Origin of the sequence: Paenibacillus glufosinatiresistens (genome assembly GCF_031470375.1) — a bacterium.
Taxonomy (GTDB): Bacteria; Bacillota; Bacilli; order Paenibacillales; family Paenibacillaceae; genus Paenibacillus_AQ; species Paenibacillus_AQ glufosinatiresistens.
In genome coordinates, this window is the sequence record NZ_JAVFHT010000017.1 from 1 (window position 1) to 57,671 (window position 57,671).

The following is a 57,671-nucleotide window of genomic DNA, read 5'->3' on the forward strand; positions in this document are numbered from 1 at the left end:
TATTAGCTACCGTTTCCGGTAGTTATCCCGGTCCGAAGGGCAGGTTGCCTACGTGTTACTCACCCGTCCGCCGCTAATTCATTCAAAGAGCAAGCTCTCTGAATGAATCCGCTCGACTTGCATGTATTAGGCACGCCGCCAGCGTTCGTCCTGAGCCAGGATCAAACTCTCCATAAAAGGCTCGACCTTCGTCGAGCTGAACGTCTGAAAGGTATCAATCTCGGCTGAGCCGATCCTTTCGGACGAACAAGTTCGTTTGACTTGCTCATAAGATGAATCTGACGAGATGTTACTCTCGATTAATACTCACTCGTTGTTCAGTTTTCAAAGATCAAACCGTCTTCATCGCCGATGCTCGTTCGCACCAGCAACTCTTATACTATATCACGTCCGACCGTTTTGTGCAAGCACTTTTTTTGATCTTGTTTCATTCGATCGAGTCAGGATCAATCGGCCGGAATAAGAATATACCATGCCCTCAGAAAGAATGCAAGTTTTTTCTGAGGGCTTATTTTATTAACCTGTGATTTCTTCGATGTAGAGATGGCGTTCTCCCGTCAAGTTGACTACGCCGCCTTCTACTTGAACCATAGGACGGGTCGGATCGTTGCGGTCGATATAAATGATGGTGCCTTGGCGCCCATCACTGAGTCTGACACGGGTTCCATTATACAGTTCGGTTGATCTCTGAATAAACGTCCGTACAATCGCCGGGTCGAGCTTACCGAAGCTCTCGGCCTGAATCTGCTCTAGCACTCGATAAGGCGAATCTGCCTTTCTGTAAGCACGCTCCAGCGTCATCGCATGGAAGATATCGGCTACCGCTACAATTTTGGCGTATATATGAATCTGGCTGCCTCCCAGACGAAGCGGATAACCGGAAGCATCAAGCTTCTCATGGTGCTGAAGCGCGGCCAGCTTCACGCCGTCATTAATTGCCGTCACACTCCGAAGCAGCTGGTACCCGTACTTGGTATGCTGGCGCATTTCTTCCGCTTCATCTCCGCTTAGCGGCTTGGGCTTGTTCAGAATCGAGTCGTCGACCCGGGTATTGCCGATATCATGCAGCAGCCCGGCAAAAGCAGCCTGCATCCAGTCCTTTTGCGGCAGACCAATCCACTGGGACAGCTTGTAGGCCGTCATCGCGCACAGAACTGCTTTATGATGCTGATATTCTCTGCGGTCCGGCATGGCCGGCATAAAGGTCAACACATGGTAGTCTTTCAATTGAGCGACCAGCGCTTCAAGCTGGCCCCGCAATTCAAGAATCGGGAAAGGCCCCGAACCGGCTGAAGCAAACGTTCTTCGAACCACATTCAACATACGGTCATATTCATGATGTAGAGGCGATAGAACGCGTTTAAGCCTCTCTTCGGTAATAGTATGCTGCGGTTTGGCCGACTTCTTCGCATCCGGCACGGCCGGACTCTCCTTCGTATTCCCCTCTTGGCCTTCGACTTCAATCTGTTGAATCAGAAAGGCCTGAAGAATCTCCATATCACGCGGAAGCACCACTTTTCCTTTGGCAAACAGCTTGCCTCCCAGCGGCGTAGTGACATCCCTCGTTATTCTGGCCCCCGGCTTAATCTCTGTCACCGATACAATAGGCACTGCGTTTCCCCCTAACCCTTACGCCAAAGTCTCCGAATTTCTTGAATTTCCGGTACTATAGTCCTGATTATAAGCCGGTTCTCCTGTTTCATCCATACGCTTTATTCCGTTTATCGGAATTTAAGATTCTAAACAACAGCCTTACCTTCGTCTGATTCGGATTCTATGTCAAAAAAGCAGACTCCCGTAGGGAGCCTGCTCCATATCTACTTCTATATGCAATCTTATTCTTCCGATTCCGGCCCTTCTGCCGAGCTGCTGCTCTCCAGGCTGTCCTCTTCCGCCGATTCCTCGGTGATCCCCTCCACCGCATCCTCCGTCGGTTCGCCTTCCTCATCTTCTTCGTCGTTCTTATCCGCCCGGCAGACGGTCGCCACAGCGTCGTCTTCGCGGATATTGATCAGCTTGACCCCTTGGGCATAACGGCCCATCGTCGAGATCCCGTCCATGCTCGTGCGAATCAGTGTTCCGCTGGTGGTGATAATCATCAGGTCTTCGTCCGGCTTAACGACTTTCAGTCCGACAACCGGGCCGTTCTTATCCGTCAGATTAATCATTTTGATGCCCTTCCCGCCCCGGCTCTGGAAACGGAACTCACCCGCAGACGTACGCTTGCCGTAGCCGTTCGAGGTAACAATCAGCACTTCCAGCTCCTTATCCATGCAGTCCATGCCAATCACATGGTCATCGTCGTCCAGCGTAATGCCCTTGACCCCTGTAGCGCTGCGTCCCATGGAACGCACATCGCTCTCCGGGAACGTAATCGACATCCCGCCAGCCGTACCGAGAATGAGGTTCTGCTTGCCGTCGGTCAGCTTGACTTCAATCAGTTCGTCTTCTTCGCGCAGGTTGATAGCGATCAGTCCGCCCTTGCGGATGTTGTTGTAATCCTCAAGCGGCGTCTTCTTGACAATCCCTTGACGGGTAGCGAAGAAAAGGAAGCTGTCGCCGATATTCTCTTCCACCTGGATTACAGCGCTGATCTTCTCGCCCTGCTCGATCTGGATCAGATTGATAATAGGCGTCCCCCGGGCTGTGCGTCCAAGCTCCGGAATCTCGTAGGCCTTAATCCGGTACACCTTGCCCTTGTCGGTGAAGAAGAGAAGATAATTATGCGAGTTGCTGATGAACAGATGCTCCACAAAATCCTCGCTCTTCGTATCCATTCCGACAACGCCTCGTCCGCCGCGCTTCTGGCTGCGGTAAGTGTTAACCGGCAGGCGCTTGATGTACCCGCTGTGCGTTACGGTAACGACTACTTCTTCGCGCGGGATCAGGTCTTCGTCCAGAATGCTGTCTTCGCCAATGGTGATCTCGGTTCGGCGATCGTCGGAATACCGCTCTTTCAGCTCCTGCAGTTCCTTCTCGATAATCTCTAGAACCAGGGCTTCATCGGCCAGGATAGCTTCATATTCCGCAATCTTGGCTACCAGCTCCTGATATTCTCCTTCGATCTTGTCGCGTTCCAGACCGGTCAGGCGCTGCATCCGCATATCCAGGATAGCCTGGGCCTGTTCCGTGCTGAGATCAAAGGTGGAGATCAATCCGTCCCGGGCGATATCCACCGTACGGGAAGCGCGGATCAGCGAGATCACTTCGTCCAGATGGTCCAGGGCAATCCGCAGACCTTCCAGGATATGAGCGCGCGCCCGAGCCTTCTTGAGATCAAATTCTGTACGTCTTCGAATGACTTCAATCTGGTGCTGCAGGTAATAATACAGAACGTCCCGCAGGTTCAGCACCTTCGGTTCGTTATTGACAATAGCGAGCATATTAATGCCGAATGTCGACTGCATGGCCGTATGCTTGAACAGATTGTTCAGCACTACATTCGGATTGACATCGCGCCGCAGTTCAATGACCACCCGCATACCATTGCGATCGGACTCATCCCGAAGGTCCGTAATGCCGTCTACCCGCTTCTCGCGGACCAGTTCGGCAATCTTCTCGACGAGACGGGCCTTATTGACCTGATACGGGAGTTCATGAATGATAATCCGGCCCTTGCCGTTGTTATCCTCAATTGTTGTCTTCGCCCGCATTGTGACCGAGCCGCGCCCTGTCCGGTAGGCCTGACGAATTCCTTCCCGCCCCAGAATGTATCCGGCCGTAGGAAAGTCCGGGCCCTGAATATATTCCATAAGTTCCATCGAAGTAATATCCGGGTTGTGAATCATGGCTTGTACGCCGCTGATCACCTCGCCCAGATTGTGGGGAGGGATATTCGTCGCCATACCGACGGCAATCCCCGACACTCCGTTAACCAGAAGGTTAGGGAAGCGCGCAGGAAGCACTGCAGGCTCCAGTTCTTCGCCGTCATAGTTAGGCAGGAAATCTACCGTTTCTTTATTCAGATCGCGAAGCATTTCCATCGCAATCTTGGACAGTCTTGCTTCCGTATAACGCATGGCTGCCGCCATATCGCCGTCAATCGACCCGAAGTTGCCGTGTCCATCTACCAGCATATAGCGCATGGAGAAGTCCTGGGCCATACGGACCATGGTCTCGTAGACCGCCGAATCCCCGTGCGGATGATACTTGCCGATAACTTCTCCGACGATTCTCGCTGATTTCTTGTGAGGCTTATCCGATACAATGCCCAGTTCCGACATTGCATAGAGGATGCGGCGATGCACCGGTTTGAGCCCGTCCCGCACATCCGGCAAGGCCCGGCTAACAATAATGCTCATTGCATAATCCATAAAGGATTCACGCATCTCGACGCCGATGTCCCGGTCCTTGATCTGCGGGTTATTCTGTTCAGCCATGAATTGCTGGACCTCCTTCGGTTAAGAAGAAACGGTTCGGCCATTCTCTTGGAACCGGCCATTGTTCTAGCAAACCGCTACCCTTAATTATATTACTTTCACAAAAACTGCACAATTTAAACCTGTCTTCCCCTTCGGCCGCAACCGGAAGAATTAAATGCTTCATTCGGGATGTTCGCCCTGTCTCAAAAGACTACCGGTTCATAGACTGTAGGGACTCCATACAGCCGTTCTTCTCCTGCTTCAGCCCCGGAAAGCATGATTTCCACATCCTCATATTATACCATTCTTTCGGCGGATTGTCCTGACATTTCGGCCTGCCAAGGAGGAATACAATGAAAATTCAGCGGGTTGCCAGCAAATGGGCCAAGACCCGGGCGCTGATGGCTAGCGCCTCATTGGCTCCCTACATTCCCGACACTCGGAAATATGAATTCAGCACGCTTCAAGAGATGCTGGGTCTCTACCGGACCGTGTACATCAAGCCGGACCGGGGTACCTACGGGGCGGGTGTCATGCGCGCCGAGTGGCGCCGAATCACCGTCTCCCAATCCGCAAGCTCTCCCTCGTCCGACAGCGGTCATGAGGGATTCGAAGAGCGCGATCTTTATCTGCTCCGGTACGGCACCTCGACTGAAACCCACTCGACGGTTCAGACGCTGCATGCCGCCATTCAGGGGCGTATCCGTGAACGGCTCTACTTGGTTCAAAAAGGAATCGATCTGCTCCATAGCGGCGGCCGTCCCTTTGATCTGCGTGTCTTGGCCCAGAAGAATCCGGAGGGCTTCTGGGAGACAACCGGCATGCTGGCCCGAGTGGCTGCCCCGATGAAGATCGTTACCAATTATCACAACGGAGGCCGGATCCGCTCCGTCCGCCCCCTGCTCGAGGAGCAGATGACCGGCGGAGAGGCCCGAGATTTGAGAATGCGGCTGGAACAGCTGGGGGTCAGCTTCGGCCGGCAGCTGGAGCAGTCTTTTCCGGGGATCAAAGAGATCGGGCTGGATGTTGCCATTGACGGCCGCCATGACTTCTGGGTTCTGGAGGTTAACACCCTGCCTTCCCTCGTTGTCTTCAAGACTTTTCGCGACAAGTCGATCTACCGCCGCATACGCAGGTATGCTATCGCCTATGGGCGTCCAGGCCTCGGGCGATCCGCCCGCTGAATCCATCAGGCTGAGTTCCAGCCCCATAACCACCATAACCAAAAAAGGCCTTTGGCCCCGCCCTGAACAGGCGGAGCCAAAGGTCCGTATACCGAAAAGCAAAACGCTGTCCGTTCTTAAATATCCAGATTCTTCACCGTTGCCGCATGCTCCTGAATGAAGTCACGGCGCGGTTCGACATTGTCGCCCATCAGCGTATCGAACAGGCTGTCGGCCAGAATCGCGTCTTCGATCGTGACCTGCAGCATGGTACGGCTCTCGGGATCCATGGTTGTATCCCAGAGTTGCTCCGGGTTCATTTCTCCGAGACCCTTGTAGCGCTGTACATTGACCTTGACATTGTCCCCGAAGGAAGCGATGATCTCGTCCCGCTCTTTCTCGGAGCCGGCATAGCGGATCGTCTTGTTCCGTTCAATCTTGAACAGCGGCGGCTGGGCGATATAAATATAGCCGGCCTCGACAATCTTACGCATGTACCGGTAAAAGAACGTCAGCAGCAGGGTCCGGATGTGGGCTCCGTCGACGTCCGCATCGGTCATAATGACGACCTTATGGTACCGGGCCTTCGACAGATCAAAGTCATCGCCGATGCCGGTCCCAAGAGCCGTAATAATGGCCCGAATTTCGGCATTGGACAGGATGCGGTCCAGTCTGGCCTTCTCCACGTTGAGGATTTTGCCGCGCAGCGGCAGAATCGCCTGGAAGTGGCGGTCGCGCCCCTGCTTGGCGGAGCCCCCCGCAGAGTCGCCTTCGACGATATACAGCTCGCTGATCGACGCATCCTTCGAGGAGCAATCGGCCAGCTTGCCCGGCAGGGCGCTGACTTCTAGGGCGCTCTTGCGCCGGGTCAGCTCGCGGGCTTTGCGCGCCGCTTCGCGGGCACGGGAGGCTTGCAGTGACTTCTCCAGAATCCGGCGCGAAACGGCTGGATTCTCTTCGAGAAATTCCTGCAGCTTCTCGGAGAACAGAGACTCGACAACTCCGCGGACTTCACTGTTGCCCAGCTTCGTCTTCGTCTGTCCCTCGAACTGAGGCTCGGGGATCTTGACGGAGATAATAGCCGTCAGTCCTTCGCGGACATCGTCGCCGGTCAGATTCGAGGCACTGTCTTTAATCATGCCGCTCTTGCGGGCATAGTCGTTGATGATGCGCGTCAACGCGCTTTTGAAGCCGGATTCATGCGTGCCGCCCTCATGGGTGTGAATATTGTTGGCGAACGAATAGATGTTCTCCGTGTAGGAATCGTTGTACTGAAGAGCCACGTCGACCTGAATCATATCCTTGGTTCCGCCTACGTAGATAGGCTCTTCATGCAGCGCTTCCTTCTTCTCGTTCAGATACTTCACGTACTCGATGATGCCGCCGTCGTACTTGAACGTATTGGAGGTTCCGGTCCGTTCGTCCGTAAGCGACAGCTCGATGCCTCTGTTCAGAAAGGCCAGCTCGCGAATGCGGGTCAGCAGGGTGTTGTAGTCGTACACGGTGGTCTCCGTGAACACTTCCGGGTCGGGATGGAACGTTGTCATGGTTCCCGTCTCGTCCGTATCCCCGATAATCTGAATATCATACTGCGGTACGCCGCGGCGGTATTCCTGACGGTAGGCATGGCCATCCCGCTTGACCGTGACAACCACTTGTTCGGACAATGCGTTCACAACGGAAATGCCGACCCCGTGCAGACCGCCGGATACCTTGTATCCCCCGCCGCCGAATTTGCCGCCGGCATGGAGGACGGTCATTACGACCTCAAGCGTCGACTTCTTAAGCTTCACGTTCTCGCCGACCGGAATGCCCCGGCCGTTGTCAATAACGGTGATTGAGTTATCGGTATGGACGATAACCTGAATCTTGTCGCAGAATCCGGCCAGCGCTTCGTCGATGCTGTTGTCGACAACTTCCCAGACCAGATGATGGAGACCTTTGGCGCTGGTAGAGCCGATGTACATGCCCGGCCGCTTGCGGACCGCTTCCAGCCCCTCCAGGACCTGAATCTGGCTTTCGTCATATGTCGGTTGATTCATTGACATGTCTTCACCTGCTTCTTTCGGATTGTCTCGTAGATCTGCTGCCGTAAGTTCCTACATTTCCGGCAGAATGCGGGCCCTCTTCTTCAGCGTGGAGGAAGAGATAGGGGAATAATAGACAACGTCCCGGGTAACGACAATAGACTTGGCTTCTTCCTCCCCGATCGTCTCCAGCGTCTTGTTCAGTCTGGCCGAGGCCACGAACTGCTTCGACAGCTTGGAGGACTTCTCGATGGAGATATCGAATATGGCGATCAATTCCGAGGATCGGATAATCTTCTCCCCGCCCAAGTGGATATACACCAGCTCATCTCCCGCTCGCTTCAGACTCGATGGCGCCGCCGCGGACCCGATAGAGCACGGCGCCCTTTAATTTATCGGCATGCAGACCTTCCACGCCCGTTGCCGTGATGAAGGTCTGCACTTTGCTCTGGAACGTCTCGATCAATTGGCTCTGCCGGTACGGGTCCAGCTCGGACAGCACATCATCCAGCAGCAGGACCGGATACTCCCCGATTTCGCCGTGAATCAGCTCGATCTCCGCCAGCTTCAGCGACAGGGCAGTCGTTCGCTGCTGCCCCTGGGAACCGTACACACTGGCTTCCCGGCCATTGATAAAAAAGGACAAGTCATCCCGGTGAGGGCCCGTAAGCGTCATCCCTCTCCGGATTTCCTGCTCCCTTGTTTGTGATAACTTTAACATAAAATTGTCCAATAAGACAGCTTCATCTTCCTCTTCCCGGCTTCCAAAAGAGGGCACATACAGCAGTTCAAGCGCTTCCCCGCCATTCGTAATTCCCCGGTGAATACTCTCTGCCCAGACCTGCAGCTTCTTTATGAATTCTTTCCGTTTCCGGACGATTTTAACGCCATGGGCCGCCAGTTGTTCATCCCAAATATCGAGCATTTCCCGCCCGGAGTCCTTGTTCCAGAGCTGCTTGAGCAGATTGCTCCGCTGCAGCAGCACCTTCTGATACTGCTGCAGGTGATACAGATAGCTCGGCTGCACCTGGCCGATCTCCATATCAAGGAACCGCCGGCGCACACCGGGCGTTCCCTTGACGATCTCCAGGTCTTCGGGAGCGAACATGACGACGTTGAGCGAGCCTACGAATTCGCTGAGCCTCCGCTGCTCCAGCCCGTTGATTTTGGCTTTTTTGCCGTGCGCAGAGAGCGTCATTTCAAGGTGGACATCCCCGTATTTGCGGGTGACGTCCGCACTGATATGGGCGGCGCCGTCCGGCGCGTCAAAAGCGATCAGTTCCCGGTCCTTGGAGGTCCTATGGCTCTTGGTCATGGCCAGAACATAAAGGGCCTCCACCAGATTGGTCTTTCCCTGGGCGTTCTGTCCGAGAATCAGATTGACGTCGCCCAGGTTCTCCAGCCGGAGTCCCTCATAGTTGCGATAATGCTGCAGGGCGATACTCTTTACAAACAAGCGGCAGTCCTCCCATAGCTACATGATTCGCCATTTCGTCTCCTGGCCAGGAGCAGCTTACCGCTCTTCCGCTTCGCCTCCGGCAACGACAAATACGCCTTCTCCCTCAACCTCGATCCGGTCTCCGGGATACAGCTTTCTTCCTCTCCGCTCTTCCGCCTCGCCGTTGACCTTGACTTGTCCCTCTTGAAGCAGCGCCTTGGCCATTCCGCCTGTGGATACACAATCACTCAGCTTCAGGAACTGGTCCAGCTTGATATATCCACTGTGGATAACAATTTCTTTCATCGGGTTGATTCCTTTCTCTCACTCTTATCCACAAGCGTGGATAAAATTTAGTTGGTGGTCCGGTACGGCAGAATGACATATTTGCTTCGGCTGTCATCCTGCGGCTGGAGAATAATCGGGCTCATCATTCCTGTAAATGCGATCAGCAGCTGCTCGCTGTCGATCACTTTCAGCACATCCAGCATATATTTGGAGTTGAACGAAATCCGCAGCGGTTCTCCCTTGAAATCAATGACCTCGAGTTCTTCCCGCACTTTGCCGAGCTCTGTCGAGCTGGAGGAAATTTCGATGCCGCCCTGCTCCAGTGTCTGGAGCCGGACGATGTTCGTCTTCTCTTCACGGGAGAGGAGATAGGCGCGGTCAATCGCTTCACTCAGTTTTTTGGTGTCCACAATCAGTTCTGTTTTGTACGTCGACGGAATAATTCTAGAAGTATCCGGATAAATGCCGTCCAGGATACGGGTGTAGAACAGCACACGGTCCAGCTTGAACAAGACTTGATTGTCGGCGACGACGATATCGACCAGCATATTCTGATCGGGAATGATCTTGCTGAGTTCATTCAGCGTTTTGCCGGCAATCACAATGTTCGAGAACCGGATTTCTTCCGTTCCGTCGAGATTGGCGGCGCGGGTAGCCAGACGGTGGCGGTCCGTTGCGGTAAATTTGAATTCCCCGTTCTCCAGATGCCAGAGAATGCCGGTGAGAATCGGAGTGGTCTCCTGGGTGGAGATTGAAAAAGCGGTCTGTCGGATCATGTTCTTCAGCAGATCGCCCTGGATAGTAATCGTCTCGTTGCCCTCGATGTCCGGCAGCACCGGGAATTCTTCAGGATCAAGTCCGACCATCTGGATCTCGGCGGAGCCGGAGGAAATGAAGGTCTGGAAGCCGTCTTTGACTTCCATCATGATCTCCTTGGACGGCAGCTTCTTAATAATCTCGACAAAAAACTTGGCCGGCAGTACAACACTTCCGGGCTGATCGATATGAACGACAACTTCGCTGTCATTCTCGGCCGGTATAAAGGACTGGATGGAAATATCGGTATCGCTGGCGGTGAGCGTCACGCCCTGATGCGTGACTTCAAGCTTAATGCCGGTCAGGATCGGAATGGTGGTTCGGCTGGAGATCGCCTTCGATACGTGCTGGATCGCTTCGTTAAGCTCATTCTTCAGAATACTGATTTTCATGGTTTCACTCCTAGAGAGAATTATCGGCCGGAGCCCAGCAGGGGCTTTCTCCGGCAGGCGTCCCGTCTGCTTATATGCAGAAGAATCTTTTAATAAATTCTTAGTAGTATCAGTAGTAGGGACCAAGAATATGTGGATAAGCCTTGCAGACCGCATAAAATTAAGCCTATGCACATGTGAATAGATTGTGTATAGGCTCTTGGATAACAGTTTAGTTAGGAGAATAGACAAAGCGTTCTAAGAAGGATTCTTGATCTTCTCGGAGAGGCTCGTTACCACTTTGTACAGTTCCTGATCGGCCTTCAGCGATTGGGTAATCTTCTCGTGAGCATGAATGACCGTGGTATGGTCGCGTCCTCCGAAGGCTTCCCCGATCTTGGGCAGCGAATAGTCGGTCAGTTCTCTGGACAGATACATGGCAATTTGGCGCGGAAAAGCAACGGCTTTCGTCCGCTTGCGCGCCTTGAAGTCCTCAAGCCGGAGATTATAATATTCGCCGACCTTTTGCTGGATGTCCTGAATGGTAATCATCTTCGGCCGGCTGGACGGAATAATATCCTTCAGCGCTTCGGCTGCCAGATGGGTCGTCACATCCTGATTGGTCAGCGAGGAATAGGCCACGACCCGAATAAGGGCGCCTTCGAGCTCCCGGATGTTCGTATCAATCTGGTTGGCGATGTACATCATCGCTTCGTTGGGAATATCGAGATGCTCAGCCTTGGCTTTCTTCCGCAAAATGGCTATCCGCGTCTCCAGATCCGGCGGCTGGATATCGGTAATCAGTCCCCATTCAAACCGGGAACGAAGCCGTTCTTCCAGAGTCGGAATCTCTTTGGGCGGACGGTCGCTGGAGATAATGATCTGCTTGCCTTCTTCGTGCAGGGCATTGAAGGTATGGAAAAATTCCTCCTGAGTCGATTCTTTGCCGGCGAGGAATTGGATATCGTCGATGAGCAGAATGTCTACGTTGCGGTATTTGTTCCGGAAGCTCTCGCCGCGGTTGTCGCGGATCGAATTAATGAACTCATTCGTGAACTTCTCGGAGGAAATGTAGATGACCTTGTTGCTCGGATTGTGCTCCAGAATATAGTGGCCGATCGCGTGCATCAGATGGGTCTTGCCGAGTCCGACGCCTCCGTAGAGGAAGAGCGGATTGTAAGCTTTGGCCGGCAGCTCCGCGACCGCAAGGGAAGCGGCATGGGCGAACCGGTTGCCGGAGCCGATGACGAAGGTATCAAACGTATATTTGGGATTCAGCATATGCGTCTGGGCTTCTTCACGGGAAACGGCGGGCGAGGGAGGTGCTTGCTGCACAATCGGTTCGGCGGGCTTGTTCTCCTCAATGACGAATTTGACCTCCACCTGGTGGCCCGTCACCTCGTAGACCGTAGCTCCAACCAGCTTGGTGTAGCGGCTCTCCAACCATTCGACGGCAAATGTCGTCGGTGCGGATATGACAATCGTCTGGGTACTGAAGGACAGCGCCTTGGTTGCTTTGAACCAGGTATCGAAGCTGGGCTTGCTAAGTTTGGTCTGAATAATCGAGAGAATCTGCTGCCATAATTCGGAAGTATGGCTGTCCACAACTGTCACTCCTTTAAATCTTCCAAATGTGGCTTGAGCCATGAAGTGGAATGTCGAAGAAAATAAATGTCGAGAGGGTTTATCCCCAATATCCCGGCCATAGGGACAAAAAAATATGGATAAATTTGATTTGTTCACAACTTTATCCACAGCTTGTTGATAATTTGGCGAACAAACAAATCTATTCACATTCAAAAGTAATACCATCATAGCAAAAGCGGCCTTGTTTTTCAATGAGCGGCCGTTATTTATCCACAAATTCAATCACTTGTGCATAATCGTTGACCACAATACTACATATTGTTGATAATTTGTTCATCATTCGACAAAGCAGGCCAAAATGCTCCCGAATCTTATTCACAGGTTATACGGGAACGGGACCAACGGGTGATCCTGTCGTCCACAAGTGGATAAATGGCCTTAACGGAGTTGTTCGAGCTGCGGAACAGCAGGGATGTGGATAAATATCCTCGAAAAAGAAGGAGGAAGCTTGGGATTATGGCTTGACTTGGAGGAAGATATTATGCTTAAATATATAAAGGTGTTTTCTGTGACGTGAGTTCAGTTAACGAAGACCCTGTAAGGGAGGTGCAATACATGAGACCGACATTCAAACCGAATGTAAGCAAACGCAAAAAGGTGCATGGGTTCCGCGCTAGAATGAGCACGAAAAACGGCCGTAAGGTGCTGGCAGCCCGCCGCTTGAAAGGCAGAAAAGTGCTGAGTGCTTAATAAACGCGGATAAGACCACTACGGTGGTCTTTTTTTTTGACACCGCAGTACCCTTTTGAAATCAGGACGTTCTGGTCCATACTTATATATAGGTATAAAGGAATCAAGCTAAGATAGAATGAGGAGATTGTTCCGTGCACAAAAGCTTGCGTTTGCGAAACCGCGCCGACTTCAGCCGCGTATACCGTCATGGGAAGTCTTTTGCGAATCATCAGTTCGTGGTTTATTGGCATCCACGGAGAGAAGTGGAACGCTTCCGGGCGGGCATCTCGGTCAGCAAAAAGGTCGGAAACGCCGTTGTCCGCAACCGGATGAGACGGCTGGTCAAAGAGATTGTGCGGCATCATGAGGCAGAGATCGTTTCGGGGCTCGATCTGGTCTTTATTGTGCGAAAGGGCGCGCTGGATCTGAAATACGCGGAGCTGGAGAAGAGCATCCTCCATGTCCTGCGCAAAGCCAAGCTGCTCAAGGCTTCGCACCGTTAGGACAGGCCGCCGGGGCTTGTTTATTTGTATCCATAATTATGATATGATTTACGGTGCAATGGAATGTGAAGAGAGGGGTTATGAAGTGTCGGTATTTAAGGGTAGACGAGGAAGGTATTTTCTCCTCATCGCTATGCTGCTTCTAACGGTTACTGTGCTTTCGGGATGTTCGTCGTCGGCGACAGTTACCCACGATATTAATGATCTGAAGAACGGCAGCTTCTGGCAGCGAAATGTAGTGCTGTACTTCGCCGAGGCACTTGAGACCTTCGCCAGATGGTTCAACGGCGAATATGTGCTGGCGGTGCTTGTAATGGTAATTATCGTCCGGACACTGATCTTACCGCTTACGATGAAGCAGGTCCGCAGCTCGCGGGCGATGCAGGCGATTCAGCCGGAGCTTCAGAAGATTCAGAAGAAGTACAAGGATCAGCCGGAGAAGATTCAGCAGGAGACGATGAAGCTCTTCCAGGAGAACAAGGTCAACCCAATGGCGGGCTGTCTGCCGTTGCTGGTGCAGATGCCGATTTTTATCGCGCTGTATAACTCCATCTATTATAATCCTCATCTCCGGGAACATGACTTCCTGTGGCTGCAGCTTGGGAAGCCGGACCATTATTTTATCCTTCCGGCAATTGCGGCACTGACCACGTTCCTTCAGACAAAGATGATGACCAAGATGAACCCGGCGCAGGCGCAGGGTCCGATGCAGTTCATGATGATGATCTATCCGGTCTTGATCTTCGTCATGTCTTACAACTTCCCGGCGGCGCTTCCGCTGTACTGGGTATTCAGTAACGTATACACCATTATCCAAAACTATTTCCTCTATAGAAATAACAATGCCCCTCAAGTGGCTGTAGCCGGTGCCGGAAGTACGGCCGGCGGAAGCGGAGCGGCCAAGAATGGCGGCAGCGCCAAGAACAGCGGCAATGTCAAGAACGGCGGCAATGCCAAGAATGGCAGCGCCAAGAATAACGGCAACGGTACCAGCGGCAAGAAGCCGAAGGAGGGCAAAAAGTCCAAATGAACCATGTCGTCGCATCAGGGAAAACCATTGAAGAAGCTGTAGAGAGCGGGCTTGCCCGGCTCGGTGTAAGCAAGGACCAGGTAACGGTTCATGTGCTGGAGCAGCCATCCAAAGGATTCCTGGGGCTTATCGGAACCAGGCCGGCCAAGGTCGAATTGACCTTGCTGCCTCAGCCGGAACCGGAGCCTGCGGCGAGTTCACCGTCAATGCCTCAGCAGACCCCAGGAGAGAGCAGAACAGAGGCGCCGGACGGCGCACCTCGCCCGGCCTCCCGCTCCGCGGAGCGGGCCTATCAGGAAGCGGTCCGATTCATTGTGGATGTGGCCCGCACCATGGGACTGGAAGTGACCGTGGAGGTGGCCCCGTCCCGGGACACCACGACTCTTCAGATTGCGGGTCCCGATCTGGGACTGCTGATCGGCAGAAGAGGACAGACCCTGGACGCCCTACAGTATTTGGCCAATATTGTGGCCAACCGTTATTCCGACAGCTTTGTCCGTCTTGTGCTGGATGCGGAGAATTTCCGCGAACGGCGGAAGAAGACGCTAGAAGATCTGGCCGACCGGCTGGCGAGCCGGGTAATCCGGACCCGCCGCGAGGTGGTGCTGGAGCCGATGCCGCCGCAGGAACGGAAGATTATTCACTCCAGGCTGCAGAATCACCGGCAGGTGACGACGACCAGCCGGGGCGAAGAGCCGAACCGGCGGGTTGTAATTACGCTCAAGTAAAGAAGATATGTCGCAATGACTCCTTGCTGCCTGAGGGGTCATTTGTTTTTATAGCCCAAGATTATGAGAGTGAAATGAGGGAAGCTTATGCTTAGCGATACTATAGCAGCCGTCTCCACCGCTGTTGGGGAAGGCGGCATTGCTATTATACGGGTGAGCGGACCGGACGCCGTCGCCGAAGTCGGGAGGCTGATGCGCAGCCGCACACCGCTTCCCGAGGCGGCATCCCATACGGTGCACTACGGGCATATCGTCGACCCGCAGGGCGGCGAGGTGATGGAAGAGGTGCTGGTGACCGTGATGCGGGCGCCGCGTTCTTTTACGATGGAGGATGTCGTAGAGATCAGTACGCACGGAGGCGTCATTTCGGTAAGACGAGTCATGGACCTGCTGCTTCAGCAGCGGATTCGCTTGGCTGAACCGGGTGAATTCACGAAGCGCGCCTTTCTGAACGGCCGAATTGATCTGTCCCAAGCCGAGGCGGTCATGGATCTGATCCGCTCCAAATCCGACCGGGCGTTCTCGGTGGCGCTGAAGCAGGTCGGCGGCTCGCTGTCCCAACAGATTGCCGCACTTCGCCAGACACTGCTGGAGACGCTGGCCCATATCGAAGTGAATATTGATTATCCGGAGCATGATGTCGAGGCGCTGACGGCTGAATATATCAAGACCCGGTGCACCGAGGTTACGGAAGGCATCGACCGTCTGCTCAAGTCGGCCCAGCAGGGCAAAATTCTGCGCGAAGGCATTACAACCGCGATTGTCGGACGGCCCAATGTCGGCAAGTCCTCGCTTCTGAATGCGCTCGCCCGGGAGAACAAAGCGATTGTTACCGATATTCCGGGTACCACGAGAGATGTAATTGAAGAGTATGTCACCATTAATCATATTCCGCTCCGCCTGCTCGATACCGCAGGAATCCGGGAGACGATGGACCTGGTAGAGCAGATCGGCGTGGAACGGTCGAAGGCTGCTTTTGGAGAAGCGGACCTTGTACTGCTGGTGTTGAATGCCAGCGAGCCGCTTCATGACGATGAGCTGGAATTGATGGAACAAATCCGCGGTAGACAAGCACTGGTGATTCTGAATAAAATGGACTTGCCGTCTGCCCTGGACCGGGCGGAATTAACCCGCCGCTTCGGCGAGGAAGCGATTGTGCCCATGTCGGTGCTGCAGGAGCAGGGGCTGGACAAGCTCGAAGAGGCGATCTCGTCTCTGTTCCTTGGCGGAAAGCTCGAATCCGGGGACCTGACCTATGTCAGCAACGTCCGGCATATCGCTCTGCTGAAGAAGGCTCGGCAGTCGCTCCGGGATGCGTACGATGCAGCGGAGCAGTTGATTCCCATTGATATGATTCAGATTGACGTCCGGCTTGCCTGGGAGCAGCTTGGCGAGATTGTGGGAGATACGGCGGCGGATTCGCTGCTGGATCAGATTTTCTCCCAGTTCTGTCTGGGCAAGTAAACCGGCAGGCAGGAATAGATAGGATATGACAGGTTAGCGGCCTAGAGTGCCGTTTCAATAGAGGAGGAGTATAGGATGAGTTACGAAGGAGGACAGTATGATGTGATTGTCGTCGGAGCCGGACATGCCGGCTGCGAGGCAGCGCTGGCGGCGGCCCGGATGGGCTGCCGCACGCTGATGGTGACGATCAATCTCGATATGGTGGCGTTCATGCCTTGCAATCCGTCAATCGGCGGGCCGGCCAAAGGGCATGTGGTCCGTGAGATTGACGCGCTGGGCGGCGAAATGGGCCGGAACATTGACAAGACGTTCATCCAGCTGCGGATGCTCAATACCGGCAAGGGACCTGCGGTGCATGCGCTGCGGGCTCAAGCCGACAAGTTCCTGTACCAGCATACGATGAAAGAGACGATGGAGAAGACGCCGAACCTGACCATGCGGCAGGGGATGGTGGAAGAGCTGATCGTCGAGAATGGAATCTGCACCGGCGTCGTAACGAAGACGGGAACGGCCTACCGGGCGAAGAGTGTAGTGCTGACTACAGGGACCTATCTGCGCGGCAAAGTCATTATGGGCGAGCTGACGTACGAGAGCGGACCGAATAATCAGCAGCCTTCCGTCAAGCTGTCGGAGCATCTCCGGGAGCTGGGGTTTGAACTCGTTCGCTTCAAGACAGGCACGCCGCCGCGCGTGCACCGGGATACGATTGATTTCTCGAAGACCGAGATTCAGCCTGGCGATGAACAGCCGAAGTTCTTCTCCTATGAGACCAAGTCTTCCGAGATTGAGCAGCTCCCCTGCTGGCTGACCTATACATCGGAGACGACGCATCAGATCATCAACGACAACCTCCACCGGGCGCCGATGTTCACAGGGATTATTGAAGGAACCGGACCGAGATATTGCCCTTCGATTGAGGATAAGATTGTCCGGTTCAGCGATAAGCCGAAGCATCAGATCTTCCTGGAGCCGGAAGGACGCAATACCGCCGAATATTATGTGCAGGGTCTGTCTACCAGTCTGCCGGAGGATGTGCAGCTCTCGATGCTCCGTTCCATTCCGGGTCTGGAAAAAGTAGAGATGATGCGCAACGGATACGCCATCGAATACGACGCCATGGTCCCGACCCAGCTGTGGCCGAGTCTGGAGACCAAACGTCTGCCCGGCTTGTTCACTGCCGGACAGATTAACGGCACATCGGGTTACGAGGAAGCGGCAGGCCAGGGAATTATGGCCGGCATTAATGCGGCCCGCAGAGCCCAAGGCCAGGAGCCGGTTGTTCTCGACCGCTCGCAAGGCTATATCGGAGTGCTGATCGACGATCTTGTTACCAAGGGAACGAACGAGCCGTACCGGCTGCTGACTTCCCGTGCCGAGTATCGGCTGCTGCTCCGCCATGACAACGCCGATCTGCGTCTGACGCCGACGGGTTACCGGATTGGCCTTATTTCCGAGGAACGGTATGCCGCCTTCCTGGATAAGAAGCAGAAAGTGGAGGATGAGATTGCCCGCCTTCAGGAGACAAGGGTCAAGCCTGCGGAAGTCAATGACCTGCTGGCCGAAGCCGGTTCGGCTCCGATTGCGGAAGGAAGCAACCTGCTGGTGCTGATGCGCCGTCCGGAAATCGGTTACGCCATCATTGACCGGCTGTCTCCGTCGCCTGAAGAACTGGATGAAGACATGAAGGAACAAGTGGAAATCCAGATTAAATATGCCGGGTATATCGAGAAGCAGCTTCAGCATGTGGAACGCCTTCAGAAGATGGAGAAGAAGAAGCTGCCGGAAGATATAGACTACTCCGCCATTCATGGTCTTGCTATGGAAGCCCGGCAGAAGCTGGAGAAGATTCGCCCCATCTCGATTGGCCAAGCTTCCCGCATTTCCGGTGTCACACCGGCAGACGTCTCCATTCTGCTGGTCTACCTGGAGCAATTTAACCGCGTAGCTGCTGCGAAAGGATAATCCCGACATGGATGATTTACAGAAGCGGTTTACGGAGTGGCTGGGACCGAAAGGAATTGAACTCAGCCCTCGTCAACTGGAACAGTTTGAACGATATTATCAGGAATTGGTTGAATGGAATCAGAAGATGAACCTGACTGGGATTACGGAACGCGAACAGGTTTATATGAAGCATTTCTATGATTCGCTCTCTCTGGCATTCTTTGTTGATCTGTCCAAGGTGCAGTCGCTTGCCGATATCGGATCGGGCGCAGGCTTTCCCGGGATTCCACTCAAGATCGCTTTTCCGGAACTGAAGCTGACGATTGTGGATTCGCTGGCCAAGCGAATTTCCTTCCTCCGGCATGTAGCCGATGAATTGGAACTGTCTCATGTGGAACTGATTCATGGAAGGGCGGAGGATATTGCCCGTCTGCCCGAGCATCGGGACCGCTATGATCTCGCTACGGCCAGAGCGGTGGCCCGAATGGCGCTGCTGAACGAGTTCTGTCTGCCGTTCGTGCGTCCCCAAGGCCTGTTCGTTGCCATGAAGGGAAGCGATCCAGCAGAAGAACTGACAGAGGCGGTACGCAGTCTGAAGGAACTTAAAGGCGAGGTTGCCGCCGTGGAATCTATGACGCTGCCTGTCGAGGAATCCGCCAGGCATTTGGTTGTCATCCGCAAGACGGCGGGAACGCCCTCTAAATACCCGCGCAAGGCGGGTGTACCGGCTAAATCGCCGCTCATTTAATGTTCCACGTGAAACAGATATTCCTTTCTTTGGATGAGTCCTGCCGACAGGCAGGGCTTTTTTGTCGGGTCATGCCGGAGCCTTCCGTTCGTCTACCAAGAAAAATAGGTCTTGATGAAGAATAGGATTATAGCGGAAAAAGTGATAGAATAAAGAATAGCTGAACGAAGGGTTCGGTTGATGGCCATTGCCTGTATGTGGAATTATGCTCTTCAGTATAAACGCATACAATTACGAAATTAGGTGGTTATGAACGGAATGAAAGAACAATTCACCAAGCTGTTTGGATTTACCGAGCGGAGCAGCGGAGAAGAAATCAAACAAATCCCGGTGGACCAGGTCATCAGCAGTCCTTACCAGCCGAGAACGATCTTTGACGATGAGAAGATTGAGGAGCTGTGCCAGACGATCAAGACACACGGTATCATCCAGCCGATCGTCGTTCGCATGAGAGATTCCCAATACGAGATTATCGCCGGCGAAAGACGGTGGCGCGCAGTCAAAAAGCTGGGTATGGCGAACATACCAGCCATCGTGCGGGATTTCAATAACTCGCAGGCCGCTTCCATCGCTCTCATCGAGAATCTTCAGCGGGAGGGATTAACTTCCATTGAAGAGGCAATCGCCTATCAGAAGCTGATCGATCTGCATCAACTGACCCAGGAAAGCCTTGCTCAACGGCTGGGCAAGAGTCAATCCACGATCGCCAATAAGATCCGACTGCTGCAGCTTCCGGAAGAAGTCAAAACAGCGCTGATGGAGCGTCAAATCACCGAACGCCATGCCCGATCGCTGCTGTCTCTGGAGAGTACAGAGCTGCAGATAAAGGTGCTGGGCGAAATTATTTCCAAAGGCCTGAATGTGAAACAAACGGAGGCTAGAATTGCCTTCTATAAAGAGAACGCCAAGATCAAGAAAGCCAAACGAATCTCATACACAAAGGATGTCAGACTAGCCCTGAATACGATCAGGCAATCCATCGATATGGTGAGCGGCTCCGGAATGGCGATCAAGACATCGGAGAATGATCGGGGCGACCATTATGAAATCGTCATTCAAATTCCAAAACGATAAGTGGTTTGCAGTTGAAGGCGGCCTGGACGTTATTGGCCGCCTTTCCCATGACTGCCCCTCTGCGGAAGAGCAAAAACCGGAAGAGGGCGAAGATCGCAGCAAACATCGACTACCAGAGGATTCTTCCCAACCATTCGAGGTGAATTCAGTGTCCAAAATTATAGCCATAGCGAATCAAAAGGGCGGGGTCGGCAAAACCACGACTTCGGTCAATCTCGGAGCAAGTCTGGCTACCTTGGGTAAACGGGTCCTGCTTGTAGACATCGACCCCCAAGGCAATACGACCAGTGGAGTCGGGATTAATAAAGCCGATGTCGAGAACTGCATCTATGACATCCTCATTAATGAAGTTCATCCCCGGGATGCTATCCTGGAGACCAAGATTGACGGCCTTCATATTATACCGGCGACTATTCAGCTGGCCGGGGCCGAAATCGAACTGGTCTCGACCATTTCCCGCGAGCTCCGTCTGAAGAAGGCGCTGAGTCTGGTCAAACCGCAGTACGATTATATTCTGATCGACTGTCCGCCTTCGCTGGGGATTCTGACGATCAATTCGCTGACGGCTGCCGATTCGGTTATCATCCCGATCCAGTGCGAGTATTATGCGCTTGAAGGATTAAGCCAGCTGCTCAATACGGTTCGTCTCGTACAAAAGAATCTCAATCCGCTGCTGCGGATTGAAGGCGTCTTGCTGACCATGCTGGATGCCCGAACGAATCTGGGTATCCAGGTCATTGAAGAAGTAAAGAAGTATTTCCAGGAAAAGGTATACCGCACGATTATCCCGCGCAACGTCCGTCTGAGCGAAGCGCCTTCGCACGGACAGTCGATCGTTACCTATGATCCGCGTTCCAAAGGCGCGGAAGTGTATTTTGAGTTGGCAAAGGAAGTGGTTTCGTATGAGTAAGCGTCTGGGCAAAGGACTGGATGCCCTGATTCCGTCGCTGTCCATCCATGAGGATGACAAGGTCGTAGAAATCCCCTTGGGACAGCTGCGAGCCAACCCGTATCAGCCTCGTAAAGAGTTCAAGGAAGAGGCGATTCAGGAGCTGGCAGAGTCGATTCGTCAGCATGGAGTCATTCAACCTATTATTGTACGAAGTGTACTGAAAGGCTATGAGATCATAGCCGGTGAGCGGCGATTCCGTGCTTCCCAGTATTGCGGAAAAGCAACCATTCCCGCTGTTGTCCGCAGTTTCAGCGATCAGCAGGTAATGGAGATTGCGCTGATTGAGAACCTGCAGCGCGAGAATCTGAATGCCATGGAAGTGGCGGTCGCCTACCAAGGGTTAATGGATCAATTCTCCTTGACCCAGGAAGAACTATCCTTAAAGGTAGGAAAGTCCAGATCGCATATCGCCAATTTCCTTCGCCTGCTGACGCTGCCTGAAGAAGTGAAAGAATATGTTTCACGTGGAACAATTTCGATGGGACATGCCCGTGCCATTGCGGCCCTTAAAGACCCGGAATTGATTAAGCAGCTTGCAGGACAGTGTGTGGAACAGGAATGGAGTGTGCGTGAACTCGAGGATGCTGTGAAGAACCTCGACCGTCAGCCGACTCCAACAGCCAAGCCAAAAACAATTAAGCGTGATCCGTATATTGACCAAATGGAAGAGACGCTAAGAGAACGGTTCAAAACGACGGTAAAGATCAAGCATGGCAAAGACAAAGGGAAGATTGAATTGAATTATTACAGCAATCAGGATCTGGAACGCCTGCTGGAGTTGTTGGGCCAGCAGTAAGCGGTTCTTGAGCCGAAGAGGTGCAAGAAGACATATCCGAACCTGTCCGGTGGCGGGGGAGGGTATGTTTTTTAGAGGAGAAGGCAATTGCGGGATGGAGGGTGAGGATGGCGAAGGATGTTATTTATCTGGATCATGCGGCCACCTCTTGGCCGAAACCGCCTGAAGTCATCCGGGCCGTTGTAGAGGCGATGGAACAGGCGGGTGCCAATGCGGGGAGGGGGAGTCATTCTCTTGCGGTAGACAGCGGACGCCTATTGGTTCGAGCGCGCATGGAACTGGCGCAGTTGTTCGGCATTCGCAATGCCCAGGATTTGGCCTTCTGCTACAACACGACCATGGCACTGAATATGGCCATACAGGGCACTCTGAAACCGGGCGACCACGTGATTGCAACCATGGCGGAACACAATTCGGTGCGCAGACCGCTGGAGTATTTACGGCGGACAAGAGGGGTAGAGGTTGACTTTGCTGAAGTCGATGCGGACGGTTATGTGAATCTCTCTCATCTTGGCAGGCTGTTCAGACCGAATACGAAGCTGGTCGTATGTACGCACAGTTCCAACCTGTTGGGCAGCATTCAGCCAGTTGGAGAGATCGGTGATCTGGCCAAGTCGAGAGGGGCAAGGTTTCTGGTGGATGCGGCGCAGTCTGCCGGAAGCCTGGATATTGACGTCTCTTTAATGAATATTGACCTGCTGGCTTTTCCGGGACACAAAGGTCTTCTTGGTCCGCAGGGGACAGGAGGACTTTATATCGCTCCTGATCTCGATTTGGAGCCGATTCTGACCGGAGGCACGGGGAGCCAATCGGAGAACAGGGAACAGCCGGATGTGCGGCCTGACCGGTATGAATCAGGTACGCAGAACGTACCGGGTATTGCAGGTCTCCTGGCTGGCGTTCGCCGGGTGCGTGAATGGAAGCCGGGCTGTATTCATCGCCGGGAGTGGGAACAGGTGCAGATGCTGATGGAAGGATTGCAAGAGCTGCCGGGCATAAGGCTGCTGGGGCCGCGAGCGGGAGAAGAGCGCAGCGGGCTTATCGCTTTTACAGTGAAGGGATTGGATTCGGCCCGGGTTGCGCACCGGCTGGACCGGGAGTTCGGAATTGCCGTTCGGGCAGGGATGCACTGTGCGCCGTTGGCGCATGAAGCGATGGGCACGCTGGCGAGCGGTGCTGTTCGTGCGAGCGTAGGCGTCGGGACAACGGAAGATGAGGTGCGGTCGCTGCTGGAGGCAATGCGTCATATCTTAGGCGCTGGAGTCTGATGAGATATTCCATGAAAAAGAGGAAGGTAAACGATGTCGGACATTAATTCACTGCTCCAGGAACAATTGGGCTGGATTGTGGGCGGGATGGGGCTGCTCATTCTGATCCTGTTCATCCTGGTGCTGATGCAGGGCAGCCGAATTCGCGGCATGCGCCGGAGATACGCCTCCATGATGGGAGGGACAGGGATTGAAGATTTGGAGACGCTGTTGATTGATCTAAAGAATCAGAGCGACCGGCTTGAAGAAGAACAAGAGAACCATGCCCGCGCGATCGAAGGCCTTCTGGTTAAAGTGCAGGGGCTGAAGGCCAAGGTCGCGTTAAAACGTTATAATGCATTCGGTGAACGCGGCAATGATCTGAGCTTCTCGCTGGCCATCGTCGATGAACATAAGAATGGCATTGTTCTGACCAGTCTTCACAGCCGCGACAGCTCCTATATCTACTCCAAGCCGCTGGAAGCCGGCGCTTCTGTCTACGCGCTGTCTCCTGAAGAACAGGAAGTCATTGCTCAAGCGCTGCAGCAGATCTAGCATGCAGATGCCATTGCTTCAAGGCAGAATAGAGGGCGGAGGAAATAATCTCCGATAAGCGCATGACCAGACTCAGTCTGGTATTCTGCAGAACAAAATACTCCATGAAGCCGCCGACGTTGACGATGCCCGTTAGATGGATATCGCCGACCGGCGGCAGTTGTTTATTCACCCCTGCTCCGGGGCGGAGCGGACCCTCGACCACCTGGATACAGCCTACACTTGCGGAATGGCCGAGGCAGGCGTCAATGCCAATGACAAACGGGCGGTGGAACCGGCCCTGAATCTCATTCAAGGTGTCCTGAAGGTTGACGGCATGAACCGGGTTCTCCAGAGTGCCATACAGTTCAAAAAGAGGACTGCGGAAGCGGGCGAGAGCGGTGCCGACCAGCGGGCCGAGCGCATCGCCGGTAGAACGGTCGGTTCCGATGCAGATGACGACAATCGGCGAACCGGGAGCGGAGCGGGACAGGTGGAACAGCAGGCGATGAATGACGGCCGAATAGATTTCCGGATCGGTATGTGCTATTTTTAAACAAGACATTTCGTGGGCCGGCAGGGGAGGAATCGATTGATTCATACCATCTTCCTTTCCTTGGACGAGTCTAGTGGATGGTAACCAGTATATGGCCGGGAGAAGGTTTTTATACTCGGCGAGATGAAGATGGGCCCAGGCGCCCAGGGGGGCGGGACAGATGGAGCAGGAACTGCTGATCGCATTCGATTCGACCCAGCAGGCGCTGCGAGCTGAAATGCTGCTGGAGTATGCGGGGATCGAGATTGATATATTTCCGACACCGAAGGAGATTACCGCGGGATGTGCGATGTCGATTCAATTTGATCCCGGTTGTCTTGCTCGGGTAAGAGAAATTATCAGAGAGCAGCAGGTGGAGATTCGCGGTATCTTTGAGAAAGTCGGCGCGGAGGAGTATCGGATTACAGCAGAGTGAGGAGGAAGAAGGATGATTCACGGATATCAGAATATGCTTGCAGCAGCCGGGAGTACACCGGCACCATCACCAACGCTATCACCATCGCCAATTCCTTCGGCCACCTCATCGGCAATGGAGACGCTTCAGGATACGGTGGACCAGGCGGTGACCTTCAAGGACCGGATCTGGAATTGGGTAACGGACGCGGATATGTGGGCAAATGTGCTTTTTGCGGGAATCCGGATTATCGTTATCTTCCTGTTGACGAGACTGATTATCAAGATTGTATACGGACTGATTGATCAATCGCTGGAACGCAAGTCGGTGCGGAGTTCGCCAAGCAGCACCCGCCGGTTCTCGACGGTCGGCGAATTGTTGAAGAATACGGTAACGGTTATCTGCAATTTCATTATGCTGCTGCTGATTCTGTCGGAATTCCATTTTGATCTGGGGCCGCTGATTGCAAGCGCAGGCGTGCTGGGGTTGGCAATCGGCTTCGGAGCACAGAGCCTGGTGAAGGATGTCATCACCGGTTTCTTCATTATTCTGGAGGATCAATTCGCGGTAGGCGACGTTATACAGACGGGGAGCTATAAGGGAACGGTCGAGGTCATCGGACTTCGGACAACGCGCATTATCGGTCTTACCGGCGAAGTCTATATTATTCCCAATGGAACCATAACCAATGTAGTGAATTACTCGCTGTCCAACGCCATGGCGGTTGTGGATGTGCCGGTGAAGATGGATCAGCCCCTTGAAGAGACGCTGTCCCTGATTTCAGGTGCCATGCAGGGCATTGAAGAACGCAATCCCAGCGTACTGGCCTACCCGAACATTCTGGGGATTCAGTCGATGACGACCGCCGAATATGTAATCCGCGTTGCCGCCCAGACGATGCCCAACCAGAAGGAGGCGGCTGAACGCCAGATCCATGAGGACATCAAGCAGGCGCTGGAGCAGCGGGCTCTGAAGCAGGCGGAAGAAGCCGAGAAGGCGAAGGCCGAGGAAGAGGCCCAAGCTCAGGCGGAAGCGGAAGCCAAGACGAAGGCCGAGCAGTCCGCCGGGCAGGAACGCAGTGAACGGGAAGCCGCTGCAGCGCAGGAAGAGAAGAAGGGAGAGAAGAACGGTGGAGCGTAAGGTATTCGGACTCGGCGATATCGTTCAGATGAAGAAGCCGCATCCATGCGGAGCGAATGAGATGGAGATCATACGAATGGGGATGGATATCCGGATCAAATGCACGGGATGCCAGCACAGCGTGCTGGTTCCGCGCGCGAAGTTCGAGAAGAACCTCAAGAAAGTGCTGGTCTCGGCTGCGTCCAAGGAAGACTCAACAGATCTTTAAGATGAGAAAATCTTTAAGCCGTTTCTAAGTTCTTCAAGAACCACTTGCGCGAATCCTAAATATCTGATATAATAAATCTTGCTGCGGAGAGGTACCCAAGAGGCCCAAGGGGGCTGACTCGAAATCAGTTAGGCGTGTCAAAGCGTGCGTGGGTTCGAATCCCACCCTCTCCGCCATAACCGCACAAAATACACAGGCGACTCCATTGCGGGGTCGCTTTTTAGTTGTATCAACTGCGATTTCCATAAGGAAAAGGACCCTTTGCAGGGTCCTCCCGGGCAGCACCGGATTTTGGATGGAAATCTTTCTGGTGCATACGCTACAGCAACGCGGGACGCTTGTTCCCTGACAAGGCGATAGGTGTCCAATCAGAAATCCTGTGACCTGCGTTCGACCGGAAAGTCCAACGGAACCACACCTCTCTCTTGTGCTGCCTGAGATTAGAATAACCGGAGGAATGAAGTTCTATACATGGCCTAGAAAAGAAGAGCGGCGTCAATGGACGCGGGCCTTCTCGACTTTCTTCCACTTCCGGTCCTTGTTGGTCGTCTCGGGAAAAATATCGCCCTTCTCCATCCGGATCGTCTTCGGGTTCTGAACTTGAGTATGGAAGCTGCGGGCTTCGCTTACTTCGGTGTAGAGTCCGGGATTGGGGGCCCGGTCGCCCTTTTCGTATTCGGTCTGTTCGCCCATGTGGAAGGTACCTCCTTGAAATTGAAATGCAATGCGTCCTTTAGTGTGCGCGGCCGCCCGGGCCTTCATGACCGGAAGGTTCTGCAAGGATGAAGGCTTGCACTCCAAGTGAAGGCTTGGTATAATATTAAAGTTCGAGTTTGTGCTCGATCCTTGCTCCTGGCATAAGATCAGGGGCCGCAGACCATAAGGAGGTGAAAGTTATGCGCAAATACGAAGTGATGTACATTATTCGTCCGGACATTGAACAGGAAGCCGTTCAAGCCGCAGTCGAAAAATTCCAAGGCATCATCTCCAACGGCGGTGAGATTACAAAGCACGATGTGCAGGGTAAGAAACGCCTTGCGTATGAGATCAAGAAATTCCGTGATGGCGTTTTTGTTCTGGTGAACTTTACTGCTGAACCGGCAGTTGTTACCGAGCTGGAGCGTATCATGAAGATTTCCGACGAAGTTATTCGTTATCTCATCACGAACGACGTAGCCTAAGCCCAATTTGTACAACCGTTCCAAGGAGGGGACCCGTTATGCTGAACCGTGTCATCCTGATCGGCCGTCTGACCCGTGATCCGGAGCTTCGCTATACGCCCGCCGGTGTGGCGGTAACGCAGTTTACGCTTGCCGTAGACCGTCCGTTCACCAGCCAAGGCGGAGAACGCGAAGCCGATTTTATTCCGATCGTTACCTGGAGACAACTGGCGGAGACCTGTGCCAATTACTTGCGCAAAGGTCGGCTGGCAGCGGTGGAAGGCCGCATGCAGGTGCGGAATTACGAGAATAACGAAGGTAAACGTGTATACGTGACCGAAGTGATTGCCGATAATGTCCGTTTCCTCGAGTCTGCGCAGAACCGCGACGGGGGTCAATCCTCGAACGGAAACCTGCCGGAAGAGCCTTCTTACGGCGGTGGCAACAGCGGTGGAAGCGGGCGCGGAAACAACAATTTCTCGCGCAGCAGCAACAACCAGGACCCTTTTTCGGGAGACGGTAAACCGATCGATATATCGGATGATGATTTGCCATTCTAAAATGGAAGGACTGAAAAGACAATGGCTTTCAAGCAAAGAGAAGGCGGAGACAACGACAAGAGACCGGCACGCCGCGGCGGCCGCAACAAGCGTCGTAAAGTCTGCTATTTCACCGTTAACAAGATTACTCACATTGACTATAAAGACACGGAGCTGCTGAAGAAATTCATCAGCGAGCGCGGCAAAATCCTGCCTCGCCGTGTAACGGGCACAAGCGCCAAGTACCAGCGCGCCCTGACGATCGCAATCAAGCGTGCTCGTCAAATCGCACTGCTGCCTTACACAACTGAATAAGAAGTGTGTGCGTGCAAGCGAAGGACAGCCGGGATTTCCCGGCTGTCCTTTTTTTGTCCGCATCAAGTCTCCGGTCTCTTCGGTGTTCACCTGCCGGACGCAACTAAAAGCGGCAGAAGCCGGGGAGCGGATAAAGAGGTTGACGGCATTAGAACAGACATTGTATGATGTTTTAAATTTTGTAGAACGGCTGTCTATAGGCACAATTGACCAGTGGAATACAAATAAAAGCGCAGCTCATTCAGGAAGGAACAAGGAAATGAAGAATGGGAGAATGATCCGGACGCTCGGTCTTTCGCTTGTGCTGCTGGGTCTGCTGGCAGGGTGCGGCGGAAGCCCGGCGGTGAATTCAGAGAGGGCGGAGACGGCTGCAAGCGCCGGCCCCCGGGAAGGGGGCGTCGTGACCTATGGCTATCCGTCGGCCTTCAAAGGGCTGCTTGAACCGGCCTTCTATGAGGGAGAAGACGATTTCCATGTACTGGAGTTTATGACCGAACCGCTGTTCACCGTCAGGGATGATCTGACGACCGTCCCCGGGATTGCAGCGTGGCAGGAGTCGGCGGATCACCGGACGTTTACATTCAAGATCAAGCAGGGGGTGCGGTGGCAGAACGGCGACGAGCTGACGGTGGAAGACTGGAAGTTCGCGCTGGAGACCATTGCCGATCCCGATTATACCGGCCCCCGTTATTCCAATGTAGAAATGATTCAGGGCGCTGAGGCCTACCATGAAGGTCATGCCGACAAGATTTCGGGTATTGCCGTAATCGACCCGTATACGATCCGGATTACGGTAGCCGCGCCGCGAGCTAATACTATTGATAATCTGTGGGCTTACCCTATGAATAAGAATTATTTTGCCGGCGTGGCGGTGAAGGATATGCCTTCGAGCGACCAGGTGCGCCGCGCGCCGATCGGCATCGGCCCCTTCCGAGTCACTTCGATACAGCCGGGGGAGTCGGTGCGGCTCTCACGGTTCGATGATTACTACCGCGGGCGTCCGCTGCTAGACGGCATTCTCTATAAGGTGTACGACGACAGTCTGGTTCCGAGTCTGTTCAAGCAGGGCGAACTCGACATCGAGCAGGCGCCGCGGGATGCTTATCAGGAACTGAGCGGAATGGATCAGGTGAAGGTGCTGAAGACGGCGGATCTCTCCTATGAATATATCGGCTTCAAGTTCGGCCGCTGGGATGCGGAGGCAGGGAAGGTCGTTATGGACAATCCCAAGTTCGCGGACAAAAGGCTCCGGCAGGCGATGTACTACGCGCTGGACCGGCAGGGCATCATTGATGCCTTCTCTTTCGGTCTGGGAAGGCTGGTGGAGTCCCCGATCCCGGGATCGAGCTGGGCGGCGGCTCCGGCAGGAGAGCTTAATCCGTATCCGTATGACCCGGCCAAGGCCAAGGCGCTGCTGGACAGCGCCGGATACACCGACCGGAACGGAGACGGCCTGCGGGAAGACCCGAAGGGCAAGCCGTTGACGATTCATTTTGACGGAATGACAGGCGGCGTTATGGCAGAACCGAGAACCCAGGCGATGATCCAGAACTGGCGGGATGTCGGTCTGGACGTGCGCTTGAACGGCGGGGCGCTGAAGGAACTGAACACCTTCTACACGGAGGTGGAGGAAGACGATCCTTCGGTAGAATTATTCAATGGGGTATGGGGACTGGCTCCGGACCCCGACCCTACGGGTTTATGGCGGGAGAACGACCTCTGGAATTACACCCGCTGGTCGTCACCGGAAAATGAGAGGCTGATTCGCGAAGGCGTCGGCCTGAAGGCGTACGATAAGCTGTACCGCAGACAGATCTATTATGAATGGCAGAAGCTGCTCAATGAAGAGGTGCCGATGATCTTCCTGGCGGAACGCGAGACGATCACGGCGGTCAGCAGCCGGCTGCAGGGAGTACGGATCAACTCCATGAGCAACATTATCGATCCTTATCGCTGGTGGGTGACGGAATAGGGGGGTCGGCGATGCTGAAGTATGCGCTTCGGCGGCTGGCAGCGGCGGTTCCGCTGCTGCTGCTGCTGACGATCGCCGTATTCCTGCTTGCCAAGCAGATGCCCGGAGACGGGCTGGGCCGGGGAGGAGACCCTTCGCTGCGAAATCCGAAAGTTCTGGCGGAGCAGCGGGAGAAGCTGGGCTATGGCGACCCGGTTCTGGTTCAATACGGACGATGGTTGAAAGGGGCGGCAACAGGCGATCTGGGCCGTTCCTCCCTGTATCAGATGGAGGTGTCGGAACTGATCGCCCAGCGTCTGCCGCAGACAGCGCTGTTGGCGGTACTGGCCTTGATTCTGTCGTATGGAGCCGCGTTAGGGCTCGGTACAGCCGCAAGCCGTTCGGCGGGCGGCTGGGCCGACCGTCTGATTACCGGCGGAAGCTATCTGCTGTATGCCGTCCCTACGGCTGTCGTTGCCGTGGCTGCGCTCTATCTGTTCGGCGCTAGGCTCCACTGGGTTCCCGTCGGGGGAACGGTGTCGGCCGGAGGAGACGGCGGTGCCTGGCCGCTGTGGGATCGTCTGCGACACGCCCTGCTGCCGGCGGCCGTGCTCGCGCTGGGCGGGGCAGCGGCCTACACGCAGTTCCTGCGCAGCGAAACGGCGGAGAACCGGCTCCGGCCGCATGTGACGACAGCGGTGGCCAAGGGACTGTCCGAAGCGGAAGTCTACCGGCGGCATATTCTGCGGAACGCGCTGGTTCCGCTGACCGCTGTGGTCGGGCTGGATTTCGGCATGCTGCTTGGGGGGACGGTAGTAGTAGAGAATATCTTCAGCTACCCGGGCATCGGCACGTTGTTTCTCGCAGCGGCGGCCGGCCGGGACTATGCCGTCATGATGGCGCTGACGCTCCTGACAGGGGCGATGGTCATCGCCGGGAATGTGCTGGCCGATCTGCTGCTCGGCTGGCTGGACCCCCGAATTCGCAGCATGCAAGGAGGAAGAGGATGAACCGGTTCGATGTTCGATCTCAGTCAAGCCGGCTTCGGGCCGCGGACGGAAATGCGAAGCATTTCCGCATCGCGGCTGTTTGCGCGGGAGTTGCGGCGGTTCTGGCGCTGCTCTGTCTGATGGCTCCGCTGATCGTCCATTACGATCCGAACCGGATCTCGCTGCGCGAGCTGAACCGTCCTCCCGGCGGAGGGCACTGGCTTGGCACCGACAAGGGGGGGAGGGACGTAGGCGCCCGTCTGCTCTACGGCGGAAGGACGACGCTGCTGATCGGTGCAGCGGCCACCCTGCTGATCGGCGCGATCGGCACGGCGGTTGGCCTGACGGCCGCTTATCTGGGGGGCTGGGCGGATGCGGTGCTGATGCGGTTGACCGACCTGGTGCTGGCGTTTCCCTTTCTGATTGTGGTGACCGTGGTCAAAAGCCTCTGGCCCGGCGGCGGCGTGCCGGCGCTGATCAGCGTGGCCGGTCTGCTCGGCTGGGGCGGCTTCGCCCGGCTGATCCGGGCCCGGACGCTGTCGGAGAAGCACAGCGATTATGTGCTTGCCGCCCGGGCGCTGGGCGCGGGCCCGCTGCGGATTATGGTGAGGCATCTGCTTCCCGCGCTGCTTCCGGTGTGGACCGTTCAAGGCGTCTGGACGTTCGCCTCGATGCTGGCGGCGGAGAGCAGCCTCGGGTTCCTCGGCTTCGGCGTTCCGGCCGGAGAGCCGAGTTGGGGCAATATGCTGGCCGAGGCGGCGTCCCTGCAGACGCTCCGCCACGAATGGTGGGTATGGGCACCGGCCGGCGGGTGCATGGTTGTGATGATTTTAGCCGCCCATGCCGTTGGCGAAGCGTGGAAAACCGTATATAAATGACAAAAATGTCGGGTTTTGTTGTTTCTTTTTCAGAAAAGAGTGATTACAATAGAAATATTGTTTATGTAATGGAAGGAGGGCCGGAGAGAGGCACCGAGCAAGGCGGCAGGATCGCATACAGAGACAAGACAGGCGAGAAGAGCCAACGGATGGAGCCGGGTATTGCGGCTGCATTGTACCATATATATGAACATATATAAACCAAGACCTCTTATTAATCAGGCAGGGTCTCATTCCATACTCTTAAAGAAGGAAAAGGACAATGAAAAAGACGAAGAAGAAAAAAGGGCTGAAAAAGCGGTACATTGCCCTGGCGATGATTGTGCTGCTTGGGGCGGGCGTCTTTCTGTTCCGCAATCCGCTGAAGGTTCTGGCATTTGATATATTCCTTGCCGATCAGGTGGAACAGACGCTTCAGGAGAAATCCTATGTTCCGCTGAAGCCGGACAATGGAACCAAGGGCGTAGCGCCGGAACCGATTGCCTACAAGAGCGACCCGTTCTCGGTTATGCTGCTGGGCACCGACCAGCGAGGCAACGAGACGGCACGCTCCGATACGATGATCTACGCGGTTGTGCGCCCCGAGGACTACAAGGTTCTGCTGATCTCGATTCCCCGGGATACCTATACGGAGATTATCGGGCACCGCAATGACCGGAAAGACAAGATCACCCATGCGTATGCATTCGGCGGTCAGCAGATGGCCAAGGATACGCTGGAAGCGCTGCTTGGCCACGATATCCAGTATTATGCCACGATCAATTTCCAGGGCGTCAAGGATGTGGTCGACGAGCTCGGCGGACTGCCGCTGCCCATCCAGAAGACGATCCGCAACAAGGGCGCCGACCACGAGAAGTTCACAATCGAGGGCGGCAAGTCGCTCTACAATGGCGAAGAGTCGCTAAATTATGTGCGCTACCGCGAGGACAGCGACTTCAACCGGACGAAACGGCAGCAGGTGTTCCTGGATGTCCTGGCCAACAAGATGCTGTCGCTGAACCAGATCGGCCATATCTCGGATCTGCTCAATATTCTGGGAGAGAACTTCAAGACCGATATGAAGCCGACGATGATTACCGACCTTGCGAAGAAGTTCATGGTCGGCAAGAAGGTCGATATCTCCAGCTTCACGGTAATGGGCGAAGGCCAAAAGATCGACGGAGTCTATTATGACATCGTGGATGACAAGTACTTGGATCAGGCCAAGGCCATGATCGACAACTGGATGAATGCCTCCACTCCGGTCGATCAACTGATTGATCCCGGCAAGGCGGCGGATGCGCTGAAGCCGAAGGCTTCCGCTTCGCCGGCCGCTCAATAAGCCGACCGTCTCATCCGGCAAGCAGGGCCGATATTCAGACAGCAGCCGCAAAGTTCCGGCTGCTGTCTGCCATTTATATGGTATAATGGCGCTGGGACTTTATTTGAGGAGGACCTAAACCCAATGAACATCGCGTTTTTTCTGCTTCCTAAACAGGAAGTGGCCTGCGTTACCCTGGATTCTACCCTGCGCCAGACCCTGGAGCGGATGGAATTTCACCGTTATACCGCAGTGCCCATACTGGGACCGGGCGGCGAATACGCCGGAACGGTAACGGAGGGAGACCTCTTGTGGTATATGAAAGAATCGGGCGGCAAGGTGACGTTCGAGAACTCATCCAAATTCCTGCTGAGAGATGTGCCGCTGCGCATGAGCAACAAGCCGGTCTCCATTGAGGCGGACATGGAGGATCTGATTAATCTGGCCAAGGTTCAGAACTTTGTGCCGGTCGTTGACGATATGAACCGATTCATCGGGATTGTGCGCCGGAGCCAGATCATTGAATATTGCGAGAAGTTCGTATCGCGTCAGTCGATGGAGTCGATATAGCCGCCTTATAGCCGCATTCATGCGAAGGAAGGCCTGTTTTCCGCAATGCCCCCGCGGAGATCGGGCCTTTATTCATGCCGGGGGACGGGCCCCTTCCCCGGGGGCTTCGGTGTTGCTTATAGCCATTTATGCTATAATGGAGAATAAAGCTTTTCCCGGAGGTAGAGAAATGTCCAAGGCGCCTAAAGAACTGGACGTGGCCAAACGGGCCAAGGTCATCGAGTGGTTGAAGACGGAAGTAGTGGATCAAGTATCCCGGCTGTTCAAAGCGTTATGGGAAGGCAGTACGGCTCGTGTGGCCGACAGTCTGGCCAGCCTGATTATGAGCTGCTATATCCTGGGCCGAAGGCTCGGCATCCCGTATCGAGACCTCGATGATCTGCTGCAGGAGAAGCTGCGGAAGCACCGGCAGGAAGGCCACCAGCTCGAGGAGTGGTATCAAGACATTTCGGCACTAGAAGAACATATGCGTAAGAGGTGAACACTTTGAAATTTCGCTGGTCATCCGCCGCATGGAGCGTCGCTTATCTGTTCCTGCTGCTGTCCCTGTCCACGAGCCTGCTGATTATAACCACTCTGTTCATTCTGATTCCTCCCATTGTGCTGGGCACTACCCTTGGCAGGAAGCAGTTTCTTGCAAGTGTGCTGCCGGTATGGGTCATCGTCGGGCTGCTTAGTCCAATCAATATTTGGATTGCCGCCTACTTCCTGATCCCCTCGCTGGTTATGGTGCGCTGGTACCGCCGGCGGTCGCCGGCTTTCTCGACGATTGTAGCGGGAGCCTGTACCATTCTGGCTCAATTTGTGCTGCTGCTGTTTATCGGGAAGGTGCTGTTCTCCTTCAATCTCTATACGTACGTCAACGATATTATGAACGAAGCGATTCATATGACGGTCTCGCCTCTGGGCGAACTCGGCGCCGGCAGCTCGCTGTTCACCGACCTTGGCCTGAATGCCGACAGTGTGGATGAATTCAGCGCGAGAACCGTGCAGATTCTTCCGATGGCCATGATCGTATTCTCGGCGGTAATCTCTGTGCTGACCCACAGCATCGTCCGGCCGATTCTCGGCAGCATGGGCTACGTAGCGCCGCGGATGCGTCCGGCCCGTGAATGGCGGCTGCCCAAATCGCTGGTATGGTATTATCTGATCGGCTTTGTGCTTCAAATGCTGTCGGGCGGCAATGACAGTTCGCCGATGGCGATGATCGCCTTCAATCTGCTGCTGCTGCTGCAGATCGGGTTCATGATTCAGGCAATCGGATTCTTCTTCTTCATCGCCCATGAACGGGGCTGGAATAAGACGCTGCCCATTCTGCTGGCTATTCCGATCATTCTGCTGCCGCCGCTGCGTATCATTGGAATCATTGATCTGGTGTTCCCGCTGCGTGAAATGGTGACCAAATCGAGACGTTAGGGTGAGAGCGAATGCCAAAATTTCTGCAAAAACGCTGGCACGGCTATCACACCGTCTGGGCGTTCATACTTCTGCTGCTTCTGATTATCGCCGTCAGTGTCTACAACTGGATACTGGGCGTGGCGAGTCTGTTCGTGGCCGGTCTGCTCTGCCTCACCATGCTGCAATCCGAGCTTGCCTTCCGCCGCAATCTGGTGGAGTACATCAACGGGCTCTCTTTCCGGATTAAGCGGGTAGAGGGAGAAGCGGTCGGAATGCTTCCGCTCGGCATTATTCTCTACAGCGAGGACCGGACGGTGGAATGGAACAATCGCCATGCCGGCGATATCTTTGCCCGGCGGTCGCTGGTGGGAGAAGCGCTGACGGAGCTGCTGCCCGATGTGGCGAAGCTGCTGACGGGAGTTCCCCAGATGCCGGTGCGCCGGGAAGCCGGACGCGAAGGGGCGCTGAAAGAACACCGGATGGAGATCCGGGTGGATGAGCGCCATTATCAGGTCGTGGTTATTCCAAGCGAACGGATGCTGTACCTGTATGAAATCACTGAACTGGTCACCCTGCGCGCCCAGTATGAGGAAGAGAAGCTCGCGCTCGGTATTCTGCTGATGGATAATCTCGACGAAGCCGCGCAGGGCATGGACGACCAGCAGCGGACGTCGCTGATTGCCAAGGTGACCAGCGAGATTACGGACTGGGCGAAGGAATTCGATGTCTATCTGCGGCGGCTGTCCTCGGAGCGCTATCTGATGCTGCTGAACTACCGGAGCCTCCAGGCGCTGGAAGAGAGCCGGTTCGTCATCCTGGACGAGGTCCGGGAGATGACGGCCGACCTCAAGGTGCCGATGACGCTGAGCATCGGCATGGCCTTCGGCGCGGAGTCGGCGAGCGAGCTCGGCGCGCTGGCCCAGTCCAGTCTGGACATGGCGCTGGGGCGGGGCGGCGATCAGGCTGCGGTCAAGGCCGGCCAGCGGCTGTCTTTCTACGGGGGCAAGAGCAACGCCGCCGAGAAGCGGACCCGGGTGCGCGCCCGGGTCATCGCGCACGCTCTGCGGGACCTGATCCAGGAGAGCGACCGTGTCATTATTATGGGGCACCGCAATCCCGATATCGACGCCGTCGGGGCGTCGATCGGGCTGCTGCGGGCCGCCCAGATGTACAATGTAGAGGCGGATATTGTGCTCGACGGTCCGAATCCTTCGATCTCCCGCATGCTGGAGCAGCTTCGGAAGGATGAGGGACTGTACAGCTCGTTCGTAACGGCCGAGCAGGCGCTTCAGCTTATGACCGAGCATACGCTGCTGATCGTAGTGGATACGCATAAGGCTTCCATGACGATGGAACCGCGTCTTGTGCAGGCGGCCAGCCGGATTGTGGTCGTCGATCACCACCGGCGCGGCGAAGAGTTCATCAATGAAGCGGTGCTGGTCTACCTGGAGCCGTACGCTTCTTCCACCTGCGAGCTGGTTACGGAGCTGCTCCAATACATTCACGACAAGGTGAAGCTTAGCACGCTGGAAGCCACGATGCTGCTCGCGGGCATTACGGTCGACACGAAGCAGTTCGCGCTTCATACCGGCTCCCGGACGTTCGAGGCGGCGGGCTTCCTGCGCCGGATCGGCGCGGATACGATCCTGATCCAGCGCATGCTGAAGGAAGATCTCCAGGAGTATATCTCCAAAGCGGAGATCATCAAGCATGCCCGAATGGTCTACGATCATATTGCGCTGGTTGTTACGGAGCCGGAGCTGAAGGTGCCGCAGCTGCTCATCGCCCAGGCGGCCGATACGCTGCTGGGCATGACCAACGTGCTGGCATCCTTCGTGATCTGCGAACGGACCGACGGCATCATCGGCATCAGCGCCCGGTCGCTGGGGCGGATGAACGTCCAGGTCGTAATGGAGAAGCTGGGCGGGGGCGGTCATCTGACGAACGCAGCCGCCCAGCTGGAAGGAACAACGAAAGAAGCGGAAGCCCGCCTGCTGGCGGTACTGGAAGAAATACAATCGAAAGAGGGTTTATTCGAATGAAGGTTATCTTTCTGAAAGACGTGAAGGGCCAAGGCAAGAAAGGCCAGGTCAAAGAAGTATCCGAAGGCTATGCAACGAATTTCCTGCTGCCGCGCGGCATGGCCCGTCCGGCTACGGAAGGCAATGTGAAGACGCTGGAGAACCAGGCGGCGGCGGAACAGCGGCGCAAGGAGAACGAGAAGGAAGAGGCCAAGCAGCTTGCCGAGAAGCTGAACGAGCTGACGCTGAATCTGAAGGCCAAGGCCGGTGAGGGCGGACGGCTGTTCGGCGCCATTACGAGCAAGCAGATTGCCGAGCAGCTGGCTTCCTCGCACGGCATTGCGCTCGACAAGCGCAAGATTGAACTGGGCGATCCGATTCGCCATCTGGGCGGGTTCCAGATCAACGTCAAGCTCCATACCGAAGTGAAGGCTGTATTGAAGGTACAGGTAACGGAGGAATAGCATGGGCGGAGATCTCTTTTTCGATCGGGTTCCCCCGCAGAATCTGGAGGCCGAGCAGGCGGTAATCGGAGCGGTGCTGCTCCAGGATGAGGCGCTGATCGCCGCCATGGAGCGGGTGAGCACCGAAGATTTCTACGACAAGTCGCATCAGATGATCTTTGAGGCGATGATTCAGCTCGGAGAAGAGAACCAGCCGATCGACCTGATTACCCTGACCTCAAGGCTGCAGGACCGCGGCCAACTGGAAGAAGTCGGCGGTGTCAGCTATCTGGCCAAGCTGGCCCATGCCGTGCCGACTGCGGCCAATGTGGACTATTACGCTCAGATTATCGAAGAGAAAGCGATGCTGCGCCGGCTGATCCGGACGGCGACCCAGATCGTCAGCGAGGGCTACAGCGGGGGCGAGGATGTCTCCGATATGCTCAGCGATGCCGAGCGGCGCATTCTGGAGATTTCGAACCGGCGCAGCGGCAGCGGCTTTATCGCCATTCGGGATGTGCTGATGCAGGTCTTCGACCGCATTGAACTGCTGCATCAGAACAAGGGACAGACTTCAGGCATCCGGTCGGGGTTCGCGGATCTTGACCGGATGACGAACGGTTTTCAGCGCAATGACCTGATTATTGTGGCAGCCCGTCCGTCCGTCGGCAAGACGGCCTTCGCGCTGAACATCGCCCAGAATGTCGGTGTACGAGAGAAGGAGACGGTGGCGATCTTCAGTCTGGAAATGTCGGCGGCGCAGCTGGTTCAGCGTATGATCTGCGCCGAAGCCAATCTGGACGCCAACATTATGCGGACCGGGGAAGTCAAGACCGACGAGGACTGGTCGAAGCTGACGATGGGCATTGCCTCGCTGTCGGAGGCGGAGATCTATATCGACGACACCCCCGGCATCACTGTAGCGGATATCCGGGCGAAATGCCGTCGGCTCAAGAAGGAGAGGGGCCTCGGGATGATCGTCATCGACTACTTGCAGCTGATTCAGGGCCGGGGCAAGGCCGGCGAGAACCGGCAGCAGGAAGTCTCCGAGATTTCCCGTACGCTCAAGCAGATTGCCCGAGAGCTGGATGTGCCGGTAATCGCGCTCTCCCAGCTCAGCCGAAGCGTGGAACAGCGCCAGGACAAGCGGCCGATGATGAGTGACCTGCGCGAATCCGGCTCGATCGAGCAGGACGCCGACATCGTGGCGTTCCTCTACCGCGACGACTACTACAACCAGGAGACCGAGAAGAAGAACATCATCGAGATCATCATCGCCAAGCAGCGTAACGGTCCGGTGGGAACGGTAGAATTGGTCTTCATGAAGAACTTCAACAAATTCGTCAACTACGAGCGGACACATGCCGAACCGTTTGCCGGGTAAGACACAAGATGATAAATTCCGAACGATTGCGCACCCTGTTGCGTGATCGTTCGTTTTTATTTAGGTTTTCGTTTGACTTTAAAAAAGGCGGCTGGTACACTGATAGTTGTGCTTTAGCGGGATAAACCGCAAGGAGCGGGCGACAGCGAGGCGGCGTACAGGTCCGGAAGGAACGGGAAGCCCGCTGAATAATAAGGGTGCGGCGAGGCACCTATCGGAGGAATGAACATGTCAACGGTAGTCGTCGTGGGAACACAATGGGGAGACGAAGGCAAAGGCAAGATCACGGATTTTCTGGCAGAGCGCGCAGAAGTGGTCGCCCGCTACCAGGGGGGCAACAATGCCGGACACACGATACTGATCGACGGTAAGAAATACAAGCTGAGCCTGATTCCATCCGGCGTTTTTTATAAAGAGAAAATTTGCGTGATCGGCAACGGGATGGTTATCAATCCGGCGGCGCTGATCGACGAAATCCAATATATCCATGAGAACGGCTTCGATACGGACAACCTGAAGATCAGCGACCGGGCCCATGTCATTATGCCTTACCATATGGTGCTGGACGCGCTGGAAGAAGACCGGAAGGGCGACAACAAGATCGGCACGACCCGCAAGGGCATCGGCCCGGCTTACATGGACAAGGCGGCACGGAACGGTATCCGCATCGCGGATCTGATGGACGCCGAAGAGTTCGAGCAGAAGCTGCGCCAGCTCATGGGCGAGAAGAATCAGATGATTACCCAGGTCTACGGCGCCGAGGCGCTGGACGTGGAAGAGGTGCTGGCGAAGTATTTGGAGTACGCGGAGATCCTGCGCCCGTATGTTACTGACACTTCGGTTGTGCTCAATGATGCCATTGACGCGAACCGCAAGGTGCTGTTCGAGGGCGCCCAAGGCGTCATGCTGGATATCGACCAGGGAACCTATCCGTTCGTAACCTCCTCAAATCCGTCGGCCGGCGGGGTCTGTATCGGTTCGGGCGTAGGGCCGTCGAAGATCAAGCAGGTCATCGGCGTCGCCAAGTCGTATACGACCCGCGTTGGCGACGGCCCGTTCCCGACCGAGCTGAAGGACGAAATCGGCGATCTCATCCGCGAGACCGGCCATGAGTACGGCACCGTCACCGGCCGTCCGCGCCGGGTCGGCTGGTTCGACAGCGTCGTGGTGCGTCATGCCCGCCGCGTCAGCGGCCTGACCGGCTTGTCGCTGAACTCTCTCGACGTGCTTAGCGGACTGGAGACGGTCAAGATCTGCACCGGCTACAAATACCGCGGAGAGATCATCACACACTATCCGGCCAGCCTCAAGATGCTGGCCGAGTGCGAAGCGGTCTATGAGGAGCTGCCGGGCTGGAGCGAGGATATCAGCGGCGCGAAGACCCTCGAGGATCTGCCGGAGAATACCCGCCGGTATGTGGAGCGGGTGTCCGAGCTGACCGGGATTCCGATCGCCATCTTCTCGGTGGGACGCAACCGTGAGCAGACGAATCAGGTTCTGCCTATTTACGAGTAAGACAAGAAGCGCGATGTGCCGGGCCGCAGGTCCGGCCAAGCAAACCAAAGGCTCCCGGCGACGGGAGCCTTTTTTTGCCGTCCGGGGCGTTATAGCTCTTCCTTTTGCGGTCCATACTGGTAGGGAAGGAGGCGATTGCCATGAAAATCGCAGGACGCGTGCTGACCGTCTGTCTGATTGCCGTTCTTGCCAGCACCTTGTCCATCCTGACGGCGGGAGTGGTCGTTAATGCGTATGTCCGTTCCGCGCTGTCGAGCTTCGACATCGAGCTGGATACGCCCGCGCCGGGCATCGGCGGCCTGCTTCGTACACTGACCGGAGCGGAACCGAAGCCGGCGGCGAAGAAGGACACGGCCGCCGGGAAGACGTCCGCAAGCGGCGCGGATAGCAAATTCCCCGCAGCAGCAGCTTCTCCGTCGCCCGCGGGAGCCGGCGCGGACACGGTACCGGCAGCCACGGCCGACGCGGAGGGAGCTCCGGCGGACGCGCTGCCCGTCATGGGCGCGGTGAATGCGGATACCGGCGAAGCTTCCGGCGCAGCGGACGGCGAAGGCAGCGGAGCCTCCGGCCAGGCGGAGCCGGGCAGCGCCGGAAGCGGCGACCGGCAGCTGGTGATGACGCCGGAGAATCTGCAGGAGATGAAGAGCGGCATTCCGTCGGGCGAGAAAGTAAGCATATTCAATATTCTGATGAAGAAGGTTCCGCAGGCAGAGATGCAGCGCATTTCCGCCGCGATGGAAGGCGGCTTGACGGCGGCGGAGCTGGAGCAGATTCAAACGGTCATCCGCAAATATGTGACGGCCGAGGAATACGATCAATTGATGAAGCTGATCTCGTCGTCCACGGACGGCGGACACAGCGGCGGGTCGTAGACGCAAGGCGATGACCCCGGCATCGGCGGCCGGACCGCTTCGAAGAAGAGACGCTTCCCCTGGAAATATGCGGGCGGGAAGCGTCTTTTTTGTGTCCAAATGAGTCCAAGGCGACAAAATACAACCCAATTTCTTCCATATGTGCAGTCATTGGTTGAAACCTGTCTAAACCCTGTGGTACAGTAGACAAGGACTTTATTTGGTTAATTTATTGTAACCTTTTGGACAGCATACACAGCCTTGACGAACTCTGCATAGCAACAGGAAACGAATCCGCACGATTCAGAACAGACCGCGGCCGCTTGCGGTCCGGGACCGATTGAAAGGGAGAGTTTCATGAGAGGGTTGAATTTCATACGTAAGAACAGAAGCGCCCGCACGGACCGGCCAGGGGAAGCCGGTTCCGGCTTCGGCCGAGCCGAAGGGGGCCCTTCTTCCGTCATGCGCCGGCGGTTCCGCTGGGCATGGGCGGCGGCTGCGGCCGCCGGAGTCGCGGTTGCGTTCGTAGCCGTACAGGCGATGCACGAACGGTATGTGTCCGCGCACACCGTGAGCTATTACCGGGTGCTGCTGCACGGACAGGAAGTCGGCACCCTGGAGAAGAAAGAGCAGCTGACGGCGCTGTTCGAAGCGAAGCGTCGGGAGTACCAGACGCAATATCCCGAAGAAACGATGGTGCTGCAGACCGAAGGATTTACAACAGAGGCTGCGGCTTCCTATAAACCGATGATCGACAGCGAAGCGACGCTTGAGAAGCTGGATGGCATGCTCAAGGCTTATGCCGTAGGCGTTCAGCTTATGGTGAATGGCGAGCCTGCCGGAATTGTGAAGGATCAGGCAACGGCCCAGGCCGTTCTGGAAGCCGTGAAGCAGCAGTTCGCCGGGAACGCCGTTACGGACGCGGCCGCCAAGCCGGCGGCTGCGTCGCTGAAGAAGACGTCCGCGGGCTCTTCCGCGGCTGCGGCGGGTTCGGCTTCAGCCGCCGGCGTCGAGTCGGTGAGCATCCGCGAGAAAGTGACGGTGAAGCCGGTCAAGGCCGACCCGAACAAGGTGCTGGACGTGAAGGAGGCGGCAGCCGTCCTGACCGAAGGCAAGGAGGCTCCGCTGGTCTACACGGTGCAGGAAGGCGATACGGTCTCCGCTATCGCTTCCCGGTTCGGACTGACCCAGAAGGAGCTGTACGCCAACAACCCGGACGTCAAGGAATTGACGCTGCAGATCGGCGACCAGCTGCGGCTGACGGTTCCCCAGCCGGCCCTGACGGTGGTAAGCGTCGAGAAGGCGGCCGAGCGGCTCGTGACCGAGCCGCAGGTGGAGATTCGCACCAGCAACCAGCTGCCCAAGGGCAAGACGAAGGTCGTCCGCCCCGGCCAGACGGGACTGAAGGAAATGCAGTACCGGCTGACCAAGGAGAACGGCGTCGTGGTCAAGGAGGAATGGCTCGGCCAGACCGTGATCCGGGCGGCGCTGCCTGAAGTGGTGTACAAGGGGACGAAGGTCGTGGGCGAAGGAACCGGTTCTTTTGCCTGGCCGGTAAGCAGCCCGTCGATCTCCAGCAGCTTCGGGGAACGCTGGGGGCGGGCGCATAAGGGACTGGACATGGTATCCGGGAACCGCACGATTATGGCGGCGGATGCGGGCGTGGTCAGTTTTGCCGGAGTCCAGAACGGTTACGGAAATGTGGTCATCGTCAATCACCGCAACGGCTACGTCACCTATTACGGGCACTTAAGCCGGATTTCCGTCTCGGTCGGCCAGAAACTGGAGAAGGGCAGCCAGATCGGCATTATGGGCAGCACGGGGCGTTCGACCGGCACCCATCTGCATTTTGAAATCCGCAAGAACGGAACGGCGCTGAACCCGCTGAAATTCCTGGGGTAGCCGAGGTAACGATTCATGTTCATAGAGGGCCGGGTTGTCGGCCATTCGGCAAGGCGGGGCGTCCGAAATCCTTCGGAGGTCCCGTTTTTTGTGGAGACCGCCCGCAGGATGTGGGCATGGAACAGATATGGTAAAATAGAGGGATAACAGTGGAAAACCACTTACGGATAGAAGGGTGAAGCGGTGCATGATGGGCATGGGAACCATTCTGGTAGTAGACGACGAACAGCCGATTGCCGATATTCTGAAATTCAATCTTGAAAAAGAAGGGTACGAGGTCATCTGCGCCTTCGACGGCATCAGCGCGGTCGAGCTGGCGCTGGAGAAGCGCCCGGACCTGATGCTGCTTGATCTCATGCTGCCCGGCAAGGACGGCATGGATGTGTGCCGGGAGCTGCGGTCCCGCCAGCTGGATCTGCCGATCATCATGCTGACGGCCAAGGACGGGGAGATCGACAAGGTGCTGGGCCTGGAGCTCGGCGCCGACGACTATGTCACCAAGCCGTTCAGCACACGCGAGCTGCTGGCCCGGGTGAAGGCTCAAATGCGGCGCCAGCACAAGCCGGCGGCAGCGGGGGTCCCCGCCTCTCAGCCCGAGAGCAAGAACGGCATCCGGCATTTCGGCCTGTTCATCGACACCGACATGTACACGGTATACAAAGACGGCGTGCCGCTCGATCTGACCCACCGCGAATATGAACTGCTGTACTATCTGGTCCGCAACGCCGGAAAGGTGATGACCCGGGAGCATCTGCTGCAGGCGGTATGGGGATTTGAGTATTTCGGCGATGTTCGGACCGTCGATGTGACGATCCGCCGCCTGCGGGAGAAGATTGAAGAGAATCCGAGCAAGCCGGAGTATATCTTCACCCGCCGGGGTCTCGGCTATCTCATGCATAATCCCAAAAACGGAGGACTGTGATGAGGGGCCGGTCCTTCTTTCGGACCATCCAGGCGAAGCTGATTATGGTCTACGTGCTGCTGATTCTGATTGCGATGCAGCTCATCGGGGTGTACTTCGTCAGTTCGATGAAGAATTCGCTGACCGACAACTTCACGAAGGATCTGAAGGCCCGGGCCGAAATGCTGTCGATCCTGACGGCGGACAAGTTCGGGGCCGGAACGGGGGCCGAAGCCGAGGAGGATTCGGCGTCCGACAGTCTGCGCGGGATGGTCAACAATCTGTACATCAGCGGCGCCGAGATTCAGGTGCTGGATGCGAGCGGCAAGATTATTACGACTTCGGTGCCTTCCCAGGCCGACTATGTGGGCCGGCGCAATACGCAGACGGTAGTCAGCCGGGCGCTTCAGGGCATCAGCGACAACGAAGAATACATTATCGGCGATGACAATGTGCGCAAAAAGGTCGTCGCCAAGCCGGTCCTCTCGGACGGCAAGGTCGTCGGCGCGATCTATATCGCGGCGGACATGAAGGATCTGTACGCCACCATGAGCCGGATCAACAGCGTCTTCCTGTCCGGCATGCTGCTGGCGCTGACGCTGACGGCCGTGCTGGGCGTCATTCTCGCCCATACGATCACACAGCCGATCAAGGAGATGACGAAGCACGCCACCGCCGTCGCCGAGGGCCGGTTCGATACCCGGATGCCGATCCTGGGCAATGACGAGATCGGCCAGCTGAGCCTGGCCTTCAACGATATGACCGGACGCCTCCAAGGGGCGCTTGCGCTGAATGAAGAGGAGAAGGAGAAGCTCGCCTCCATTCTGACGAACATGAGCGACGGCGTCGTAGCGACCGACGAGCAGGGCCGCGTCATTCTGATGAACCGGCGCGCCTCCCGGCTTCTGGGCACCGCCGAGCCGGAGGCGGAGGGGCAGCCGCTCGGCGAGCTGCTGCGGCTGGAGCCGGATCAGCGCGCGGGACTGGCCGAAGGCGGCGCTCAATCGGCCATGCTGCGGCTGGAGCAAGAAGAGGGCGAGCCTAACATCGTCCGGGTGACCTTCACGCCGATTCACCGGCGGGAAGGCGGAGCCGCCGGAACCATCGCCGTGCTGCAGGATGTGACGGAGCAGGAGAACCTGGAGCAGTCCCGCCGCGAGTTCGTCGCCAATGTCTCGCATGAGCTGCGGACGCCGCTGACGACAATCCGCAGCTATACGGAAGCGCTCGACGACGGAGCGCTGGATGATCCGCAGCTGGCTTCCCGCTTCGTCGGCGTCATCCGCAACGAGACGGAGCGGATGATCCGGCTGGTGACGGATCTGCTGCATCTGTCGCGGTTCGACTCCAGAGAGGCGCGGCTGCGCCTGCAGCCGACCGACGTGGCGGAGATGCTGGAGGATGTCGCCGACCGTTTCTCGTTCCAGCTCCGCCAGAAGCGGATTGCAATCAGCGTTTCAGTCGGCCGCGGAACGGGAACGGCTTGGCTCGACCGGGACCAGATCGACCAGGTTCTGGGCAATCTGGTCTCGAATGCGCTGAAGTATACGCCGGAAGGCGGCACTATTGCACTGGAAGCGGAGATCAACGAAGAAGGAATGCTGGCGGTAACGGTCCGCGATTCCGGGATCGGCATCCCGAAGAAGGACATCGAGCGCATCTTTGAACGCTTCTACCGGGTGGACAAGGCGCGCTCGCGCAATATGGGCGGGACGGGCCTCGGCTTGTCCATTGCCCGGGAAATTGTCAAAGCGCACGGAGGCTCCATTTCCCTGCATTCCGAGCTCGGCCAAGGCTCCAGAGTCACATTTACGCTGCCGCCGGGCAAGCCGAAGGGGGATGAAGCATGAAGGAACGGGTGAAGTCATGGGTCCTCCTTCTGCTCGTTATCGGCAGTCTGGTGGAGAGCTATTATCTCATTTATCGTCTGCCGGGGGCGGATTCGGCCGTCTTCTCGGCCACGACGTATATCAAGACCGACAATATGGGACCAGAACTCAAGGTCGAGGATCTGCTCTATCCGGATCAGATGATCATCCACCGGGGAGAAGACCGGCATACGCTCTTCTATCCCGGGACAACGTTCTACAATTTAATTCTGGGCCGGCTCAAGGGAAGAAGCTTCGAGAGCTTCGAGCGGCGGTCGGTCTCGGAATTCGACTGGACGCGCATCCGCAAGGAAGACCCCGGCATTGAGCTGACGTTCGGTTCCGGCATTCCGGTGCAGCTGCTGCAACGGACGATGCAGATGGCGCCGGACTCGCTGTTCGACGATGAAATTATCAGCCGCATCTGGATTTACAGCGTCCCCAACGATTCCAAGGCGCACGCCGTCTTCTTCAGCGAGCGCGGCGATATTGTCTATGAAGCGGCCAAGGTCGATCTGACGGTCCAGGACATTCAGCAGCATGTCGATTTCGGCAGCGGCTGGACGCCGTATACGACGGCGGACGGGAGTTATTATGTGCCGGAGAACGATCTGCCGATGGTTGCCGCGGAGCTGCCGTCAGGGCTGTATACGATTGCCCAGATGCAGAGCAGCCTGTTCTTCGACGCGGGAAGCACCCGCTATATTCAGGAGAAGGACGGTTCGGAGATCTACACGGACAGCAAGCGCAGCCTCCAGGTCGATCCGAAGCAGAACTGGATCAGTTACAGCGACCCGGCCGCCCTTCCCGCGGGGGAGGGCAGTCCGGCCGAGGATGTGCTGGAAGCGGTCGACTTCGTGAACAAGCACGGGGGCTGGAACGGAACGTACCGGCTTGACCGGGCGGAAGAGGGGCCGGAAGAGCGGCGGATCGTCTTTCAGCAATATTACGGCCTGCTTCCTTACGGCTCCTTCCCGGTGCTGAATGAATCGGGGCTGCGCTACGGCTCCATGGAGCTGCTGCTTCAGCAGGGGTCGGTGGCCGGGTATGAGCGTTCGCTCATGTACGCCGATGAAGACCGGGCAGAGAAGAAGGCGGTGAGGCTCCGGGGCGGAGATGTGCTGCGGAGCCGTCTGGCGGCCCTCGCTGGTTCGGCAGGAATTCGCGCGCTTCAGCCGGGCTATCTGCCGTCGGTGCAGAACGACCGGATAATTCTGACGCCGGTCTGGAAGGTAACGTTGAAGGATGGCCGTGTGCTGGCGCTGGATCTGTAGGGCGGCGGAGAGACGGGCGGGAGAGGAGAGAGAATCATGGATTGGGGACGGGCCAAAAGTGTGCTGATCTATTCGTTTCTGCTGCTGAATCTGCTGCTCTGCTATCAGCTCTGGGGAGATCTGCGCGATCAGGCCGGCGCCAGTCTGGATTTCACTTCGCTGTCCGCCGCCGCCCAGCAGGTGATGGAGGAGAAGGAGATCCGGGTCCTGAGCGTCATTCCGGCAGCGACGCCGGAGCTGCCGAACTTGAGCTACCGGTACTCGGCGGAGCCGGATGCGCCGCCGGTTGCCTTGGAGAAGCCGGTGGACAGCCGGCTGATCTTCACCTTCAGCGAGCTGACGGAGGCGCTGAAGGGGGAGATTCCCGACATCGGCGACTACCGCTTCGATTCGCTGGAGAGCGAGGCCGGACGGTTCGTGCTTCACCCGCTGGTGCAGGGCAAATGGCCGTTGTTCAGCGTCCGGCTGGAGCTGATCTACAATGACCAGAAGATCGTGGCTTACCGGAAGCCGCAGATTCAGCTGGATCCCGCCGGCGGCCAGGACGAAGAGAAGCAGAAGATTCTGCCCGCGGCCAAGGCGCTGGGCAGCCTGATCGAGAAATACCTTCCGGCCGGATCAGCCGTCAAGGAGATCAGCCTCGGTTACTACGGAGAGCTGTTCAATTCCGAGGCCCAGGTGGCGGCGCCGATGTGGCGATTCATGCTGGAGGATGGCAGAACTTACTACGTGAACGGTATCAGCGCAGACATTATCAGTCCCAAAACAGCGGAGTGAGGAGAAACAAATCATGGGGATTTCATTTACAGTGCTGTCGAGCGGATCGACGGGCAACGCCACAGTGGTGAGAAACGGCGAGACGACGCTCATGATCGACGCCGGTCTCAGCGCCAAGCGGATCGAGGAATTGATGGCCATGCGGGAGATGACCGGACAGGAGCTGGACGGCATCCTCGTTACCCATGAGCATTCCGACCATGTCAAGGGACTTGGAGCGCTGGCCCGCAAGTACAACCTGCCGATCTATGCCAACGCCAATACCTGGGCGGCCATCGAGAAGGCGGTCGGCAACATTGAGGAGCATAACCGGATTATTCTGGAGACGGGGGAGCACCGCGACTTCGGCAGTATGCGGGTCGAGTCGTTCGCCATCTCCCACGATGCGGCGGAGCCGGTCGGATACAATTTCTACGACGGACGGGAGAAGCTCAGCGTGGCAACGGACCTCGGGTACGTCAGCGACAAGGTGAAGCTGGCCATTTCGGACGCCGACGTGCTGGTACTGGAGGCGAATCACGATATCGAGATGCTGCGGATGGGCCGTTATCCGTGGAATACGAAGCGCCGGATTCTCGGCGATATGGGGCATTTGTCCAACGATGCGGCAGGAGCGGCGCTGAGCGAAATTCTGACGGGCCGGACGAAGCGGACGTATCTCGCCCACCTCAGCCGGGACCACAACATGATCGAGCTGGCCCGGATGTCGGTGCGCGGAGCGATGGAGGACCGGGGCTGCTTCTACAAGGACCATGAATTCCGGCTCTGCGATACGTACTATGACCGGCCTACGCCATGGGATAAGGTGAGCGGCTCATAAGCGAATCCATCTGGCGGAGAGTGGCTTCAAGCTCGGAGCGCCCGATGAGCTCCTTCTGAACGAGCAGTTCAATGAGCGCGCCCAGAGCGAGGGTCAGCCGCGAGTGATCGTCCTTAAGATCGCCGAGCATGCCGGCAAAATGCACCAAATCAACAGCGGTGGAAGAGGATTGCATGGGATCAGCCTCCTGGGTAATGAATACTTGGGAACTTGTCCATAAAATCAGCCAAAACACCCCGGAACGGGTCCCGGCTGTGTTACAATGACAATGATACTTGCAGTATAGTCGCAACCATTCTGAAATATTCCCCTTGATTTCATAGACCGGCGCCGCCATGAAGGGAGAGATAGCCGTGAGCCTGTTCGATGACGATTTTTATTCAACCCGAGTCTCCTCAAAAAGCCGGAGGGAAGCCCGGGGCAGCAAGCCCCGGGGATGGACCACCAGCCGCCGGGGCCGGAGCCTGAGCACGCTCCAGATCTCTGCGCTCAGCTCGCTGCTGAGCGCCGTGGTTGCCGTCCTGCTGTTCAGCCTGCTTACCGGCCAGTTCACGCGCGAAGAAGCGTCCGGCGCGGCCGTAATTCCGCATGTGACCCAGAGCAGCGGCGATCCGTATGACCGGATTATCAAGGCGGCAGCGGCGGTGCGTCCGGCCGTCGTCAGCATCATCAATCACAAGGAAGAGGCATCCGGGAGCGAGGACGAGGAGGAGCCGCTTGACGAATCGGCACTCGGCTCCGGCGTCATCTATAAGAAGGACGCGGGCAAGGCCTATTTGATTACGAACAACCACGTCATCGACGGCGCCAGCAAGCTGGAGGTTGTTACCGTAGACGGGAAGACGCGCAAGGCGGAACTGGTAGGGGCCGACAAGGTCAGCGATATCGCGGTGCTGTCAATCGACCCTGCGGGCATTGATACGGTGGCTCAGATCGGCGATTCGTCCAAGCTGCAGCTTGGCGAGACGGTCATTGCCATCGGCAATCCGCTCGGCCTGGGCGACACGCTGACATCCGGAATCGTCAGCTACACGAACCGGACCATTCCGGTCTCGCTGAACCAGGACGGCGTCTATGACTGGGAGCAGGATGTCATCCAGACGGATGCCGCCATTAACGAAGGGAACAGCGGCGGCGCGCTGGTCGATCTCAGCGGCAAGGTGATCGGCATCAATACGATGAAGATCTCCGATACCGGCGTGGAGGGGCTCGGCTTCGCCATTCCGGCCAATGAAGTGTTGCACGTAGCCGAAGAGCTGGCGGTCAAGGGCAAGATCACGAGATCATATCTTGGCGTGTATTCGGTCGATCTCAACAATCCGTATGCGCCGCTTGATAAAGACGAGCGCGCGAAGCTCAAGCTGCCCGATTCCGTGAAGGACGGAGTGGTGGTGCTTGACGCTGTGGGACCGGCCAAGAAGGCGGGACTGAAGCTGAACGATGTCATCACGAAGTTCAACGGGCAGGAGATCAAATCGACGCTTGCCCTGCGCAAGTATCTCTACAACGATACGAAGATCGGCGACAATCTGACGGTGACCTATTACCGGGAAGGTGTCGAGAAGCAGGTTACCGTGCTGCTTGAAGAGAAGCCGGAGTCCTGATTCAGGCGTTTTCGGGGGAGCCCTTTATGATGGAGAACATGCATAATTCGGCCCTCCCCCGGATATCCTGATAGAGCCGTTTCATACAGGGAAGATGTCTTACAATATGTGGAACGCCATCCTTATGCAGGGGCGGGGTGACTTGCCTTTCGCGGTTTAATGTGTTAATATGAGATTAATCATAGATTGGAGACCCGAATTCTCGTATTGAAAAGGGCTGTTCCTCCAGCACGCGCAACCTTTTTCAATATGTGAATTTTCTCTTTGTGTCTAGAAGATAAAAATGAACATGTTAATTTAATTTTTGGAGGTACATCCATGCAAACAGGTACAGTTAAATGGTTCAACGCAGAGAAAGGTTTCGGCTTCATCGAAGTTGAAGGCGGAAACGACGTATTCGTTCACTTCTCCGCAATCCAGGGCGAAGGCTTCAAGACTTTGGACGAAGGACAACGCGTTGAATTCAACGTCGTTCAAGGCAACCGCGGACCGCAGGCCGAGAACGTTGTAAAACTGTAAGCATCAGAAAGACCGCCCCGCTTGAATCACCTTCAAGCCGGGGCGATTTTCATATTCAAGAAGCTATGGAACCGAGACGTATTCGACCGAAGGGGGACTCTCGCTAATGAACTATCGGAAGAAACCAATGGAAGCCGTGCCGGAAGAGAATACACCGGTCTGGGCCTGCACCAACGACAGCTGCAACGGCTGGATGCGCGACAATTTTGCGTTTGAAACCGCGCCTTCCTGTCCGCTCTGTCATTCCGAAATGGTACAGGATATGCGGATGCTGCCCCAGCTGGTGAACTCGAACGGGGATTTGAAATCGCTCAAGAAAGGGATTTCCATCTCCTGATCCGGCGGCTCGAATACTACCATACTTTCAAACACCAAGTCTCAAGACGGGAACCCCGTCTTATTTTTTTTGTACTTTGACATGTTTCCCTGGATTTTTTGTGATATTTGTCACAAATTTATTGCTTTTCCTCGCTTAAAATCCAGATTGTTGTGATTTATATCACACTTTTGGGGTCGTATTTTTGACAAAATAAAAACTACGAATTGGGGAAAAGGAAGGGGAAACTATGGACACCTTATCGCTGTCGCGCCTGCAATTTGCGACAACAACAATTTTTCACTTTTTCTTCGTACCGGTCACGATCGGTCTGGCTCTTCTGATTGCAATCATGGAGACCAAGTACGTTCGCAGCGGCAATGAAGAGTACAAGCGCATGGCTAAATTCTGGGGGAAGCTCTTCCTGGTCAACTTCGCTATCGGGGTTGTGACCGGGATACTGCAAGAATTCCAGTTCGGGATGAACTGGTCGGACTACTCCCGGTTTGTCGGCGACGTGTTCGGCGCACCGCTTGCGATCGAAGCGTTGCTGGCCTTCTTCCTGGAATCGACGTTCATCGGGATCTGGATCTTCGGCTGGGATAAAGTATCACCGAAGATTCACGCCCTCTGCATGTGGATGGTAACACTGGGCACGACCATGTCGGCCTACTGGATTCTGGCGGCGAACTCGTTCATGCAGCATCCGGTGGGGATGGCCATTAACAACGGCCGCGCCGAGATGAATGACTTTCTGGCGCTCATTACGAACGGCCAGGTGCTGGTGGAATTCCCGCATACCGTTCTGGGCGCATTCGCAACCGGCGCCTTCCTGGTTATCGGCATCAGCGGCTTCAAGCTGCTTCGCAAGCAGGATACGCCGTTCTTCCTGAAGTCGATGCGCATCGCCGCCATCGTGGCGATTATCTCTTCCATTGGCGTCGCTTTTGCCGGCCACTGGCAGGCTCAATACCTGGTTGAGACGCAGCCGATGAAGATGGCCGCCTCTGAAGGCCTCTGGGAGGACAGCGGCGACCCGGCTCCGTGGACGCTCATCGCCTCCATTGATCCGGATAACAAGAACAGCAGCCACGAGATCAAGGTGCCTTACCTGCTGAGCTTCCTTTCTTACAGCAAATTCTCCGGCGAAGTCAAGGGGATGAACACCCTTCAAGCCGAATATGAACAGAAATACGGCCCCGGCGACTACATTCCGCCGGTCCGCACGACCTTCTGGAGCTTCCGCATCATGATCCTGGCCGGCGTGCTGATGATCGGCATCAGCATGGGACTGATCTATCTGATGTGGCGCAAGAAGCTGGAGGCAGCCAAGAACTGGTTCTGGCGCATCTGCTTCGCGGGTCTGCTGCTGCCGCCGATTGCCAATACGGCAGGCTGGATGATGACGGAGTTCGGACGCCAGCCGTGGACGGTCTTCGGCTACCTGACGACGAAGGACTCCGTTTCGCCGAACGTAACCGCCGGACAGGTGCTCTTCTCGGTCATTACGTTCAATACCCTCTACGGCATTCTGCTCTGCGTGCTGGTCTATCTGTTCGTGAAGATTATCAAGAAGGGTCCGTATCAAATGGAAGAAGAGCTTCATCACGACGACCCATACAAGAAGAAGGGGTGAGAACATGTCACTTAACGAGCTTTGGTTTGTACTGATTGCGGTTCTCTTCGTCGGATTTTTCTTCCTGGAGGGCTTCGACTTCGGCGTCGGCATGCAGTCGCAGATGCTGGCGAAGAATGAGACGGAACGCCGGATTATGATTAACTCCATCGGCCCGTTCTGGGATGCCAATGAAGTATGGCTCATCACCGGAGGCGGCGCGATGTTCGCGGCTTTCCCGAATTGGTACGCCACGCTGTTCAGCGGCTTCTACGTGCCGTTCGTGCTGGCGCTGATCGGACTGATTCTGCGCGGCGTCGCCTTCGAATACCGGGGCAAAGCGAAGTCGGCCGGCTGGAAAAAAACCTGGGATGCTTCGATTCTGATCGGAAGCTTCCTGACTCCGTTCCTGCTCGCCATCGTGTTCGCGAGCTTCATCAAAGGACTGCCGATTGACGGAGATATGCAGATGCGCGCCGACTTCTTCGGCGACATTGTGAACGTCTACACCGTGCTGGCCGGACTGACCGTGGTGATGCTCTGCAACGTTCACGGCCTGCTCTTCACCGCGCTGCGGACATACGGCGAACTGCAGGAACGCGCCCGCAAGCGGGCGCAGGTGCTCCTAGTTCCGACCGGCGCGCTGCTGCTGGCTTTTGTCATCATGACCTATGCGCAGACGGATATCTTCGAGGTACGCGGCGCGCTGCTGTGGGCGATCGTAATCGTCGGCATTGCCGCCTTCGTGCTGGCCGGTTACTTTGCCAAGAAACGGCGCGACGGCTGGGCCTTCGGCATGACGGGAGCGGTGCTCGGCCTGTCGGTTATCTCAGTCTTCGTCGGACTGTTCCCGAGAGTCATGGTGAGCTCGCTTGGCGAAGCGTTCAACCTGACGATTACGAATGCCGCTTCGGGCCACTATTCGTTGAAGGTCATGACCATTGTGGCGCTGACTCTGCTGCCGTTCGTGCTCGGTTATCAGGCCTGGAGCTATTTTGTCTTCCACAAACGGCTTAGCGACAAGGAGAATATGGAATATTAATGGATAAGAATCTGCTTGGGTACAAAGGAGTCAAGCCGGTCTTCATGATCGTCGGCTTCCTGACCCTGGTGCAGAGCCTGTCTATCATTCTGCTGGCCAAATGGCTGGCAGAGGCCGTATCCGCGCTGTTCGCAGGCGGAGCGCTGAAGGAACAATGGGGCACTGCGCTGTTGTTCCTTCTTGCGTTTCTGGTCCGCCAGGCGTGCGGGACGCTGATGAGCCGGGTGGCCTACCGCTTCGCAGAAGCGACCGGCAGCAGCCTGCGGCGGGAAATGATGGACAAGCTGTTCGCACTGGGACCGCGGGGAGTGGCCGACAAAGGCACCGGCAATCTCGTAACCTTGTCGCTGGAGGGGGTCACCAAGTTCCGGAACTACCTGGAACTCATTATCCCCCGCATGGTCGGCATGGGCATAACGCCGTGGCTGCTGCTTCTCTATATCTACACGCTGGATGTGCGCAGCGGCGTAATTCTGACGGTGACAATGCCGATTATCGTCGTCTTTATGATTCTCATCGGCACGACCGCCCAGAAGCATATGGACCGCCAGCTTGCCTCCTACCGGACGCTGGCGAATCATTTTGTCGATTCGCTGCGCGGGCTGGAGACACTGAAGTTCCTCGGCCGCAGCAAGGATCACATCAAGAGCATCACGGAAGTCAGCGACCGCTACCGCTCGGCGACGATGAAGACGCTGCGCGTCGCCTTCCTGTCGTCGTTCGCGCTGGATTTCTTCACGATGCTGTCGGTGGCTACGGTCGCCGTCAGCCTGGGCCTGCGGCTGGTGAACGAGAACATGACGCTCGTTACCGCGCTGACGGTTCTTATTCTGGCGCCGGAATATTTCCTACCGGTCCGGCTGGTGGGCGCAGACTTCCACGCGACGCTGGACGGCAAGGAAGCCGGAGCAGCGATGAAAGAACTGACCGAGCGGAAGACGGAGACGGCGGTTCTGCTCGGCGAAGAGCCGGTCGCCGTGCGTGCGGCCGGAGCAGGCGCGGCCGCAGCGGAGGAAGCGGCCGGTTCCAAGGCGAAGCCGCCGGGCGGGGCATCCAAGACCGCCGCGCCGCCTGCGGGCGGCCCCGCGCTCCCGGCGGATTACCGCTGGAGCGCAAGCAGCCGGCTTGAGCTGCGCGGCGTCGGCGTGGCGCACGAGACGGACGGCCCGGCTTCGCTGGCCGGCGTCAGCCTGAGCTTTGCCGGCACGGGCAGGATCGGCATTATCGGCGAGAGCGGCGCGGGCAAATCGACGCTCATCGACGTGCTTGGGGGCTTCCTGCACCCGAGCGGGGGCGAGGCCGTGCTGGACGGCCGCCGGTTAAGCGGGCTGACCGACGATGCCTGGCGCCGCCAGGTGTCGTACATCCCGCAGCGTCCGTATTTGTTCAGCGGCACGCTTGCCGAGAACGTGGCCTTCTATGAGCCGGACGCTTCCCGCGAAGCGGTAACCCGGGCGCTGGCCGGCGCGGGACTTGCGTCGCTTGCGGCGTCGCTGCCTGCCGGGCTGGACGAGCCGATCGGCAGCGGCGGCCGCGCGCTGAGCGGCGGCCAGGCGCAGCGGGTGGCGCTCGCGCGGGCGCTCCTTAACCCGCGGCCGGTTCTGCTGCTCGATGAGCCGACGGCGCACCTGGACATTGAGACCGAGTACGAGCTGAAAGAGACGCTGCTGCCGCTGTTCCAGGGCAAGCTCGTCTTTCTCGCGACGCACCGGCTGCACTGGATGCAGGATATGGACGTCATTGTCGTTATGGAAGGCGGAAGCGTGGCGGAGACCGGGAGCCACGAAGAGCTTTTGGTGCGCAGGGGCGCATATTACCGGTTGATTCAATCACAGCGGGAGGGAATGCATTGAAACGGGAAAGCTGGCTGACCCCATATGTCTCGTCCTATCTCGGACGGTTCCTCCTGATTGTGCTGCTGGGCGGACTGACGGTGTTCTCGGCCTCGTCGCTGATGTACACGTCGGGCTTTCTGATCTCGAAGGCGTCGATTCCGCCGGAAAATATTCTGCTGATCTATGTCCCGATCGTCGGTGTTCGGGCCTTCGGCACAAGCCGGGCCGTGATCCACTACGTGGAGCGGCTCGTCAGCCATGACACCATTCTCCGCGTGCTCTCGCGGATGCGCGTGCGGCTCTACCGGATTCTGGAGCCCCAGGCGCTGCTGTTGTCGTCGCGGTTCCGAACCGGAGACATTCTCGGCATGCTGGCCGACGATATCGAATATTTGCAGAACGTGTATCTGCGCACCGTATTTCCAAGCATTATCGCCCTGCTGCTGTACGCCGCCTCGGTAATTGCCATCGGGACGTTCGACATCCGCTTCGCGGTCGTTGTCGGGCTGTACATTCTGGTGCTGGTCGCCGTGCTGCCGCTGGTTTCGCTGCTTCTGACGCACCGGCGCCAGGAATCGGTGAAGCAGCAGCGCAACGCGCTCTACCAGAAGCTGACCGACGCCGTGCTCGGCATGGGCGACTGGGTCATCAGCGGCCGCCAGAGCCGGTTCGTCGAGACCTATGAGGCCGATGAACGGACGGTGGCCCGGGCAGATGCAGCGCTGCGGCGCTGGGCCCGGCTGCGCCTGTTCCTGGCCCACGCCGTCGTCGGCATCGCGGTGGTGTCGATGCTGATGTGGTCCGGGGGCGAATTCGCGGACGGGAATATTCCCGGCACGCTGATCGCGGCCTTCGTCCTGGTCGTCTTCCCGGCGGCGGACGCCTTCCTTCCCGTCTCCGACGCGGTGGAGAAGATTCCGCAGTACCGCAACTCGCTGCGGCGGCTGGAGAGCATTGAGACAGCCGAAGCGGACGGGGAAGAGAGCAACAAGGCAGGAACGAAAAGAGAGCAAGGCTCTGAACGATTTGAAGGCACTGAACGATCTGAAGGCACTGAACGACCAGGAGGAACAGAACGATCTGAACGATCAGGAGGAACGGAACAATCGGAAAGGGTTGGGAGAGTCGTAGAGAAGGCAAGCGCTAGAGGCTCGGAAGGAGCCAGAAGGACTGAAGGAGCCGGAGAGACCGAACCGGCGGCAGACACCGGCGATACGGCCGCGGCGAATGCTACCCGAATAGAGTCGGCACCGATTTCGCTCCAGCGTTTGTCGTACCGCTATGATGCAGGCGGCGAATGGGCGCTTCGGGACCTCAGCCTGGAGGTGCCGCAGGGACGGCGCATTGCGGTCCTGGGCCGGAGCGGAGCGGGCAAATCGACGCTGCTGAAGCTGATTCAGGGCGCGCTCCGTCCGGTGGAAGGCCGGGCCCTGATCGCCGGCCGGGATGCCGCCGGTTACGGCGACCGGATTCCGGACGTGCTGTCCGTCCTGAACCAGAGCCCGCATCTGTTCGACACGACGGTGGCGAACAACATCCGGCTCGGCCGCCCGCTGGCGACGGACGCGGAGATTGCCGCCGCCGGGGAGCAGGCCCGGCTCGGCGAACTGATTGCGTCGCTGCCGCAGGGCTACGACACGCCGGTGCGCGAAGCCGGCCAGCGCTTCTCCGGCGGCGAACGCCAGCGGATCGCGCTGGCGCGGATTCTGCTGCAGAACACGCCGGTGATTCTGCTCGACGAGCCGACGGTCGGGCTGGACCCGCGCACCGAGCGCGAGTTGCT

The 57,671-nt window shown here is 56.6% G+C and carries 55 protein-coding genes, 1 tRNA gene and 1 rRNA gene (1 of these 57 running past the window's edge); 45 read left to right on the top strand and 12 right to left on the bottom strand.

All coding sequences use genetic code 11. From position 1 onward, the window contains the following. The 3 genes from RBI05_RS15500 to gyrA form a co-directional block, all read right to left on the bottom strand. Window positions 1–177, bottom strand: a 16S ribosomal RNA gene (locus RBI05_RS15500); the annotation flags it as partial. A gap of 339 nt (window positions 178–516) precedes the next feature. Then, window positions 517–1,611, bottom strand: a complete 1,095-nt coding sequence (locus RBI05_RS15505; RefSeq protein ID WP_310551765.1) for an HD-GYP domain-containing protein — start codon at window positions 1,609–1,611, stop codon at window positions 517–519. A 224-nt stretch (window positions 1,612–1,835) separates the two neighbouring features. Continuing rightward, window positions 1,836–4,379, bottom strand: a complete 2,544-nt coding sequence (gene gyrA / locus RBI05_RS15510) for a DNA gyrase subunit A (RefSeq protein ID WP_310551766.1) — start codon at window positions 4,377–4,379, stop codon at window positions 1,836–1,838. A gap of 335 nt (window positions 4,380–4,714) precedes the next feature. Here gyrA and RBI05_RS15515 point away from each other — a divergent pair, with 335 nt between their 5' ends. Continuing rightward, entirely contained in the window at window positions 4,715–5,545 is an 831-nt protein-coding gene (locus RBI05_RS15515; protein WP_310551767.1) for a YheC/YheD family protein, read from the top strand. Window positions 5,546–5,661: 116 nt separating this feature from the next. Here the strand turns inward: RBI05_RS15515 and gyrB are convergent, their stop codons facing one another. The 6 genes from gyrB to dnaA all read right to left on the bottom strand — a co-directional run bounded on the left by gyrB (window position 5,662) and on the right by dnaA (window position 12,069). After that, window positions 5,662–7,572, bottom strand: a complete 1,911-nt coding sequence (gyrB, locus tag RBI05_RS15520; RefSeq protein WP_150457843.1) for a DNA topoisomerase (ATP-hydrolyzing) subunit B — start codon at window positions 7,570–7,572, stop codon at window positions 5,662–5,664. Between the two features lie 51 nt (window positions 7,573–7,623). After that, window positions 7,624–7,872, bottom strand: coding sequence for an extracellular matrix regulator RemB (gene remB / locus RBI05_RS15525; protein ID WP_150457844.1), 249 nt, complete (start codon window positions 7,870–7,872; stop codon window positions 7,624–7,626). Between the two features lie 4 nt (window positions 7,873–7,876). Further along, window positions 7,877–9,007 carry a DNA replication/repair protein RecF gene (gene recF / locus RBI05_RS15530; protein WP_310551768.1) on the bottom strand — a complete coding sequence of 377 codons (1,131 nt, stop codon included), beginning with the start codon at window positions 9,005–9,007 and terminating at the stop codon, window positions 7,877–7,879. Between the two features lie 57 nt (window positions 9,008–9,064). Continuing rightward, window positions 9,065–9,295, bottom strand: a complete 231-nt coding sequence (gene yaaA, locus RBI05_RS15535) for a S4 domain-containing protein YaaA (RefSeq protein ID WP_150457846.1) — start codon at window positions 9,293–9,295, stop codon at window positions 9,065–9,067. A 47-nt stretch (window positions 9,296–9,342) separates the two neighbouring features. Continuing rightward, entirely contained in the window at window positions 9,343–10,485 is a 1,143-nt protein-coding gene (gene dnaN / locus RBI05_RS15540) for a DNA polymerase III subunit beta (protein WP_150457847.1), read from the bottom strand. A gap of 237 nt (window positions 10,486–10,722) precedes the next feature. Then, entirely contained in the window at window positions 10,723–12,069 is a 1,347-nt protein-coding gene (gene dnaA / locus RBI05_RS15545) for a chromosomal replication initiator protein DnaA (RefSeq protein WP_150457848.1), read from the bottom strand. A gap of 597 nt (window positions 12,070–12,666) precedes the next feature. Here dnaA and rpmH point away from each other — a divergent pair. From rpmH to RBI05_RS15605, 12 genes are all read left to right on the top strand, one after another. Then, on the top strand, window positions 12,667–12,801 hold the full coding sequence (gene rpmH, locus RBI05_RS15550) for a 50S ribosomal protein L34 (RefSeq protein WP_025337168.1): 135 nt from the start codon (window positions 12,667–12,669) through the stop codon (window positions 12,799–12,801). 134 nt (window positions 12,802–12,935) lie between these two features. Beyond that, window positions 12,936–13,286, top strand: coding sequence for a ribonuclease P protein component (gene rnpA / locus RBI05_RS15555; RefSeq protein ID WP_150457849.1), 351 nt, complete (start codon window positions 12,936–12,938; stop codon window positions 13,284–13,286). A gap of 85 nt (window positions 13,287–13,371) precedes the next feature. Next, the gene (locus RBI05_RS15560; protein ID WP_310551769.1) at window positions 13,372–14,316 is read left to right on the top strand and encodes a YidC/Oxa1 family membrane protein insertase; all 945 of its coding nucleotides are present in this window, start codon (window positions 13,372–13,374) and stop codon (window positions 14,314–14,316) included. Further along, window positions 14,313–15,044: an RNA-binding cell elongation regulator Jag/EloR gene (gene jag, locus RBI05_RS15565; protein ID WP_310551770.1), complete on the top strand. Its 732-nt coding sequence runs from the start codon at window positions 14,313–14,315 to the stop codon at window positions 15,042–15,044. The genes RBI05_RS15560 and jag overlap by 4 nt, the downstream gene beginning before the upstream one ends. Before the next feature lie 87 nt (window positions 15,045–15,131). Further along, entirely contained in the window at window positions 15,132–16,508 is a 1,377-nt protein-coding gene (gene mnmE, locus RBI05_RS15570; protein ID WP_310551771.1) for a tRNA uridine-5-carboxymethylaminomethyl(34) synthesis GTPase MnmE, read from the top strand. A gap of 75 nt (window positions 16,509–16,583) precedes the next feature. After that, window positions 16,584–18,470: a tRNA uridine-5-carboxymethylaminomethyl(34) synthesis enzyme MnmG gene (gene mnmG / locus RBI05_RS15575; protein ID WP_310551772.1), complete on the top strand. Its 1,887-nt coding sequence runs from the start codon at window positions 16,584–16,586 to the stop codon at window positions 18,468–18,470. Window positions 18,471–18,477: 7 nt separating this feature from the next. Continuing rightward, window positions 18,478–19,200: a 16S rRNA (guanine(527)-N(7))-methyltransferase RsmG gene (rsmG, locus tag RBI05_RS15580; protein ID WP_310551773.1), complete on the top strand. Its 723-nt coding sequence runs from the start codon at window positions 18,478–18,480 to the stop codon at window positions 19,198–19,200. 258 nt (window positions 19,201–19,458) lie between these two features. Continuing rightward, the gene (gene noc / locus RBI05_RS15585) at window positions 19,459–20,274 is read left to right on the top strand and encodes a nucleoid occlusion protein (RefSeq protein WP_150457855.1); all 816 of its coding nucleotides are present in this window, start codon (window positions 19,459–19,461) and stop codon (window positions 20,272–20,274) included. A gap of 148 nt (window positions 20,275–20,422) precedes the next feature. Then, window positions 20,423–21,184, top strand: coding sequence for a ParA family protein (locus RBI05_RS15590; RefSeq protein WP_150457856.1), 762 nt, complete (start codon window positions 20,423–20,425; stop codon window positions 21,182–21,184). Then, the gene (locus RBI05_RS15595; RefSeq protein WP_150457857.1) at window positions 21,177–22,022 is read left to right on the top strand and encodes a ParB/RepB/Spo0J family partition protein; all 846 of its coding nucleotides are present in this window, start codon (window positions 21,177–21,179) and stop codon (window positions 22,020–22,022) included. Before RBI05_RS15590 ends, RBI05_RS15595 begins: the two co-directional genes overlap by 8 nt. 107 nt (window positions 22,023–22,129) lie before the next feature. Continuing rightward, entirely contained in the window at window positions 22,130–23,290 is a 1,161-nt protein-coding gene (locus tag RBI05_RS15600; RefSeq protein WP_150457858.1) for an aminotransferase class V-fold PLP-dependent enzyme, read from the top strand. A 33-nt stretch (window positions 23,291–23,323) separates the two neighbouring features. After that, entirely contained in the window at window positions 23,324–23,824 is a 501-nt protein-coding gene (locus RBI05_RS15605; RefSeq protein WP_150457859.1) for a DUF4446 family protein, read from the top strand. Here RBI05_RS15605 and yyaC read toward each other — a convergent pair. Beyond that, a complete protein-coding gene (gene yyaC / locus RBI05_RS15610) occupies window positions 23,796–24,404 on the bottom strand; it encodes a spore protease YyaC (protein WP_150457860.1) in 609 nt (202 codons plus the stop codon). The genes RBI05_RS15605 and yyaC overlap by 29 nt on opposite strands. 115 nt (window positions 24,405–24,519) lie before the next feature. Here yyaC and RBI05_RS15615 point away from each other — a divergent pair, with 115 nt between their 5' ends. From RBI05_RS15615 to RBI05_RS15630, 4 genes are all read left to right on the top strand, one after another. Then, on the top strand, window positions 24,520–24,774 hold the full coding sequence (locus RBI05_RS15615) for a DUF3343 domain-containing protein (RefSeq protein ID WP_150457861.1): 255 nt from the start codon (window positions 24,520–24,522) through the stop codon (window positions 24,772–24,774). A gap of 114 nt (window positions 24,775–24,888) precedes the next feature. Continuing rightward, on the top strand, window positions 24,889–25,893 hold the full coding sequence (locus tag RBI05_RS15620) for a mechanosensitive ion channel family protein (protein ID WP_150457893.1): 1,005 nt from the start codon (window positions 24,889–24,891) through the stop codon (window positions 25,891–25,893). Further along, the gene (locus RBI05_RS15625) at window positions 25,883–26,101 is read left to right on the top strand and encodes a DUF951 domain-containing protein (RefSeq protein WP_150457862.1); all 219 of its coding nucleotides are present in this window, start codon (window positions 25,883–25,885) and stop codon (window positions 26,099–26,101) included. The genes RBI05_RS15620 and RBI05_RS15625 overlap by 11 nt, the downstream gene beginning before the upstream one ends. 85 nt (window positions 26,102–26,186) lie before the next feature. Continuing rightward, window positions 26,187–26,277, top strand: a tRNA-Ser gene (locus RBI05_RS15630). Window positions 26,278–26,596: 319 nt separating this feature from the next. On the opposite strand, the gene RBI05_RS15635 is transcribed toward RBI05_RS15630, so the two are convergent. Continuing rightward, on the bottom strand, window positions 26,597–26,794 hold the full coding sequence (locus tag RBI05_RS15635; protein WP_150457863.1) for a YjzC family protein: 198 nt from the start codon (window positions 26,792–26,794) through the stop codon (window positions 26,597–26,599). 203 nt (window positions 26,795–26,997) lie between these two features. Here RBI05_RS15635 and rpsF point away from each other — a divergent pair, with 203 nt between their 5' ends. The 21 genes from rpsF to RBI05_RS15740 all read left to right on the top strand — a co-directional run bounded on the left by rpsF (window position 26,998) and on the right by RBI05_RS15740 (window position 48,957). After that, window positions 26,998–27,282, top strand: coding sequence for a 30S ribosomal protein S6 (gene rpsF / locus RBI05_RS15640; protein ID WP_150457864.1), 285 nt, complete (start codon window positions 26,998–27,000; stop codon window positions 27,280–27,282). Between the two features lie 38 nt (window positions 27,283–27,320). Beyond that, window positions 27,321–27,821: a single-stranded DNA-binding protein gene (gene ssb / locus RBI05_RS15645; protein WP_150457865.1), complete on the top strand. Its 501-nt coding sequence runs from the start codon at window positions 27,321–27,323 to the stop codon at window positions 27,819–27,821. A gap of 21 nt (window positions 27,822–27,842) precedes the next feature. After that, window positions 27,843–28,115, top strand: coding sequence for a 30S ribosomal protein S18 (gene rpsR / locus RBI05_RS15650; RefSeq protein ID WP_150457866.1), 273 nt, complete (start codon window positions 27,843–27,845; stop codon window positions 28,113–28,115). A gap of 259 nt (window positions 28,116–28,374) precedes the next feature. After that, complete coding sequence (opp4A, locus tag RBI05_RS15655) at window positions 28,375–30,087, top strand: oligopeptide ABC transporter substrate-binding protein (RefSeq protein ID WP_223879829.1); 1,713 nt, start codon at window positions 28,375–28,377, stop codon at window positions 30,085–30,087. An 11-nt stretch (window positions 30,088–30,098) separates the two neighbouring features. Next, window positions 30,099–31,076 (top strand): ABC transporter permease, encoded by a 978-nt coding sequence (locus RBI05_RS15660; RefSeq protein WP_310551774.1) that lies wholly within the window; start codon window positions 30,099–30,101, stop codon window positions 31,074–31,076. Then, on the top strand, window positions 31,073–31,933 hold the full coding sequence (locus RBI05_RS15665) for an ABC transporter permease (RefSeq protein WP_310551775.1): 861 nt from the start codon (window positions 31,073–31,075) through the stop codon (window positions 31,931–31,933). The genes RBI05_RS15660 and RBI05_RS15665 overlap by 4 nt, the downstream gene beginning before the upstream one ends. Window positions 31,934–32,195: 262 nt before the next feature. After that, a complete protein-coding gene (locus tag RBI05_RS15670; protein WP_310551776.1) occupies window positions 32,196–33,254 on the top strand; it encodes an LCP family protein in 1,059 nt (352 codons plus the stop codon). Window positions 33,255–33,377: 123 nt separating this feature from the next. Further along, window positions 33,378–33,803 carry a CBS domain-containing protein gene (locus tag RBI05_RS15675; protein ID WP_150457870.1) on the top strand — a complete coding sequence of 142 codons (426 nt, stop codon included), beginning with the start codon at window positions 33,378–33,380 and terminating at the stop codon, window positions 33,801–33,803. 169 nt (window positions 33,804–33,972) lie between these two features. After that, entirely contained in the window at window positions 33,973–34,284 is a 312-nt protein-coding gene (locus RBI05_RS15680; protein ID WP_150457871.1) for a MazG-like family protein, read from the top strand. Then, on the top strand, window positions 34,281–35,219 hold the full coding sequence (locus RBI05_RS15685; RefSeq protein WP_310551777.1) for a DUF2232 domain-containing protein: 939 nt from the start codon (window positions 34,281–34,283) through the stop codon (window positions 35,217–35,219). Before RBI05_RS15680 ends, RBI05_RS15685 begins: the two co-directional genes overlap by 4 nt. A gap of 11 nt (window positions 35,220–35,230) precedes the next feature. Then, complete coding sequence (locus tag RBI05_RS15690; RefSeq protein WP_310551778.1) at window positions 35,231–37,243, top strand: DHH family phosphoesterase; 2,013 nt, start codon at window positions 35,231–35,233, stop codon at window positions 37,241–37,243. Then, window positions 37,240–37,686, top strand: coding sequence for a 50S ribosomal protein L9 (gene rplI / locus RBI05_RS15695; RefSeq protein ID WP_150457874.1), 447 nt, complete (start codon window positions 37,240–37,242; stop codon window positions 37,684–37,686). The genes RBI05_RS15690 and rplI overlap by 4 nt, the downstream gene beginning before the upstream one ends. 1 nt (window position 37,687) lies before the next feature. Continuing rightward, complete coding sequence (dnaB, locus tag RBI05_RS15700; protein WP_150457875.1) at window positions 37,688–39,049, top strand: replicative DNA helicase; 1,362 nt, start codon at window positions 37,688–37,690, stop codon at window positions 39,047–39,049. Window positions 39,050–39,277: 228 nt separating this feature from the next. Continuing rightward, window positions 39,278–40,564 carry an adenylosuccinate synthase gene (locus tag RBI05_RS15705; protein ID WP_310551779.1) on the top strand — a complete coding sequence of 429 codons (1,287 nt, stop codon included), beginning with the start codon at window positions 39,278–39,280 and terminating at the stop codon, window positions 40,562–40,564. 140 nt (window positions 40,565–40,704) lie between these two features. Further along, window positions 40,705–41,436, top strand: coding sequence for a hypothetical protein (locus tag RBI05_RS15710; RefSeq protein ID WP_310551780.1), 732 nt, complete (start codon window positions 40,705–40,707; stop codon window positions 41,434–41,436). A 336-nt stretch (window positions 41,437–41,772) separates the two neighbouring features. Beyond that, the gene (locus tag RBI05_RS15715; RefSeq protein ID WP_310551781.1) at window positions 41,773–43,317 is read left to right on the top strand and encodes a M23 family metallopeptidase; all 1,545 of its coding nucleotides are present in this window, start codon (window positions 41,773–41,775) and stop codon (window positions 43,315–43,317) included. 190 nt (window positions 43,318–43,507) lie between these two features. Then, window positions 43,508–44,239 (top strand): response regulator YycF, encoded by a 732-nt coding sequence (yycF, locus tag RBI05_RS15720; RefSeq protein ID WP_310551806.1) that lies wholly within the window; start codon window positions 43,508–43,510, stop codon window positions 44,237–44,239. Continuing rightward, window positions 44,239–46,068, top strand: coding sequence for a cell wall metabolism sensor histidine kinase WalK (gene walK, locus RBI05_RS15725; protein WP_150457879.1), 1,830 nt, complete (start codon window positions 44,239–44,241; stop codon window positions 46,066–46,068). The genes yycF and walK overlap by 1 nt, the downstream gene beginning before the upstream one ends. Then, window positions 46,065–47,360, top strand: a complete 1,296-nt coding sequence (locus RBI05_RS15730) for a YycH family regulatory protein (protein ID WP_310551782.1) — start codon at window positions 46,065–46,067, stop codon at window positions 47,358–47,360. The genes walK and RBI05_RS15730 overlap by 4 nt, the downstream gene beginning before the upstream one ends. Window positions 47,361–47,396: 36 nt before the next feature. Further along, window positions 47,397–48,137 (top strand): two-component system regulatory protein YycI, encoded by a 741-nt coding sequence (yycI, locus tag RBI05_RS15735; protein WP_310551783.1) that lies wholly within the window; start codon window positions 47,397–47,399, stop codon window positions 48,135–48,137. Between the two features lie 13 nt (window positions 48,138–48,150). Then, the gene (locus RBI05_RS15740) at window positions 48,151–48,957 is read left to right on the top strand and encodes an MBL fold metallo-hydrolase (RefSeq protein ID WP_150457882.1); all 807 of its coding nucleotides are present in this window, start codon (window positions 48,151–48,153) and stop codon (window positions 48,955–48,957) included. Here RBI05_RS15740 and RBI05_RS15745 read toward each other — a convergent pair. Beyond that, the gene (locus RBI05_RS15745; protein ID WP_310551784.1) at window positions 48,926–49,132 is read right to left on the bottom strand and encodes a hypothetical protein; all 207 of its coding nucleotides are present in this window, start codon (window positions 49,130–49,132) and stop codon (window positions 48,926–48,928) included. The two genes, RBI05_RS15740 and RBI05_RS15745, sit on opposite strands and share 32 nt — an antisense overlap. Window positions 49,133–49,310: 178 nt before the next feature. Here RBI05_RS15745 and RBI05_RS15750 point away from each other — a divergent pair, with 178 nt between their 5' ends. The 7 genes from RBI05_RS15750 to RBI05_RS15780 all read left to right on the top strand — a co-directional run. Next, window positions 49,311–50,561: a S1C family serine protease gene (locus RBI05_RS15750; RefSeq protein WP_150457884.1), complete on the top strand. Its 1,251-nt coding sequence runs from the start codon at window positions 49,311–49,313 to the stop codon at window positions 50,559–50,561. A 318-nt stretch (window positions 50,562–50,879) separates the two neighbouring features. Continuing rightward, window positions 50,880–51,080: a cold-shock protein gene (locus RBI05_RS15755; RefSeq protein WP_150457885.1), complete on the top strand. Its 201-nt coding sequence runs from the start codon at window positions 50,880–50,882 to the stop codon at window positions 51,078–51,080. Window positions 51,081–51,186: 106 nt separating this feature from the next. After that, on the top strand, window positions 51,187–51,417 hold the full coding sequence (locus RBI05_RS15760; RefSeq protein ID WP_150457886.1) for a cold-shock protein: 231 nt from the start codon (window positions 51,187–51,189) through the stop codon (window positions 51,415–51,417). A 229-nt stretch (window positions 51,418–51,646) separates the two neighbouring features. Continuing rightward, complete coding sequence (locus RBI05_RS15765; protein WP_310551785.1) at window positions 51,647–53,032, top strand: cytochrome ubiquinol oxidase subunit I; 1,386 nt, start codon at window positions 51,647–51,649, stop codon at window positions 53,030–53,032. 4 nt (window positions 53,033–53,036) lie between these two features. Then, window positions 53,037–54,053: a cytochrome d ubiquinol oxidase subunit II gene (gene cydB, locus RBI05_RS15770; RefSeq protein ID WP_150457888.1), complete on the top strand. Its 1,017-nt coding sequence runs from the start codon at window positions 53,037–53,039 to the stop codon at window positions 54,051–54,053. Continuing rightward, complete coding sequence (gene cydD / locus RBI05_RS15775; protein ID WP_310551786.1) at window positions 54,053–55,906, top strand: thiol reductant ABC exporter subunit CydD; 1,854 nt, start codon at window positions 54,053–54,055, stop codon at window positions 55,904–55,906. The genes cydB and cydD overlap by 1 nt, the downstream gene beginning before the upstream one ends. Continuing rightward, a protein-coding gene (locus tag RBI05_RS15780; RefSeq protein WP_310551787.1) for an amino acid ABC transporter ATP-binding/permease protein crosses the window boundary here: on the top strand, window positions 55,903–57,671 show its 5' portion. Its footprint extends 211 nt past the window's final position; the window shows 1,769 of its 1,980 coding nt (coding positions 1–1,769); the start codon lies at window positions 55,903–55,905; its stop codon lies off the right edge, out of view. Before cydD ends, RBI05_RS15780 begins: the two co-directional genes overlap by 4 nt.

Coding starts and splice junctions, on each gene's coding strand:
- gyrA (WP_310551766.1), bottom strand. CDS start 4,379: ATGGCTGAACAGAATAACCCGCAGATCAAGGACCGGGACATCGGCGTC.
- RBI05_RS15515 (WP_310551767.1), top strand. CDS start 4,715: ATGAAAATTCAGCGGGTTGCCAGCAAATGGGCCAAGACCCGGGCGCTG.
- gyrB (WP_150457843.1), bottom strand. CDS start 7,572: ATGTCAATGAATCAACCGACATATGACGAAAGCCAGATTCAGGTCCTG.
- yaaA (WP_150457846.1), bottom strand. CDS start 9,295: ATGAAAGAAATTGTTATCCACAGTGGATATATCAAGCTGGACCAGTTC.
- dnaN (WP_150457847.1), bottom strand. CDS start 10,485: ATGAAAATCAGTATTCTGAAGAATGAGCTTAACGAAGCGATCCAGCAC.
- rpmH (WP_025337168.1), top strand. CDS start 12,667: ATGAGACCGACATTCAAACCGAATGTAAGCAAACGCAAAAAGGTGCAT.
- jag (WP_310551770.1), top strand. CDS start 14,313: ATGAACCATGTCGTCGCATCAGGGAAAACCATTGAAGAAGCTGTAGAG.
- mnmE (WP_310551771.1), top strand. CDS start 15,132: ATGCTTAGCGATACTATAGCAGCCGTCTCCACCGCTGTTGGGGAAGGC.
- mnmG (WP_310551772.1), top strand. CDS start 16,584: ATGAGTTACGAAGGAGGACAGTATGATGTGATTGTCGTCGGAGCCGGA.
- rsmG (WP_310551773.1), top strand. CDS start 18,478: ATGGATGATTTACAGAAGCGGTTTACGGAGTGGCTGGGACCGAAAGGA.
- noc (WP_150457855.1), top strand. CDS start 19,459: ATGAAAGAACAATTCACCAAGCTGTTTGGATTTACCGAGCGGAGCAGC.
- RBI05_RS15595 (WP_150457857.1), top strand. CDS start 21,177: ATGAGTAAGCGTCTGGGCAAAGGACTGGATGCCCTGATTCCGTCGCTG.
- RBI05_RS15600 (WP_150457858.1), top strand. CDS start 22,130: ATGGCGAAGGATGTTATTTATCTGGATCATGCGGCCACCTCTTGGCCG.
- RBI05_RS15605 (WP_150457859.1), top strand. CDS start 23,324: ATGTCGGACATTAATTCACTGCTCCAGGAACAATTGGGCTGGATTGTG.
- yyaC (WP_150457860.1), bottom strand. CDS start 24,404: ATGAATCAATCGATTCCTCCCCTGCCGGCCCACGAAATGTCTTGTTTA.
- RBI05_RS15615 (WP_150457861.1), top strand. CDS start 24,520: ATGGAGCAGGAACTGCTGATCGCATTCGATTCGACCCAGCAGGCGCTG.
- RBI05_RS15620 (WP_150457893.1), top strand. CDS start 24,889: ATGGAGACGCTTCAGGATACGGTGGACCAGGCGGTGACCTTCAAGGAC.
- RBI05_RS15635 (WP_150457863.1), bottom strand. CDS start 26,794: ATGGGCGAACAGACCGAATACGAAAAGGGCGACCGGGCCCCCAATCCC.
- rpsF (WP_150457864.1), top strand. CDS start 26,998: ATGCGCAAATACGAAGTGATGTACATTATTCGTCCGGACATTGAACAG.
- ssb (WP_150457865.1), top strand. CDS start 27,321: ATGCTGAACCGTGTCATCCTGATCGGCCGTCTGACCCGTGATCCGGAG.
- rpsR (WP_150457866.1), top strand. CDS start 27,843: ATGGCTTTCAAGCAAAGAGAAGGCGGAGACAACGACAAGAGACCGGCA.
- opp4A (WP_223879829.1), top strand. CDS start 28,375: ATGAAGAATGGGAGAATGATCCGGACGCTCGGTCTTTCGCTTGTGCTG.
- RBI05_RS15660 (WP_310551774.1), top strand. CDS start 30,099: ATGCTGAAGTATGCGCTTCGGCGGCTGGCAGCGGCGGTTCCGCTGCTG.
- RBI05_RS15665 (WP_310551775.1), top strand. CDS start 31,073: ATGAACCGGTTCGATGTTCGATCTCAGTCAAGCCGGCTTCGGGCCGCG.
- RBI05_RS15670 (WP_310551776.1), top strand. CDS start 32,196: ATGAAAAAGACGAAGAAGAAAAAAGGGCTGAAAAAGCGGTACATTGCC.
- RBI05_RS15675 (WP_150457870.1), top strand. CDS start 33,378: ATGAACATCGCGTTTTTTCTGCTTCCTAAACAGGAAGTGGCCTGCGTT.
- RBI05_RS15680 (WP_150457871.1), top strand. CDS start 33,973: ATGTCCAAGGCGCCTAAAGAACTGGACGTGGCCAAACGGGCCAAGGTC.
- RBI05_RS15690 (WP_310551778.1), top strand. CDS start 35,231: ATGCCAAAATTTCTGCAAAAACGCTGGCACGGCTATCACACCGTCTGG.
- rplI (WP_150457874.1), top strand. CDS start 37,240: ATGAAGGTTATCTTTCTGAAAGACGTGAAGGGCCAAGGCAAGAAAGGC.
- dnaB (WP_150457875.1), top strand. CDS start 37,688: ATGGGCGGAGATCTCTTTTTCGATCGGGTTCCCCCGCAGAATCTGGAG.
- RBI05_RS15705 (WP_310551779.1), top strand. CDS start 39,278: ATGTCAACGGTAGTCGTCGTGGGAACACAATGGGGAGACGAAGGCAAA.
- RBI05_RS15710 (WP_310551780.1), top strand. CDS start 40,705: ATGAAAATCGCAGGACGCGTGCTGACCGTCTGTCTGATTGCCGTTCTT.
- RBI05_RS15715 (WP_310551781.1), top strand. CDS start 41,773: ATGAGAGGGTTGAATTTCATACGTAAGAACAGAAGCGCCCGCACGGAC.
- yycF (WP_310551806.1), top strand. CDS start 43,508: ATGGGCATGGGAACCATTCTGGTAGTAGACGACGAACAGCCGATTGCC.
- walK (WP_150457879.1), top strand. CDS start 44,239: ATGAGGGGCCGGTCCTTCTTTCGGACCATCCAGGCGAAGCTGATTATG.
- RBI05_RS15730 (WP_310551782.1), top strand. CDS start 46,065: ATGAAGGAACGGGTGAAGTCATGGGTCCTCCTTCTGCTCGTTATCGGC.
- yycI (WP_310551783.1), top strand. CDS start 47,397: ATGGATTGGGGACGGGCCAAAAGTGTGCTGATCTATTCGTTTCTGCTG.
- RBI05_RS15740 (WP_150457882.1), top strand. CDS start 48,151: ATGGGGATTTCATTTACAGTGCTGTCGAGCGGATCGACGGGCAACGCC.
- RBI05_RS15745 (WP_310551784.1), bottom strand. CDS start 49,132: ATGCAATCCTCTTCCACCGCTGTTGATTTGGTGCATTTTGCCGGCATG.
- RBI05_RS15755 (WP_150457885.1), top strand. CDS start 50,880: ATGCAAACAGGTACAGTTAAATGGTTCAACGCAGAGAAAGGTTTCGGC.
- RBI05_RS15760 (WP_150457886.1), top strand. CDS start 51,187: ATGAACTATCGGAAGAAACCAATGGAAGCCGTGCCGGAAGAGAATACA.
- RBI05_RS15765 (WP_310551785.1), top strand. CDS start 51,647: ATGGACACCTTATCGCTGTCGCGCCTGCAATTTGCGACAACAACAATT.
- cydB (WP_150457888.1), top strand. CDS start 53,037: ATGTCACTTAACGAGCTTTGGTTTGTACTGATTGCGGTTCTCTTCGTC.
- cydD (WP_310551786.1), top strand. CDS start 54,053: ATGGATAAGAATCTGCTTGGGTACAAAGGAGTCAAGCCGGTCTTCATG.